The sequence below is a fragment of the Bacillus sp. GC_Bacil_1 genome, from assembly GCF_026540675.1.
In the GTDB taxonomy this organism is placed as follows: domain Bacteria; phylum Bacillota; class Bacilli; order Bacillales; family Bacillaceae_G; genus Bacillus_A; species Bacillus_A cereus.
The window spans coordinates 345,713-403,383 of record NZ_JALNUG010000002.1; the positions used below are offsets into that span (position 1 = coordinate 345,713).

Consider the following 57,671-nt stretch of genomic DNA (forward strand, 5'->3'; position numbering starts at 1 on the left):
TCTGCATTATGCCCTAATGAAATGGTGACAGAAAAAGATTTAGAAGATGTACTAAACATTTTCAATAGTTTTGGTCAAACAGAGATCGTAAGTGAAAAATTAATGGATGTTGTAACATCTGTAAGTGGTTCTTCACCAGCTTATGTATATATGATTATAGAAGCGATGGCAGATGCTGCTGTACTAGATGGTATGCCAAGAAATCAAGCATATAAATTCGCTGCTCAAGCTGTGTTAGGCTCTGCAAAAATGGTACTAGAAACAGGAATACATCCAGGTGAATTGAAAGATATGGTTTGTTCTCCTGGTGGAACGACAATAGAAGCTGTAGCAACATTAGAGGAAAAAGGATTACGAACAGCGATTATTTCAGCTATGCAACGTTGTACGCAAAAGTCTGTTGAACTATCTGGTCAAACTAAAAAATAAAACTATAAAAGAGATTACGTTAGCTATGAATTCACATAATTTTAATTAAAAATTCACTACATGATAAACGGCCAAACTCATATAAAATTGAGCTTGGCCGTTCCGCTTTTTAATTATATTAAAATAATTTCATTCGAATTTTCTTTAAAGGTTCTGTTTTATCCCTTACCTATTCCCTACTATGATTGTCTAATTTTATTAGAAACTAATAATTTTTCAATGCATTTCGGTAACATATCTATTAGTGTTTCAAATGCGTAGTTTACATCTAGACGTTCTGTCCATTGATGTGCATCTTTTCCTACCGGCCCCATATTTAATACTGGAACATCAAACTCTTCTAATTCCTGAAGTGGAATTGAATAACCTTTATCCCATAATGGCATATTGTCTACAAGAGAACTCATTGAATCCAGTGGATACTGCAAGCCTACATAGCTTAAATCTGAAATCCCCCCAAAATAATTTTGGTTTTCAAATGTAATCTTATGATTGTAGTGTGCATACTTTTCCATTTCTACAACTACCTCTTTTATTAAAGGATTGTTGCGCGAACTCACAGCTGGATAGTACGGCGGAGCGAAGAAAAGTACAATCATCGGTGCCTTTTCTTTACATAAAATCGCTAATTTATCTACTAAATCAATCGTTACCGCACGATCATCTTTATCTTCTCTATTTTTTATAATATTAGATTGAATATGATTTATTTTTTCTTGTCCATGTTGCTCAATTGCATATGTGATAAGCTCTTCATAAGTTAATACATTTACTTTAAGATTAGGTGGTATAAATGGATTATATTTAGAAAAACGATATGCATGTTTTTCATACGACTCTTCTATTTTCTCTGCTACTTTCGTTACTTTTTGACGTAACAATGAAACTACATCTGTCATTGATTTTTCTAATAAAAACAAATTAAATAATGTAACTGCACGATGCGGAATTTGTACAGAATAATCCTCCTTTAAGTCCCTTTGAAGTAAGTTAGTTGGCGGAGGACTCGCTTCCCCTTCTACAATATCACAAAGGTCTGTGTTTAACTCTAATTCTGCTGTTATTAATGAAGCCATATAACTCCCATTTAAGCCTGCAAAAGGTTCACCTACATGTGTCTCTTTTCCATAGCAAAGAAAACCAGGTAACACTTTACCAATAGAGCCAGTGTAAATATACTTATTTTGGTCACCAGGATGTCTTGAAAACATAGGCTCTGAGTTTAAGACCGTTTTATAATCTAAGTTATGCTCTCTAGCTAAATCTAACAGTCTTGGAACAGCGGCCCTCATCCCTACAGAATTCACTTCTTCATCTGGTACAGCCAATAAAAGAACATTCCCATCGAATCTTCCTTCACATGCTTGTTCAATCATTGCCATTTGTAATGCTAGACCGCATTTCATATCCATTGTTCCTCTACCAAACAGCCATTCCCCATGTTCTATATCTTCACGTACATGGTCTGGAAGTTCATCTTTATGAGAATAAAACATAGATGTTAACTTTTTAGGATTAAATGCATCTTCTTTCCACACTCCGTAATCTTGTACATCTACAACATCAAAGTGACTTACTAGAATTACAGTATTTTTTATACTATCGCTTTTCTTTACTAGTGCTGTAACAAAATATCGTCCGTCCCCTGTCGGATTTTTTTGTAAATGATGCGGGTTTTCTTTGAAGTACTGTAAATCAGATAACTGTTCCACAACAAAGTCTGGCAATATTACTTCAGCTTCTGAACCGGTAATACTAGGAATTTCAACAAGACCGCTTAATAATTGAATCAATTGTTCTTTTGATTGCCACTTTGACATATAAATCCCCCTATTTTTCCACATTATGAAAACTAATTCCAGTATATGAATAAAAAAAATGACGACAGCTATCAAAATTATAGTTCTGATGTACTGCCGATTTTTATTGATATTTCATGAGCCGCTTGTTTTACCTTGCTAATAAGAAAAGATAGTCGATCATCATTAATACGATGACTAATTAACCCAACACTTAATGCTCCTACTACTTTATGATTAAATCCGATAATAGGTGCAGCTACTGAAGCTGTCCCTTCTGTTTTTTCACCATAACTGACAGCATATCCTTCATTTTTTATTTGCTTTATTTGATTAAGAAGAATTTGCTTTTGTTCTGGTAATGAAGAAAGTAAATTTTCTACAATATGTTCCATTTCATTCGTTTTCATATTGGCAAGCATCGTTTTATTTGCGGCACCAATTGAAAGTGGAATTTGTTCCCCTAGATTATCGATAACTCGAATTTTTAAAGGACTATCAATTCTTTCAATGATAATAGAATGTGTTCCGTTTGGAATATTTAAATAGACACTTTCCTCCACTTCAGCAGCTAAACGTTTCATCACTTCTCTTGCAACAGATCTGTAGTCTACCTTCTCCAATTGACGTAACCCTATTTCCATCCACATTGGTCCAATTTTGTACTGTTTTGTCTCTGAAATTTGTGTAACTAACCCATGCTCCATTAAAGAGTTAAGTAATCTATGTACTGTACTAACCGGGAGATGTGTTCCATCAGCTATATCAGAAATAGCCCAATACTCTTTTTCATTTGTAGAATTCAATAATTTAATAATACTTATCGCTCGATCAATGGACTGTACCATAACTCGCCTCAACTTTACTCGTAATATGTTAGTATGCTTAATTAACTATCAATTTAGCAAACATTCGAAATGAAATCAATCTATTTATTTAATTTTCTAACAATAAAAACATATCACTAACAAAGAATTGAAAACGCAAACAAAAAAATATTGACTTTTCTTTTTAATTATCTGAAAATTATAACAAGATTTCGCATCACGGAATACATTCCATAATACGGAAAAACATCAAACTTTATTCTATCAACTATGAAAGTGAGGAAAACAATGGCGCAAGTAAGCAATACAAACAATGAATTAAAACGGACGATGAAAAGTAGACACTTATTCATGATTGCACTCGGTGGTGTGATTGGAACGGGGTTATTTAACGGATCTGGCTTTATTATAAGTCAAGCTGGACCTGGCGGATCCGTACTTGCTTTTATGGCCGGTGGATTATTAATGTATTTCGTTATGCTATGTCTTGGTGAACTTGCTGTAGCCATGCCTGTTTCAGGTTCTTTCCAAGAATATGCCACTAAGTTCATCAATCCTGCAACTGGCTTTACAATCGGATGGTTGTATTGGTTAAGCTGGGCGAATACGACCGGTCTTGAATTTACAACTGCCGGCATTACAATGCAGCGCTGGTTTCCTGATATTCCTGTTTGGGTTTGGTGTTTAATATTTGGCGTTACAATCTTCACTATTAACGCATTATCTGCTCGTAGTTATGCAGAAACAGAATTTTGGTTTTCAAGTATAAAAGTATCTGCCATTATTGCTTTCATTATTCTTGGCGGCGCCGCTATGTTCGGTTTTATTGATTTAAAAGGTGACGAACCCGCTCCGCTATTATCAAATTTCGTAAATCATGGTGGTTTATTCCCAAATGGACTTGCCGCTATTCTTTTAACAATGGTTACAGTCAACTATTCCTTCCAAGGTACAGAACTTGTTGGAATCGCAGCAGGTGAAAGTGAAGATCCAGCAAAAACTTTACCTCGTTCTATTAGAAATATTATATGGCGCACGATGTTTTTCTTCGTCTTAGCAATCTTTGTTCTTGTTGCTTTAATTCCTTGGGAAGAAGCTGGATTAACAAAGAGCCCATTCGTTGCTGTTTTTGATAATATCGGTATTCCATATGCAGCTGATATTATGAACTTTGTTATTCTTACTGCTGTTCTTTCTGTTGCAAACTCAGGACTATACGCTGCTACTCGAATGCTTTGGTCTTTATCAAAAAACGAAATGGCTCCAGCCTTTTTAAAGAAATTATCATCACGTGGGATTCCTCTCAACGCTTTAATCATGACGATAGCTATTTCTGCTTTTTCTCTTTTGACAAGCGTAGTAGCTGCTGAAACTGTTTACTTGTGGCTCATTTCAATTTCCGGAGTCATTACCATTATTGTTTGGATGTCAATTTGTGTTTCTCAATTCTTTTTCCGCAAACATTATTTAGCAGACGGCGGAAAATTAGAAGACTTAAAATTTAAAACGCCACTTTATCCACTCGTACCAATTCTTGGTTTTGGATTGTATGGCATTATATTAATCAGTCTTATTTTTATCCCAGAACAACGACTTGGAATCTATTGCACTGTCCCATTTATCATCTTTTGCTACACTTACTATCACTTTAAAGTTAAGAAAAGAAATTCTACTAACACTCATAGTGAAACTAAAATTAGCGAGACTTCGTAATATTTGACGATACATAAAAGACCACACATGGCGTTTCACTTCATGTGTGGTCTTTTATCGTTCCTTCTCTCATTTCCCCCTACTATTGAAAGAATTATTTATAACACTTTAAGTTCTGGATTGCTCAGGTGAACTTTGGGTTGAAAAATGAGCATTTCTATACCTTTCCCGAAATTTCAAGTTCTGCTAATGATGTTGTAGAAAGTGTTAATGTAGTAAATACTATAATACTAACAATTACTATTTTTACTATTCATAAGTTGATGATTCTGCTTACTATTACTGTTTTGTTTTGATATATTTAATATATATTTAAAGATAGACAGGAGTTAGATACGATGATAAAAGGTTTTGGAGGAATATTTTGGAGAACTAAGAATCTTGAAGTTATAAAAAAATGGTACAGTGAAGTGTTGAAACTTGATATAGAAGATTGGAATGGAACTGTGATTAAACCCCAGTTAGGAAATGAGACCATCTTTTCTTTCTTTACAGAGAATGACAATTATTTTCCAAAAGAACAACAAGTGATGTTAAATTTCGAAGTACATAATCTAAACGAGACTATAAAGCATCTTGAGAATATTGGTGTACCTCTTGAGAAGAAAGAAGAAATCAGTGAATTTGGAAAGTTTATTTGGATTAAGGATCCTGAAGGTCGATTGATCGAACTTTGGGAGAAATAGTGGATTATACTTATTTACTATTAAGTTAATAGCTGCGTTAATATATCAAGGTAAATAAAAAAGTCGATTCCTTTAACTCCACAGGAAATCGATTTTTTTGTGGAGTCAAATTTCTTAGCTTTGTAAATCCTCATTTTTCAAATTCTACCCTATGGCCACCAACTTAAAAACATAAAAAAACTCTATTCTTACGAAAAGAATAGCGTTTTTCATTATTTAAATATGATTTCATCTGAATTTAATAGATATATCCCCTCTCCTACAAAAGTAGTAGAGTGTTCATTTAAACACTTACTACCTCAGTGGGATTTATCACATTCCAATTTCAATATAATAGTAACTAGGTATATCGGATATAGATGTACATTACTAGGCTTATACATATTTCAACTTTAAAATTACATTCACTATTTAATTGGTAGTTACCAATAAAGAAAGGAATGATCATAATAATACAGAACATATACGAAACTCATTTACATGTAAGAAATTTAGAAAACGCAATAAATTTCTATCAAAACAAGCTAGGATTAACGTTAGCAAGAAAACTCTCCAAAAGAAGAGTGGCTTTCTTTTGGGTCGGAGAAAATAAACAACAAATGCTTGGACTATGGGAAGTACATAACATTGAAGACTTTGAGCCGAGACATTTTGCTTTTGGTGTAAATTTAGAGTTTTTAATGACTTCTAAAGCGTGGTTAGAGGAACGTCGAATAGCAGTGATAGGAAGTCAAGGAAAAGGAAATCAAGAGCCAATTGTCCAAAGGTGGATGCCTGCTGCAAGTGTATACTTTCTAGATTGTGATGGAAATAAATTAGAATTCATTTCTATGTTACATAAGAATCCAGATGAATTAGAATATGCGTCCTATTTAAGTGTATGGAATGAGGAACACCAAGAAAAATGAATGGAATTTCCGTTCAAGTCTTTTCTTATTTTTGGATATAATGTTGTACGATTCCCCATTTACTATAAATTTGTTAACATAATGCATTTACTGTCATCTTATATTTGTACTTACGTACGAGCTATTCCTAATCTGCTTCAATTACAATTTGAATTATGTAAATTTTCTTCTTATCTGGCATCTACTCTTTAAACACAAACTCCCCTTAAATCGAAAATGATTAAGGGGAGTATTATATACGATGCAATTATAGTTCAGATTTCACTCGAACAGAAACATTATTTTTAATTATATTTTTGACATCTTTAAAGCTAACAAAATTGTTACTTTTCTCATCCCAAAGACGGAAACGTAGTGATTGTAAGCTTGTAGCAAGCGTAATCGTTGGTACATTTTTTAACGGAAGCGTATTATTGTGTGCCTCTTCTAGTTTATAGTTAGGTACTCTTGGGCTTAAATGGTGAACATGATGGAATCCAATATTACCAGTTAAGAATTGCAAAATTTTAGGAAGCTTATAAAAAGAACTTCCTTCCACTGCCGCTTTCACATATTCCCAATCTTTATCCTCTTCAAAATAAGAATCCTCAAATGTGTGCTGTACGTAAAACAACCAAATACCTATTGAACCTGCTATTAAAAATATAGAACCATGTACTAAAAGAAACGATTGCCATCCAATTGCCCAGCAAAGCATTCCTATAATAGCAACGATTAAAATATTTGTTAAATAAGTGTTCATACGTTCTTTTTTTCTAGCACCTTTTCGGTTAAATCTATTTTTAAGCAGGAAAACATAAATCGGGCCTAACCCAAACATAACGAATGGATTGCGATATAAACGATATGCTAAACGGAGTCTAAATGGTGCTGCTACATATTCATCTACTGTAAGCGTCCAAATATCCCCTGTACCCCTCTTATCCAAATTACCACTTGTAGCGTGGTGAATAGAATGTTCATGCCCCCACTGATCAAATGGGAATAATGTTAAAACACCCATACACGTTCCAACTATTCTATTTGCACGTCGACTTTTAAAGAACGAATAATGGGTGCAATCATGAAAAATAATGAAAATCCTTGTCATAAATCCAGCGGCTAACAGTGCTGGAACTAATGTTAACCAATAAGAAACTGACAAACTTTTATAAGCAAGGTACCATAAAATAATAAATGGCACGATTGTGTTGATCAGTTGCCAAACACTTTTTTTAATCGTTGATTTTTCAAAAGGAGCAACTTGTTTTTTTAAATTTTTAGTATTTTCTAAGGTCATTGTTCTAATTCCTTTCCTTTTTGTTGCTAATTCATATTATAGCACACTATTAGTATCAGGTGTTAAAAGTAGCTATAATAAATATTTTATACTATGAAAATCTCTTTTTTCTTACTCATTACTTACAAATTTCTTACGTCCAAAATAGCTTCTATAATTGGACAGACGGAGCATTTTATGTATCAAAGAAACTTCGAATTTTTCCAATAAGTACATAAAAAAACAGAGAGTTTTTTCACAAGAAGAAAAGAGCTGTCATAAGTCAGTTTCACCGACTTGTGGCAGCTCCTCTTCGTTTTACCTTATTTTATCGATGAAGCCAAACCGCACCTGCAGACTTGTCTTCAGCTTGGCCTACTACTTCAAACTTCAGTCCTAGTTTCGGCAACTTACGTCCTGCATCAGGAATGATGCTGTTGATATATTGCTTAGAATCATCAAATTTTGCCACTCCTGGTAATCCTTTATAATCAAAGATACCGCGAGTTGGTGAATTTACTTTCCATGCTGGTGTTTGATCAAATGAGAATGCCGCATCGGCAATTTGATAACGCGTACTGCTCTTCACAGTAGGTTGTCCGTTTAATGTCCCTACAATTGACTCTGGATGGGAATCTACTACTCCTAAGAACCCTTCACCTGGATGAACGCCTACCCAGTTATCTGTAAAGCTTTGATCCGCATACCATACAACCATTCCTGTATTAAATACTGGGCCACGTGCATGTTGTAACGCAGTGTCAGAACCAGCGTAATTTCTCCACTCTACATAGTAATTATGTTTTTTCTGTTCAAATCCGTTAGACACAGTAAAGCCTTTTAACGTCATTGCTGGCTGACCTTCTGCATCATCAGAGAAAACAACTTTTCCATCTACAGTTAATGCTGCATTATCTAACGCAAATCCTTTATAAGCTACTGCAATATCTGTTAAGTACTCAAATTGCAGTTTTACTTTTTTTCCTTTGAATTGGCTTAAATCGTATGATTTATCAACCCACTTACCATCAGTTGTATCCGCGCCGCCTTTTACATCTTTTTCGCCCATTCTATCAATGCGTGTCTTCGTTCCATCTTCTGCAATCGCATATACGTCAAGGAAATCATACTTCGCTTCAAGTTCGTAAAATGCCTTATAATCGAACTTAGCATCCTTTGCATTTGTTAAGTCAAATACTGGTGTCTCAAGTGTTGTATGAATGTCATTTCCTTTTGTACTATAATAGAACTTCTTACCAAACGCCGATTCGATATTTTTTATATCTTTGTCCGGCAAGTTAACACGAACGATTCCAGGTCGTTTAGATTTTGTAGTACTTTGATCTACATATGTCGCAACACCGATGCCTTTGCTAAGTTTGTCATAATCTACTTCAAGGATATTCGCCCAATTCCCCTTCATATTCTTTTGGAAAAACTCTTTATTTTGTGGTGAGAAACTCGTTGGCTCTGTTCCTGCAATTTTTCCAGCCCAGCTACCACCACTCATAATAGACCATGACTCAACAGGTTCACCTTGTCCTGAGTACTTTGTATCATATTCATCTGGTAAGCCTAAATCATGGCCATACTCATGTGCAAACACACCAACCGCTCCGTCTTCAGGCTCGATTGTATAATCGTATGCAGCCATCTTTCCGCCCCAGTTCGAAACAGAAGATTTCGTGCCATCAATTGCATATGGTTTTGAACCTAGTTTTGAACGATGTGACCAAATCGCATCATCTTTCAATTTACCGCCGCCAGCTTCTTGACCAACGCCAGCATGTACAACCATTAAATGATCAATAATTCCATCTGGCTCATTTTTATTTCCATCACCATCTTGATCGTATTGATCAAATTGGTCATAGTCTGCTAAATTGATTCCTTTTGCTACCGCTGCTTTTAATGCTTCTTTCACAAAATCTTTTGGTCCTAAAGGCCCCTTGTTATCATGCCCAGTACCCGCATCAGCACCATAATCTGATGCTTTTCCTGGAACAGTAAGCCATTCTGTTACAGTCCCATCAACTGTATAGCTACCACCAGATTGTTCTTCATAATATTGCTTAAATGTGTTAATCTTCGATCCATCAAATAAAGTGAATGGTTCATCACCAAATAACATTTTTTGATAATGTTCACGATTAAAGTCCTTAGAATACATGTATCCTGGCTCTTGATCAATATTGTTATGCTTAAAATCGCTAAATTCTACAAGTAAAACAAGTACTTTATCTTTTCGAACAGCTCCATTGTATTCTTCTTGCTTCGCTGATGTAGTAGGTACTTTTCCATTTAATTTCCCTGGATTTAATGCTGCACCTTGTCCAGCTACTGGACCTATTTCAGGCTGCTGTGCCTGTTCATTTTCCTTCATTTTTGCATCTTTTACTTTTTTCATAAAATCAGAAGCTTCTTGTGTAAGACTATCTCCTGTTAAGATTTCTTTCCCAGGGTTTTCCCCTTTCTTTTTCTCAACATATTTTTCGACAGCTTTTGACGTCTCAGCTTGTGATGCAGATTGATCAATTACCCCCCGTTGTTTTAGCGCTTCTGCCAAACGCTCCTCCGGTATTAAGTGCTCATCTATTGGTAGAGATGATGTTGGTGTCTCAGCATACGCTGCGTGACCTCCAAAAGCAAACGTACTACTTAGTACCGCTGCTGTTGTTAATACCGCTAATGGTTTTAATTTCTTTTTCTTTTTCAATGTATTTCCTCCCCAGTGTCTGCAAATTATCGTTTTTTGCCGATAACAACATAATATTCGTTATAATACGAATATTCAATCTTTTTCAACAAATAAAATGTTGAGAAATATTTTTTATGCAGAGTGAAATACAAAAGATAGAAAAACAAACAGGCTCTCCTATAAATAACAGTGAACTTTTATATGTTCTTAGTTACAATCAAAATCCAGTAAATCTGAGATTTATATTTTTTTAATAAAAATAAGAATTAAATATTTTCTATACTATTTAATCTATGGATTACCACATTACTCACTATTCTCATTATTACAAGCTAATAGTGGTTCGTACATCATTATAGCGTGATTCTCCGTTACATATTGATCTTCTATTAACTGTTTCTGTTGATTATATACTTTACGTTGAATCACATTATGTCGTATATAACCGCCCCAGTATGCAGGTTGAATTGAGTGTTCTTTCTCATACACTTCATATTGATAAAGTTGCGGATAGACTGTTCTCCATTCACCAACTAAATATTCATCTGTCATATAAAGGTGAAGTTGATACGGTTGGTCCGTTTCATTTTTAATTTGTAAATCCAAATAGTTATAGGAACAAGTCGCTCCACTCCCAAACGGTTGAGTTCGCCTAGAATCAGGAAAGACATCAAAGCTATGACGATATCGTTCTGTTACTGTCAGTGGTGTATGTAAAGTCATCCAATATATTAAATTCGAAAGCTGACAAAGACCTCCTCCAATACCTGTTTGAAAAGATCCGTAGTGTAATACCATACCTTCTACATACCCTTTTTTCCTCGTAGGCTTACCTATTAAACGCCAGTAAGAAAATGTTTCTCCTGGTCTAATGACGATACCATTTAGTTTTTTAACAGCAATTTTCAAATTAACAACCTTATTCTGTTGATACCACATATCTACATCTTTGAGCTTACGAAGTAATATCGTTCGGTGCTGAATTGCTGTACAAGGTAGCTTTTCTTGTTGGAGCCTTTTTGCATATGTTTTTCCGTCTACTAACCACTGAATGTATCTCTTTGTAGAGTAATACCACGTCCCTAGCATAATGCGATACTTAGACCGCTGTTTAGGACGTAAGTGCACTATATTCATTTTATTCCCTCTCTCTTTCTTCAACTAAATTCTAATATACCTCTAATTCAATGAACTACAGTTTTCTTAGCTGCATAATAATTTTCGTAAATAAAGTGAAACTTTAATCAGCCCTCACCAATCGGGCTTTTACAGGCAGCCCGATCCCCACCTAACTTCTTTGCTTTCGCTGAATTTTGAGGTGGGGGTCTTACTGCCCAGCAAATAGCGGGATAAAAAAGACGCAAAAAAATAATAAATTTACTCTAGTGGAGATTTTATTTTGATGCTTGCTTTATAATTATATGAAACTGCGCTACAATACGATAAATTGAAATAAACATATTATAAATATAACGAATAATATTAAATAAGAAATAATGAAAATTAAAGAAACTCTAAAGTATTAATATATTTTTCATAAATATTAATTGATAATACATTAGACTTTACTATATGTATAAATTCTCTATTCTACAAAACGAAATTTTTTAATGTAAGAAAAAAATATAATTCCCCTTTAACATTTATACAAGTCTCATCTGGAAAACTTTCCAAAACAATCCGAACCCTTATATTTAGAATAAACGCAAAAAATTGCCACCAGTTAGCTTAACTGGTTAGCAATTTTTTAACGAGAATGCTTTACAAATAGTTGAATTGCTTCTTCTGGTACATAGCACTTTCCATTACTCTCTACAATAATACTTCCTAATTCATACCCTTTACCATTGATACGAATTATATTTTTGTTACCAAATAGTTGTGCTTCTACTTTATTATGTTTTACCACGAGTAACGAGTTTGCTCCTTCGGTTTTGTCAGCTGTTACAGTTGCACCGACTTTCTTAAAGGCTTGTTCACTCTCTAAAAATATTTTATTCGTTACTTCTTCTAAGTTAAAGCCCATCGCTTTCGCCATCGTCTTCGCAATGTCTGTATTTTGGATTAAGCCTTCTGGTTTTTGAGGTCCATAAGAATGTAAAAATACATCCTCACCTGTATGTCCTCCTGTCGTAAAGCCGATATTTGCACGATTAGCCAATAATATAGTAAGAATTCGTCCTACATCCATTTTCTTTTTTGCCGCTTTTAATTTTTCTTTTTCATCATGAGTTAGATTATCCAAACCGTATAGTTTAGCTACATCTTCTACATTTGATAAATCAGATTTCAGTTTATTTATAGTTCCTTCAAGTGTCATTTTCGCCTTTTTCAATGAATCAATGTATGCAGAAACCGGTGTAGTATTGTATCCTTTTGTCGTATTTCTATTCCCTATAGAGATACCGCTGTTACCATGATCAGTTAAAGCTATGAGCATCGTATCCCCATCTTTCTTCGCAAATTGTAATGCCTTTGCTACCGCTTCATCAAATGCCAATACATCACTAATCATCCCAATTGGATCATTAGCATGCGCTGCCCAATCAGGCTTACTACCTTCTACGAATAAAAAGAAACCATCTTTGTCTTTTGATAATGTTTGAATTGCTTTTTCTGTCATTTGAGAAAGTGTTGGTTGTTCTGGATTTGTTGCTATACGATCTATATCAAACGCAAGAGCATGATTTGAGAAAGAGCCCCAAATTTTATTAGATTTGGAGTTCAATAACGCATCTTTCGTTTCAACAAAATCGTATCCTTTGTCTTGAATCACCTTTACTAAATTTTCACCATCTTTTCGGATTCCATTACTTTTCATAGGTAGCAGCGCCGCTTTTCCCCCGCCTAATACGACATCTATATTTTGATATACTTGCTGCTTCGCAATTACGTCAAATTGCTTGCGATTGACATGGTGAGCCGAGAATCCCGCCGGAGTAGCATGCTGAATTTCAGATGTAGCAACAATTCCAGTTGCACGGCCAGTACGTTTTGCACCTTCCAATACGTTTGCGACCGGCCGTAACTTGTCCTCTTCTTTTATTGGCTTTAAGTTAGGTGAATTTACAATAGAAGGTAGTACGCCTACATATCCTGAATTCGATTTATTTCCAGTTGCTAATGCTGTTGCTGCTGGCGCTGAGTCTGTAATAGCTGATTCCGCCGAAAACGTACGAACACCTCCTGTTACAATTTGATCTAACGTAAGCGGTGCCCCTTTATACCAGCGAGCCAATGTTGTCGCCGTTGAACTCGTTCCGTCCATAACCATCATAATTATATTTTTAGGCTGGTGTTCTACTTTTTTCACCTTAGCCTTGGCCGCATGATAATTCATCATACTTTCCGTACTTAATACGCTTACTATTATAGCTCCCACTAATAGTAATTTTTTCATCTTCACACCATAATTAACCATGATTGTTCCTCCATAAACTTTGCATTCATTTCAATACACCTTATTTCCTTTTTCATTCCACAACCTACATATGTTTTATTAGTTCCCAATTCTTATAAAGCTAACAATAGTTACTTTCTCTTTCTTTCCTTAATTAAATACCGGTATGTGTCATCTATCTTATAAAAAAGATTTAGCATCCTTTTCATTAATTACTTGTGTAACAATAAATCCTCGATTAAAAGGAATAAAAATTTATTGTTAAACAATAAATTTCATGTTAAATTAATAAGATAATAAATAAATGAGGTGCTTTTTATGAAACAAGGATCCACACTCTTTTTAAAGACCGTTGTGATTCTGATCGGAATCCCCGTTCTTGCTATGTGCATTTTTTTAGTCCCTAAAATAGGAAATTTCGCCGCAGAATTATATCCAGATATTTCATATATTAAATATCTTGTATTTATCAATTTATACGCAACAGCAATACCTTATTACTTCGCACTGTACCAAACATTTAAGCTTTTAAACTATATTGATAAAAACAACGCATTCTCAGAGTTATCTGTTCAAGCTTTAAAAAATATTAAGTACAGCGCATTGGCAATTAGTGTATTATATGTATTAGGTATGCCACTTTTCTATCTCGTGGCAGAGAGAGATGATGCCCCTGGCATTATTATTATCGGAATGATTATGATTTTTGCTTCAATGGTAATCGCGGTCTTTGCTGCCGTTCTCCAAAGACTATTAAAAGATGCTATAGATATAAAATCAGAAAATGATTTAACGGTCTGAGGTGAATAATATGGCAATTATTATTAATATTGATGTAATGTTAGCAAAAAGAAAAATGAGTGTAACAGAACTTTCGGAGAAGGTTGGAATTACAATGGCTAACCTTTCTATCTTGAAAAATGGAAAAGCAAAAGCAGTCCGTTTTTCAACTTTAGAAGCAATATGTAAAGCATTAGAATGCCAACCGGGGGATATTTTAGAATATCAACCTAAAGATACCGAATAAAAAGAGTCCTTCATACGAGTAATGGGTTCAGTTTAGGAAGAGAAAAATGCTAATAAACATTAGAAATAACAAACTAAAACGCTCAGAAAATATTCTGAGCGTTTTTTATTTCCTTCTTCAACTAAAGCACCAGTTAGTGTAAAAAGCTATTTCACCATTTGTATGGCTAACTTATCTTTTAACATTGACCTATATGAGTCAATTTCATATTTTGTATTATTGATTGTTTCTTTTTTCATTTTTAACATATCGAATATTTCTAATTCTAAATTCCTTCTAGCTTCAAGAACTTTTATCGCTCCTTCTACACCTGAATGGTGATGTTCTTTCCCATAGCCTTGGTTAGTGTAATAGTCGATAATTCCTGTGGACCATTCTGGAGTTCTTTCTTTTAATGCCTTCCTAAATGAAAATTCAAGATTATCTTGTTCTACATACAATAACATTGGGTTTAAATTCTCTATGATTTTTGCAACTTTCATTACATAATTTATTATTTTTTCTTTTTGTTCACCATATTTAATCATCCCAATAGTTAATGGATTTTGTATGAAACAACATTCAAAGATATAAACCTTATTGTCTTCTAGAGCGATTTCAGTAAAGTCATTCCATTTGTCAGCAATTAATTCAACATTTTTATCGAATGGTAATTCGTATATATCATTTTTTAAAATAATGTTAAATAATTCGTCCGAAAACTGGTCACCAAACTCATTTTTCATTTTTCATCTTTCTGTATGGTAATAAATAATTGCTTCCTTTTTTTAGAACTTTCTTAAGGAGCACTTCTTTAAAATCTCCACTGTTAGATAATAATCTATTGAACTCAAATTTATTAAAACAAGATACACCATCATAGTCGGCTGGGTGGTTCAAATTTCCCTCTAAAAATAGTTCAACTTCAATTTTATTTTGGCTTAGAATTTCATTTATTAGCTTTGCAGTGGTTGATTTTCCAAATCCAGGTAACCCTTCTACTATTATTAGTTTTGTATTCATAGTTATAAACCCCTATCTTCAAAGTATTTAACCAAGATTAAAAAAATCACTTAATCCACTACAATCACCCCTTCAAAATATGATATTTACCATTTCCTTTGAAAAAACCTTCTTAAAGTAATCTGAACGCTATTTAACTATATAAAAGCGCTTAAACACTGAAATAACAATAAAAAAAGGGATGCTAAATCATAAGTGATTTACATCCCTAATTTGTATGTTATTTTATATTTTCACTCCCGTAACTATACCCGTTATCATACGAAAAGGACTCTTTTTATTTCACATTACGGCGCAAAACTAATTTGACCAGTAAACAATAGGATAATCGCTATGATCCAAAATATAAAAAATGATGAGGACAGTATTAATGAAAGGATAGCAATCCCCTTCTTCTCTGTTTTTTTCGTCATTGTGATTATTGAAAGCATGATACCTACACCTGTCAGGGCAATTGTAATATAATCTCCAACTATATTACCTGCATTCGCTATCCTTGTTGGCGTTATAAAAACGAATAGAAAACACAAAATGCCGATGAGTAAAGATATATAGCTTATTATACTGTACTTCTTTTTAGGAACTATTTCTGTTTTCATACTAATCCCACCCCTTCTATATAGCTATGAGTTTATATTAGCATGAATAACCATAATTTGGTTATGATAAAAAGCAGATAAAACGGACACTATCACTTTATCTGTCAGTTTATTTCTATCTAACAACTAACCTGACTATTTCTTTACTAAAGATATACAATCATTCTTTAATCCACGGCAATTGGTATATAATAGCTCTAAAAAATAAAGACTGTACCTTTAAAATGAAAGATACAGTCTTTATTAATAACTTTTTTTATAAAGAAAACTCTCTATCACTCACTACCTTAAAAAACTCCGAGTAATGTGATAAAGAATAATCCGCTACATCACAATTACCTTGAAACATACATGTTGAAATACCTAATTCTTTTGCAGGTAATAAATCTAATTCTCTATCTCCAATAGCTAAATCAATATTGTATTTTTTATGCAGATGATTATAAGCTAAAGAGTTTGGCTTTCGAGGAAAGCCATCGTCAATTGTAACCATATCTACGAAGTATTTTTCCCAGCCGTAATATTTTAAAATGCCCATAACCCCTTCCCTATGTTTATGGGTCATAATCACATTTTTATTTGCAAATTTCAAAACCTCTTCGACACCTGCAAAAGGTTTCATATCTTTTGACGTGAATTTTCCCTTCAAAACTTTAATCTTTTCTTCCTGCTCGCATGAAATATTATAATACTGAATTGCATGAGAGTATGATATTTTTAAGTTTTTGTATATTTCTTGTTTTTCTACTGAATCACCTAATATTTCAGAAAGCATCATTGTATATGCAGGATACGTATCAAATAACGTCCCATCAAAATCCCATAAAATATTCATTCTATTCACCTTCTATGTTCAAATCATTTAATGACTAAATCCGCCCTATCCCTCGGCGATTCCATTTCTAAGTAATAATCCTCTGCTTTCCAATACCTATTTTCAAACTTTGAAAGGTTTTTCTGTGTCTCCTCACTCTCACGTAGAAACCTTGTCTCTCTTGGACAGTCCAAATAGACCATATAATGAAAGAAATCTCTCCATTCTTTTCGCTGCAGAAAAACTCCTTCAATAACAATTACGCCTACAATAGGAATCTGTACTTTTTTCATTTCACATGAGTCTGTTTCCTCTTGATAAAAAGGCAAAGTTAATTTTGTCTCATGTTGTAACTTCTGAAAAAACTTCTGCCTCAAGTATGTAATATCCCACTGTAAACAATAATACTCATACCATTCTTCATGGTTTGTATAATAGCGTCGATTACGCTCCACTATATGATCATCAATATGGAAAATATGAAACGGAATGCCTTCTTGTTTCATATTTTCTTTTAAATTTGCTACGAATGTTGTTTTTCCTGAACGACTTAAACCATCTATACCTAAAATGAATCTATTTTCCCTATGATTCTTCATAATCGTTATAAGTTCGTTTGTACTCATTACTTCTTCCGCTCTTCTTTTAATAAAGAATATAAAATGGTATCATGAGCAACTCCATTTTGAATCATATGTTTTCGAAGTAATCCTTCTTCTTGAAATCCTGCTTTTATTAACAACTTTTGAGAAGCTTTATTTTCTACATATACAACCGCTGCGATTCTTATCAGTTGCAGCATTTCAAATCCGTAAGCTAAAATCGCTTGTAATGCTTCCGATGCATATCCTTGTCCCCAATACGTATCATCTAATTCATAACCAATTTCAGCTCGTTTATGATTATTATTAATTAAATGAAATCCGCACGTTCCGATTAATTGGCCCGTCCCTTTTTTCTCGATTCCCCAGCGAAATACACTGCCCTCTTCATAACGATTTTTAAACGTTTGAATCGTTGTTTTCGCTTGCTCAATATTTTCAAAAGAATCCATTCCGAAATAACGTATAACTGATTCTTTCGAAAAATATTGGAACAGCGTTTCTGCATCTAATAGTGTAAGTTCTCTTAGTCGTAAACGTTCTGTTTCTAGTTTCGGAAATCCCATCTCTCTTTCTCCCTCTATTCTAATGAACTGCAAATTTCAATATAATTTCCATCTGGATCAGCAATGTAGGCAATTGTTTGTCCCCACGGTTTTACAATCGGTTCAACTAAAATCTTGATTCCTTGTTCTCTAAATTGCTCAATCGTTTCTTGTACATTCTCAACAACGAATCCTAATTCGAAATGAGAAGACTTTAATTCACCTTCTGTAAGCGGTAGTCCTGTTAATTCTTTCACATCTTGCCGCGTATTCATCGCTAAAATGGTAGTTCCAGTATTAAATTCAATATATGTACCGTGCTCTGCTTTTATAGGTAACTGTAAAATATCTTTATAGAATTTTAAACATTCCTCAAACTTTTCTACATATAAAATGATGTACTTCATTTTCAAATCCATTTTACATCCCCCTTTATATCTACCCCTAAAATTTCGACAAAAGTCTCACAAAAACCTTGTTCCTTGTAGTAATGAGCAAAAAAAATGAGGCCGATTTCTCGGCCCCCCAGCTTATTGGCATAAAACAGGAGATTTGGTTTGGACATAACCAGTTCGTACTTTTATTATATTTTATTTTTTCTGAATTTTAAATACATTAAACACCTATTTATATTGAGAAAGTTTTTTGCTTGCATAAAATTAAATATTTTAAGAAATGATACAAATGGAGGTGTATACATATGGAACCAATGCTATGTCCAAGCTGTAAAACGAACCGTACTCGCTTTAATATTCTTGAACAACAAGTAAAACCAGTCAAATTAAATCCACAAACTGGTCAAGTAGAAGAAGAATACACAAATGAAACGATGAATGCTTTTCATATGGCCTATCAAGGACCTACATACCGTGTCCAGTGTGCTGTATGCGGACTTGTTGAAAACCCAGAACAATTTATTAAACCTGCGCAAAATCAGTCTTTCTAATAAAAACATTATTATCCCTTGTAGAAATAGATTTTTCTATAAGGGATTTTTCCATTTAATAAGTTAATTAAAGATGTATTTCTTCCTTATTATATATTAAAACCCATACCCTTTTGGTAATATTTACATAAGGGAGGTAAAACAAATGATTTTAAATAAAAAGATAATGCTTCCATCAACATTTATACTAGTAACTTGCCACATAGTCATCTTTTACTTTTGGATCTTCGATTTTGAAAAAATAACGACTCCTTACGGTCTAACAATATGGATTGTTTCTACTATTTGTGGTCTTTTACTTTATTACCATTTTAAAAATCAAAAATCTAATAAAGTGATATTTATTGCTAATTCTTTATTATTAATTATTTCTTCTTCATTTATGATTTTTTTAGGTATTGTTACTAGTATCATCTTTGTAACTGTTAGTTCTATGAATTAAATATATATTTTTATTATATAAAAAATAGTTAACAAAATAGAATTACATAAAAATTAAAGAAGAAGATAATGATGTCATTGTCATCATTATCTTCTTCTAGAGTCTAATCTTTATTATAATATTTCACTTTTCAATTTCTTGATTTTCCAAAAAATTCTCATGAAGAAATAAGCATACATACAACCTACAAGCCCTGTCATAACTTTCGCCCAAATTGGCACTCTTGATTCTGTTGAACTTAAAAATACGCTATACATTGAGGGTAATATAGTTATTGAAATTAATGCGAAAAATTGTAATAATTCCTTCATTTTTTGCACCTTCGTGTCCTTCTCTGAATATATGTCAGGTAACTCAATTCCCTTCTCTACTTCCTTACAAAAATAATTCCATCTTGTAAAACTTGTGACACGTTTCCAACCAGACATTTCATATATTTCAAAGTACTCCTGTTGTTTTTCTTTTGAATCCCAATAAACCAATCTAAAATCCGCTTTATATATTACATCTTTCGGTTCTGTTTTCTTAAACGTATACAACAAATTATACCTTTAACGCCCAACCTTTCTGATGCATTTTCCGTAAAAAAGCTTCTTCTTTTTCTAAACTCCATGCCATGAAAAATTTAAATACCTTCTTTGTCTCCATCTCTCATTCACTCCCCTAATATACTATTCCCATTCCTTACAGATCTCTGTAACCTGTTATACTCGAGCTCTAACACTTCTCTCCCAAACGTTGTTAACTCATAGCACTTCTTTCTATCTGTAGAGGCAACTTCAACAATTAATTTTTCTTTAAGTAATTTCGTCGTATTCCCGTATAACGTACCAGGACCGAGTTTTACTTCTCCATTTGTCATCTCTTCTACCATTTGCATAATTCCATAACCATGCATTGGCTTTACAAGTGACAATAATATGTAGTATGTCGCCTCAGTTAACGGAATATATTTTTGCGCCTTCGCATTCATTATAACTACCTCCGATACATCTCCTTATGATATATCGACTCACGATACATCGTATACCGATATTGCATAATCATATTCCAAAATATGCAAGCTTAATTTAATAATTAAATATCTATTTCTTTGAATTAAAAAATGATACAAATTTTCTGAATAATTTGTTAAAATATAGAAATATTAGCTCTTTTATACTGAAAGGAATGGTACATATGATAAATAAATTGAAAGAAAACATAGGATCTGTGTTTGTTGGTAAAGAAAATGTTATTGATCTACTGCTTGTTTCACTGCTTGCTGATGGACATGTACTACTCGAAGACGTGCCTGGTACTGGGAAAACGTTACTGGCGAAAACCATTTCAAAAAGTATTGGCGGTAGTTTTTCTCGTGTTCAATTTACCCCTGATGTACTTCCAAGTGATGTAACAGGTATTGAATACTTTAACCCAAAAACAAGTGAATTTGAGTTAAGAATTGGACCCGTTATGACAAACATTTTGCTAGCAGATGAAATTAACCGTGCAATGCCGAGAACACAATCTAGTTTGTTAGAAGCGATGGAAGAGCGACAAGTGACGCTTGAAAAACAGTCTACTCCTCTCCCAAAACCGTTCTTTGTTATTGCAACGCAAAACCCAATTGAATCACAAGGGACTTTCCCTCTTCCAGATGCACAGCTTGATCGCTTTTTAATGACGATTTCAATCGGTTATCCAACTCCTGAAGATGAGTTACAAATGATGCGACGTTTTCGTAACGATATACCGCTAGAACGTGTCACACCTGTTATCTCTTTAGAAGATATATTAGAATCACAGAAACGAATAAAAGAAATTTTCATATCAGAACCGTTAGAACATTACATAATTAAACTTGCACAAGCTACTCGAAATCACGATTACATCGCTAACGGTGTAAGCCCACGTGCCACACTTTCTTTAGTGCGCGCAGTTCAAGCATTAGCCTTCTTACGCAGGAGAGAATATTGCACCCCTGAAGATATACAATTTTTAACTCCTTCTGTTTGGAATCACCGTATTGTCTTATCAATGGAAGGTGCCCTGCGCACGACTAAAAATGATATAATGCAAAGTATTTTAAAAGAAGTTGACGTACCTGTGGAGATTGAGCAAGCATGAATGGACAGCGTGTTGTAACTGTACCTTTATTTTTTCAACTCCATATTATTCAACTAACTGTGCCAGGCGCTATACTATTTACGTTTTTTATGCCGCAACGAATTATAATGTTTCTCTTTTTCTCCTATTATTTATTTGCGATTTTCATTTATAAATATGTCGCTTACATAGAGAAAAAATTTGAAGTTATAAACGAGAGACAAACAACTCGGCTTTTCCCTGATGAATCTGGAAAGTTTTTTATTCATTTGAAAAACGGTGCACATATCCCTCTCGTTAATAGTGTTTGTTATTTTCATTTAGATGCGTCTCTTATACAGCATAAAGATCAAGGAATTGAACGAATATCAAAAACGTTATTCTCTTTTCCATTTTCACAACCTGCACATTCGGCGCAAAAATGGGATTTAACATTAACCGCAACGAAACGTGGTGTGTTTCAAATTGAACAGTTCGAATGTGTTTTAAAAGATCCTTTTCATTTATTAAATGTACACTTACCTGTTTTCGATAAGTTAAAAACTGAAATTATTGTGTATCCTTCTCCTAAAGAAGTAGCAGGTTTGCAAGAACTTCAGCAACTTCTAACTGGTTCTTATCGAACTAATTTTTCTTTTTACAATGATGAAACATCTATTATCGGTGTAAAGCGATATGAGCGTGAGTCTTTCCGCTCTATTCATTGGAAGGCATCTGCTAAAATGCAAGAATTACAAGCGAAGCAATTTGAACCTGTAAAAAATTATAGTTGGACGATTTGTCTTTCTTTAGCTGCCGATCGTGGATTTGGTTGGAAAGATAATGTTGAAGATTTAATTTCATTCACAACATACATTTGCCAATATGCAACGAAGCATCACATACCGTTTGAATTATTTATTAGTGTATTAGCAGAAGGTGGTGCATTACATTTATCGTTACATGAAGGGCAAACACAATATGCAAAAGCTTTAGAAGAATTAGCACGTATTTCAGATGATAGTACGTTACTTCCGAAACAAGGATTCCTTCATTATGTAACGAGAAAGAGAGAACGTTCGTCTACAATGATATACATTGGTTTACAGAAAAATGAACTCCCTCTTCTCTCGCAGCCAACGTTCCTCATTAATAGCGAAGGGATGGTGGAATTGGTTGAAAACTTGGCTCTATCACGTTAATGACTTTATTTTGCTTCTCCTCCTTTCATTATTAACAGAAAGGGATGACCTTGTTGCTATTGCCATATTTTTAGCGACAGGCTATGTAGGCGTATTTCTTATTCATAAATTTATGAATAAAAAAACAACAGGATTTGTCATACTGTTCATTACTCAAATAATTGGTTGTTCTTTCCTTCTCCCATTCTCTCTATTCGGCACAATTATGTTACCGCTTTTCTTCTTTATCGTACATGTAGTCGGACCAGGATATCCAGTTCAAAAATCGTTAGGCGGTATTGTTTGGTTTAGTATTTCAGCCATATTTTATGCGCCCTTTCCACCTTTGTGGAAGCTGTTACTATTAGTTATACACATTATGATTACATTTTGGTTAACTGGGGCAAATCGGAATCAACAGTTATTACGTTTCATTTCTATCATTACGATTGGTGTAATGAGTATAGTACTTGTTTTAGTTTTTCCTTTTATTCGTCTTATTTTTAGCTTTATCACAGAAGTAGTCGCGTTAGGAGTCGGTTATGTTATAAATCCATTTCTCGTAGCAGCTGAATTGAAAGATACTGAAGGGGTTTGGGCAAGTAAAGGGCATCTCTTAAAACCTAAAATTGAAGACAATGGGGAAAAACTTCCTGATTTTGACCCCACACTCATAAATAGCATTACCATAATAGCATGTACAGCTATCGCTATTTACGTCGTTTGGAAAATAGTAAAAAAACGAAAACAATTCAGTTTACCAAATATGCCCGCCTTCGAATCTACTATTATTACTAATAAAGAAGGAACGAACCAAAATCGTTTTAAACGAAATAAACCGCCGCATAACGAAATTCGGAAGGAAATTTTCAAGCTAGAGAGTAAGTTAACCCCTCCTTTAAATAGAAAACGGGGAGAAACTGTTGAGGCTTGGCTAGAAAGAATAAATGATGAAGAAGATGTAAATATTCAAAGTGATATTATTATAGATGCTTATAATACGGTGCGTTATTCAAATGGTAAAAGCATTGTACTTCTGCATGAATTTAAGGAAGAGATTCATAAGCTTTATGCCTATCAGAAAAGTTTGAAGAAACGAAAGAAATAACGTAACAAAAAGACTCCTATATTCATAGGAGTCTTTTTATACTTCTACGTTGCTTTTTAAATGGAAGCATTCTTCCCTGCTTCAATTTCTAATGACTCTTCATGCCACCAAAGTGTTTCTTCAGGGTCTTCTTTAGCGATTAGGTGTGCTTCTTTTTTCGTTTCTACTGTAGGATATGAACCTTTTAGCGCACGCCCTGAAGTCGTAACAAATAATACACTAAATACAACTAATCCAATAATACTTACACCCGTCAAATAAAATGCTGGCGCAAGCGGGTTACCAGTTGCATGAACTAAGTATGAACATACAAGCGGTGTTGTTCCACCGAATATCGATACAGAAATATTAAATGAGATCGAAAGTGCTCGATAACGTACATCAGTGAAAAAGAGTGATGGTAATAATGAAGGTAATGTTCCTTCATATACACTTAAGAAGAAACCTAGTACGAAAATACCTGCAAATATAGCTGCAATATGTCCGTTACCTATTAGTAAAAATGCTGGAATTGCAAATACAGTTAAACCAAGTAAACCAATTTGCACGACGCGTTTATTACCAATTTTATCACTTAATTTACCAAAATATAATGCTAGTGGAATCATAAGTGCCATCGTAATAGAAATAATTAATAAGCCCGTTGTTTCTTTGACTTTAAGTACTTGAGTTAGATAAGAAGGAATATACGAAAGAATCATATAATTCGTAATATTAAAGAAGGCGACAATTACTGTGCTTAATAAGAAGTCTTTTTTGTGATATTTAATAATATCCATAAATGAAAATTGTTCATTGTCTTCAGATTCCTCTTGTGCTTTTTCCATCTCTTCAAAGATTGGAGATTCATCTAGATGACGGCGTAAGTATAAACCGACCAAACCAATTGGTGCAGCTACTAAGAACGGAATACGCCATCCCCAGCTGAGCATTTGCTCATCTGTTAACAATAACGTCAAAATGGTAACAATTACCGATGCAGCAATGTAACCTGAGAGTGTTCCAATTTCAAGACCACTACCGAGTATACCACGCTTTTTATCTGGAGAAGATTCTGCGATATAAACCATTGCTCCTGAATATTCGCCGCCTGTAGAGAAGCCTTGAATCATTCGGGCAACTAAAAGTAGTATTGGTGCCCATACACCAATTTGTTCATAGGTTGGTAGTAATGCGATGAATAATGTAGAAAGTGCCATTAAAATAATAGTAGTACTTAACACGATTTTTCGGCCGTACTTATCTCCTATTCTACCAAAGAATACACCTCCGATTGGTCGAACGAGAAAGGCTGCTGCAAATGTACCGAATGTAAGTACAAGTTGCAATCCACTATTATCAACACCTGAGAAGAATAATTGACTTAAGATAACCGCTAAATACGCGTATAATCCGAAGTCAAACCACTCCATTGCGTTTCCTATACCAGTAGCAATTACTGCTTTCCTGGCTTGTTTAGGATTGACAATATTAACGTCTTGAGGTTCAAAATTTAAATCATTATTTTGTTGCATATAATAAAACAGCTCCTTATTTAATTTAACTTCTTTAAGCACACCTTCTCTTATTGAATAAAATTAATTCGAAGCACTTAAGGAAAATTAACGTCTCCTTATCTGTTATTATTGTTTCACATAATTAATTATTTGTCCAATGAGATGCTCTCTATGTTAAGTAATTTACTATTTTAAAAAGCTGAAGAAGCCGCTAAAATAGCGGCTTCTTCAGCTTTTTATATTTTTTTATATTTTTTTATATTTTTTTAAATACTTGCTGTAGCAGCTATGTTATGAACACAGGAAATAAACTCATAAGTGAATGCGTCAATTTCCTCTTTCGTAATAATATACGGCGGAAGTAATCGAATAATATTCCCTTGTGTTACATCGACTAACATCCCTTTATTCATTAACTCAATCTGTAATTTCTTTACATTTTCATTCGTGTCATTCACACTTATCCCAAACATCATCCCCGCATGACGTACTTCCTGAATATAATAAGCATTTTCTTTCTGAATATCTTGCAGTTTGTCATTCAAATATAGTGACGTTTCATAAGCTTCTTGCATTAACCCATCATCAAGTAATGTATTTAATACAGTTAAACCTAAAGCTGTTCCCATTGATGAATGAGCAAATGTTGTCCCGTGATCTCCTGGTGAAAATACATCACATAACCTTTCACCTACAATAATTCCTCCTAGCGGTATCCCGCCTCCTGCTCCTTTACCAATTTGAATAATATCTGGTGTAATATTAAAATTTTGATAAGCAAATAATTTTCCCGTTCGCCCCATACCACTTTGAACTTCATCAACGACAAGAAGTACATTATATTTTTCACATAAATTTTGAACACCATGTAAATATTCACTTGATAAAGGATAAATCCCCCCGCTACCTAAAACAGGCTCTAGCATAATCGCAATTGGATTTTCTTTAATAATGGTTTCTTCTAATTGGTCTATATTCTCGCGCTCTACTTCATATACAGGAATAGATGTTTTAGGGAAATTTTGATATACCTTTTCTTGTCTCGTAAAATGCAGTGCCCCTAACGTCCTCCCGTGAAAACTATCTTTTAACACAACTACTCCATCACGCTCTTCATTCGCAATAAATCTATATTTATCAATTAATTTTAATGTTGTTTCTGTCGCTTCCGTACCAGAGTTTGTAAAAAAGACTTTTCCGCTTTTTAAAGTACAATCTACTAATTTCTTTGCATACTCAATTGCAACTGGGTTTAAAAAATGAAACGGTAAATGCAACGATTTCGCAACTTGCTCCATTGTCATTTGTACAATTTTAGGATGATTGTATCCTAATACATTTACTCCTACGCCAGAAAATAAATCTAAATACTCTTTACCATCTACATCATACAGTTTACACCCTTCTCCTCTTTCCATTGCAACCTCTGTACGACAATATGTAGACATCATATATTCTTTATCTAATTGAAACCAATCCGACATGTTAAATTCCTCCTAGTTATTTTTCCTTTTTTAACGTTCATTCTCTATATAATCGTTTATAAATTAAGTTTTAAGATTGAAATTTTAATAGTGGTTTTCTTCCACATTTTTAGTAAAACGCGTGCTTTCTCTTCCCGATATTCATTTTTCCATAATTTCTTCTATTTCAACAGGTCCACTACATATGTGTTTTTTTCATCTAGCGGTATGTTACTGCTTTGAACTGTGCGTGTCATACATAATTAAGGCTATAGAATCATATTTAGTAACATTGGACAAAAAAGATTTGGAGGCTATATCGATGGATGAAAACTATGATAAACAGGGGCAATCTATACTAGGGAAAGACTTTAATGAAAATGACGAACGTAATGAACAAGCTAAACTTCACTCTCAAACAGTTGGTTCACGTGGACCCGTACTAGAGCAAGATAGTGTACTGCATGAGTCATTACAAGAATTTATTCATGAAAAAATTTTAGAAAGACCTGTTCATGTAAAAGGATTTGGTGCGTTCGGTTATTTTCAAACGATATATTCGATGTCTGAACATACTAAATTAAGTTTTTTACAAAATTCTAATGAGAAAGTTCCTGTTATGGTGCGATTTTCGTTAGCTGTTAGTACGAAAGGAACACCGGATACTGCTAGAAATGTACGCGGTTTTTCTACAAAATTTTATACAAAAGAAGGCATTTTTGACCTTTTATGTAATCACATTCCTGTTTTTTCTGTTCGTGACCCAATGCGTTTCCCTGAAACGATTCAAGCATTATTGCCTTCACCTAAAAATAACTTAATAGATCCTAATAGATTTTTGAGTTTTGTCGCTAAAGCACCTGAATCTATTCATTTTGTTGTCCGTTTATACTCTAATAATGGTACGGCCAAAAGTCTTCGCCACATTCCAGGACATAGTGTTAATACATATGTATGGAGAAATGCGGAAGGTAATCGAAAGTATGTAAAGTATCATTGGTACCCATTTGAAGGTGTACAGTACATTACTAGTAAAGAAGCAATTAAACTAGCTGCTGAAAACCCTGATTATAGCGGGAAAGATTTATATGATGCTATTGAAAATGGTAAACCAGTGGAGTATGGTTTATACGTCCAGCTCATGGATCCGAAAGATGAAGCTTACCTATCTTATGATCCTTTAGATGACACAAAAGTATGGGATGAACAGACGTATCCTCTCATACCAGTCGGGAAAATGGTATTAAATAAAAATCCTGAAAATTTTATGGAACAAGTAGAGAAAGTCGCATTCTCCCCTTCTAATTTACTGGATGGTGCAGAACTATCAGATGATAAAATGTTGCAAGGGCGCGCTAACATTTACAGTGATTCACAAAGAAGAAGAATTGGTCCCGAATTTCGCAAATTAACGATTAACCAACAGCAAGATTGGACACCCGCTAATCAAATTACAAGCGGTGACGGAAGGTACGTTGAAGGTAAACTTGAAAGAACTTCTATAACAAAACAGAATGACTTTACGCAGGCTGGTGAATTTTATACGAAGTTAAAACCGATAGAAAAAGAACATCTCGCTGAGAACTTAGCTAGTGATTTGAAAGTTATATCCGATGATATTAGGGAGATCGTTTTGGGGTATTTCAATCAAGTATCAACTGATTTGAAAACAAGCATTGAGACAAAAATGAAAGAGCATTAAGAAGATTAAAGTATTCTTTACGAATGAGAATTCAAATCTATATTAATTATTTTCTTGTCAAAATCCAATGAGATTATTTAATTTAAAAATATAAAGCCAATATATCCCTGTTCTATAATTAGAACAGGGATATATTGATATAGTTTAATTTTTAACATTACATACTTTATTTTGCTAAAAAATGCAATAAGTTTCCTTTCAAAATAAATTATAGTAAACTATTTTACTTGTACCGTATAATTCCCTGTTTCACCACCATACTTATATACACTTAAGTAATATTTCCCTGGCTTTGCATTATAATTTCCAAGCAATTTGTTTCCATCACGTTTTGTTGCATAAGCTACATAATTATTTAGATCTGATTCAGAATATAATACCCAGTTCAGTCCAAGATTTTGTTCGTTCGTAACAGAAATTTGTAAATCTTTTTGATCCTTTACATCAATAACAAATTTATCCCCCTGATCTTGATCGCTCAAGGTTCCTCTTAACAAAATATTCAAAGATAGTGGGTTTGCTGTTTCAAATGAATTATTTGGTTCTTTTTCTACAGCCGTACCTTCTTCCGTATTCACTCCGCTAAACACAACATCATATTCATATTGCCCAGCATTATTTACACGGTAATTTACAAAATAAGCAGTCAATGTTTTATATCCAGTCCACTCTTTTCCTGAAAGACGTTTCAACATATCATTTGTTGCTTCATTCATCACTTTCCAGTCCTCAACTTCTCCTTTAGCCGCACTTCCTGTATATGTTCCCTGTAGTGTAAATGTATTAAAGAATTGTGATTTATTCTTTGTTACTTTCACATCTTTTAATTTCGCTTCATTCGTAATATCTGAAGTAATGTCCGAAAGCGATTTTGGATCATGCTGAGTTAAATACTCATCTGATACTTGTGGAATTGTATACTTATCGCGATTATCAATAAGCATTTGCATATAAGATTGATATTCTTCATTTAACTTATTATCTTTGCTTAATGTAGCACGGTATGCATCGTAACTTGAAACATCATTTGCGCGAATCAAATCATGCACTTTATCGAACATTTCAGGGCGCTTATTATACATATATGATTGCAGCGCAAACGAATAATTATAAAAATCCCACGTTCCATATTTCGCATTTAATGTTTGTGATGCTGTATAACGTTTTGCAGGATCATTAGATAACCCACCAATTATACTTTTTCGCGGTACTACACTATCTAATCGCGTTGCACCTGCAAAGAACTCTGCGTTTCCTTCTTCAAACCATGTTAAACGTTCATTTTGATACATTTCTCCTTGTCCCCATAATCCCTGAACTTCGTACCTTCCCTGTAAGTAGTGCGTAAATTCATGGCGGAATAATTCTTCCAAACTATAAATACTTTGCTCTGGTGTACGTTCATATGTAAAGAAAGTCCCTGTCCCTTCAATATAAATCCCACCATTATTCGTTTCATATCCGTACAGTTGACGATTAAATTGATACTCATCTGGGCTATTATAAATAACCATCGTTAACACATCATCAGCATGTCCACTTTCAAGTGGTTTATCGCTACCAACTGTACGATAAAATTGAGAACGCACTTCTTTTGCCGCCCAGTATAGACGTTTAATTTTCTCTTCGCTAACTTTATCCCCAGCTTTAAAGACAATTGCTCCATCATCAAACGTATACGTTTTCGGTAAATATTTCTTTTTACCCTCTTCTCGAATTTGATCTAAATTTACAGTTTTTCCGTTCGCATCTATTCCTCCATAATTTGTAGTAATTTGTTCTGCCGCAACAAAGTATTGCTCTCCTAAATATGGATAAATTCGCATTGCATCTGTAACAACTTGTTGTCCTTTTGTCGGCGTGCTATGAAGCTTGCCCAATCGTCCAGCATAGTAAATTCCATTATTAATTAACCATCCGTTTTTATTTGTTACTGTACCAAGTAGTGCAAAACGATTTACTTCATTAATAAAGTTATCAATATTTCGAAACCACATCGTATCTTTTGGCTCTTTTCCAGTCGTGTACATATCCGTCTGAATATCAAAGTCAATTCCCTTCATCAACTCATATATAGCGTCTCCTTTTGTTCGGTCTTCAATGAAAGTTGCAAGATTATCATTATATTGTTTAAAAATTTCACCTGCATATAAAACCGTTTCAACATCTGCTGATGCATTTCCAATTAATTTTCCATATGATGCAATTACTTTATTTTGTTCTGATGTACCAAGTTTGAAATTTGGATTTTTTGCAATTGTTTTTAAAGCTGGTAAACATTTATCATGGTAGCTACGCTCATTTAGTTTGCTTAATTCATCATGGTAAAAACCTAAATAAAATGCTGCACGTAGAGCTTCTACTAATGTTTCAATCCCTTTTGAATCATCTTTCGTATAAGCTTGTCCTTGTTCTGCTAGTTTATTAATAATTGCTTGCATTCGACTATCATCTTGATAGAATTTAAGACTATCACTATTAAACTGAAATAAATCTGGAATTTGATACCATTTAATTGTCACAAGAAGATCAGTTAATTGTTTATTATTTAATTGATTTAACTCAGCCATTGAATACTTTTTTTCTTCAGCTAACGGTTTAATATTATCGTTTGGTGCTAGTGGACGCTGCGATAAATCCGCTAATTTTAACCGTTTTGTAAAAGATGCATTTTCTTGTACTTTTGAAGGGTGCGCCAATTCATCAACAGATTTCTGTATTCCTACCGGCTCCATTTGTAATACGTTCTTCACATTTTTCTCTTTTGTCTCTGCTTGAATTTGCAAACCATTACATGTTATTGTCACTAGTCCAACACCAAGAATCCACTTAGAAATTTTCGAATATTTAACCATACCATTGCCCCCTAATAATTTAAAAGAAAATTCAGAATTTTTAAACCGAAAACCTACTTATTTGTATGTATTTACAGTTCCGCTATAAATACAACTATGATTAATAATGCAATAGTAGCTTGTTTTATACTATTACGAGTACAGATTCCTTACATACAATCTCCCTTCCTTACATTTAATACAAGCAAAAACTGTGCCAATCATATTTCTTATGCATGGCCAATATTCTTTTATAAATACTGTAGAATAAAATATACATAGGTGGTTCGGCAATGTATAAATCATTTGACACAAAATCTAATTTTTATGAAGAACAAATTCATTGAATGTTATAAGTTCATTAGCCAGTACATAATTTCCAACTAAAAACATCCCCAATTTTTAAATCTCTCAAAAAAAGGTAAACAAACATATTCCATAAAGCTAATATGTTCGTTTACCTTTTTCTATTTCAAATCAACAGCAAAATATCATTGAATAAAAACAGCATGAATACGTATTTTGTTATTCATTTCTCTTTTTCATATAATCTTTTTCACATTGCAAAGGCTTGAATTTCACTTTTTTCCCTTTCTTCTTTTTCGTTTTTATAACGAGCCATTCCCCTTTTTCAACGTCTAGTTTTAGGCGTTTCATTACATTGATATTATCTTTTTCTTTATAAAGTAAAAATGCTTCTTGCGCCCTCACAAATAAGCTGGGCTGTTCGCTAAATCCACCACTATCATAAATTTTAGTTAGCGAATTATAATAAGAATCATTTTCCTTTCCACCATACATCAAATGGGCAGCCTCCAGATCTCTTTTACTTACTTCCCAAGAACTATGTTCATCAATATTTAAATTAAATGTGGATTTAATGTCCTGTATTATATTCTTCACATACTTTTCATCTCGAACTTTTCTTTCTTCGAGACAATCCGAAGATAACCTTGGTGCATCTGATTGGGAATGTACAACGTGTTGTATCGATACACACAGAATAAATATGCTTAAAATGTAAAATATTTTTTTCATATTTACATATCACCTCAAATGATTTAGATACTATATCATTTGAGGCTTACAATATTCTTATACTAATAATGTAAAAGGCCCTATAATTTAGACTATTATAGGGCCTTTCCTTTTAATATTGCTTTATTAAATTTACCGGTGAGTCCAGTACCTTACTATTTTTCACATCATATAGTCCTATAGGTGTTATCCGTATAAAAGGCAAGTGCGTCGCAGAAAAGAACAAAATGGTAAATGCCGGATCGTCATACGCGTAACCACGCTCTTGTAGTAATTTCACCATCTGTTTCTCTTCCTGTATTAATTCATTCATTTTCAAATTAGACATAATCCCAAGCAATGGTAATGCGATTTCGTGTAACACTTCATTGTTTTCTGCTACGACCATTCCACCACCGAGCTCTTTTACTCTACGAAAAGCTGTAAGCATATCTTCTTTACTTTTTCCAATGAGAATCATATCACCTGTGCCGGAATAAGAACTAGCAAGACCACCTAATTCTTTCGCAAAACCTTTTACAACTGTATTTACTCGCCAAGTACCATCACGAGCAATCATCATGAGGAAGCATTCATCATGATCTGTGGATAATTCATCACAGTCTATATTGATTTCACTAGTATATGGTTTTGTAATAACGTTATTTAATAAGTGTATCCCCGTTTTATTAGAGAAAATCATATCCTCTTTTTCTATTGACCAATCTAATGATAATGGAGTTACTTTATATTTACTCCAGTCTATATGTAATGCTTCATGCGTATTTACACCGTCACGCTTCACCCATTTCCCCTTTGCAAGGACACTAATTGGTACTGGGTTTTCTTTACTTTCTAAAATATTGATATTAGCAATTCTACCTGTCGCAATTGAACCATGTAGATGCTCCATATTATAATAACGGGCGATATTATAGCTTGCCATATGATAAGCATCTATAACTGGCACTCCTTGTTTTATCGCGGTAGATATCATTACGTTTGTCATTCCATTTTCATAAAATGAAGGATGTGAGCCGTCTGTAGTAAGAATGAATCTATCAAACTGTTTTACTCCTAGTTCCAACAATTCTTTCAATAACACTTCTAAATCTGGGCGGATTGAAGAATTTCTTAAGGAAACCGTGTAACCTTGCATAAGACGAGCGAAAGCTTCCTGCCCTGTCATCGCCTCATGATCACAATCTGTACCTAACAGTTTTAACTTTGCTAAAGTCGTTTCAGATGCACCTGGAAAATGTCCTTCTACTTTTTTATGTAATCGTTTCGTTTCCTGCACCCAATGTAACATTTCATCATCGCCATGTAATAACTTTGGCCACGCTGTTAGCTCACCGCCTTGAAGAACTGCTTTATGCTTTAGCCACTCTATTATTTCTTCACGATTAAATAAAGATTCCCCGTTTTGCAATTCAGTCTGTCCATCAAAACGACACCACCAATACATACTTGCTGAAATCTTTTCAAATTCATCTAATAAACGAAATGCTTCTTCACGTTGTAATGTGAAAAATAAAGTTAAATTATCATTAATAAAAGTCGCCGTCCCAAACTGCATCGCATAATTTGCTAACGTTTCAGGATTATATAATTGATATGGATGTGCATGTGGTTCTATGTAGCCAGGAACTACATACTTTTCATCACAATCAATGACTTCGCATTCTTGTAGTTGCGCTGGTAGTTTTTCTCCTACATAAATAATGCGATCATCATAGATCCAAATATTTGCTTGTACCCACTCGCGCATATAGGAATTTAAATACGTTGCATTCTTCAATAAAATGTGCGGACTTCTTTTACCATCTATTACTTCAACATGTTCTCTTAATTGCTTGTTACTCCATCTAAACTGATTTTCTCCCAATGAATTTCACTCCACATCAATTTACTTTTATTTATTAAAATAAAAACAATTAACTAACTAAAGTATTCTCCATTCATAACTCCCCTGTATAACCCCTCTACCCTTCATTATATGGAACAATTGCAAAAATAACAATTTTCAAAATTCAAAACATACTTCTTTGATTCTCAATAAAAAAGGATGTCGTGTAACTGACATCCTTTTTTATTGTTGAATTACTCTTGATGTTCTACTATGAATGTTAATACTGTCCTTTAAAGCAGGATTCCATTCACATTCTTTCCATCTATTTCTGAAATTCAACTTGCATCATTTTATCAAACTGTGTAAGAATATCAACCGGACCTAAAGAATTAACATTGACAGCAAATGTATGCTTGCCTCCCATTACTCCGCCTGCAAAAGTCATAAACCCAGGAATTGATCCTCCGTGACCCCATACTGAGACACCATTTGGAAGTTTAGTCTCATAGATTCCAAGACCATATCCATCACCAACCCCTTTTCCTTCTACAGGAACTGTAGTAAGCATTTCTTTTAGCTCGCGTTCCTTCAATAACTTACCACCGAGTAAAGATGAAAAGAACTTATTTAAATCGTCTGCATCTGAAATCATATCTCCCGCTGAATTAGCTAAACTCGGATTATAATACGTCATGTCTTTCAATTCACTTGTTTCGTCAATTTTCATATACCCTCGAGCATGATTCTTACCTGGAATAACGGGCGAATTCCCTGGTAAAAACGTATTTGATAGATCCAAAGGTTCAATAATGCGCTTTTCGATTTCTTCTGCGTAACTATTACCCGTTATTTTTTCAATAAGCATTCCTAGTATTACGTATCCTGTGTTTGAATACGACCAACCTTTACCTGGCGAAAAATCTGGGGGTAGAGCAAGTCCTATCTTTACTATTTCTTCTGCTGTATACGTTTTTTTCGAATTCATAATATCAGCGTCTTTTGACTTTAAATAATTAGCTATACCACTCGTATGATTCAAAAGTTGACGTATCGTAATTTGATTGCCATCATAACCATTTCCTTGAATGAGGCCGGGCAGCCACTTTTCAATCGAATCGTCAAGCTGCACACGATTTTCTCCTACTAATTGAAGAACAGTCGTAGCAGTAAAAGTCTTCGTCACACTTCCAATCCGAAAACGATAATCCGATTTCATTGGTTTCTTACTATTTAAATCCGCCAAACCAGCATTATAACTACTAATTTTACCGTTATTATACGTCTTAGCTAATACCCCTGGCGCTCCAATTTGGATTGTTTCCTGCATGACTTGTTTCCAACCATTCCGATTCTTTTGGTCATGTGCTTCTGATGAATTAGAAATATTTTGAATAGACTCTGCTTTCACAGTAAAACCGGGTGTGAATAAAGTAGTACCCGCTAATAAAACTGCCAAACTCGCTAACTTAATGGAATAACATTTTTTCATAAGGCTTTCTCTCCTCTATTCATATCGTATTGATTCAAGCTATACTTTCATCCTAAATGATAAAACTCTCTTTTTTCTTATCCATTCCTTACGAAATACTTACTTTCAAAATTAGACGCCCAGATGAGAAAAAGTAATGTATGAAAATAAAAAAAGAACGTGTTTTCAATTTTTGAAAACTCGTTCTTTTACATATTTAAAACCCTATATCAACTTTTTAGTTCATTTACTTTTACCATCCTGCACTAGCGTTCATGCCATTCCCGATAATAGTAAGTATTAATGGCCACAGCACTGGTGCTAACGTAAGAAATAGATTAAGCAGTATAAGTATTCTATATCTCCCAGGAATATTATAATTTTTACGATTAACAAATAATACAAAAACTAATAATATTATGGTCGTTACAAATAAAAGTAACACTAACAACCAATACCAAACCATTAAACTGAGACTCCATGGCTGTAATAGCTCGTGTACAATACCAAAGGTGATTCCCAATACTGCAAAACTAAAGGTAGTAACTGTTGCTTTGATAAACAATTTACTCCATTTTTTATCGTATGTATACTTACAATATAAATCTATTAACGTGTATAAAGATAAAAAGGCCATGAATACACCTACCCAAGACAATAACCAGTCTCCACCTCCTCTAACTAACATAAACAGAAACCAACACATCCCTGCTGCAGAAAAAATAAAGGAAAGGAGTATGTTTTTCAATACAGGTTTCATTCTATTTTCACACCCTTATAAAAATTTAAAAATAAATTATAATTTTTTATTTACATGCTACCCGTAATCAATTCATCTCTTTTTCATTCTATACTGATGAAGCGAAGATAAACTCATAAAAAATGTAACGAGCAATACTCTACTAAGGCAACTTTTTTCCATTGGTAGAGATATAAAAAAGTAAGTATACATTACCATGTAATTAAATATAAGTAAATGAAATTAATTTACAGTTAATTTCATTTACTTATATTAATGTCACGCTTTCCCGTCTCGCTCTATCCATCGTACAGTCTTCTCTACATCTAACTCCGTATACGTCTTTTCTCCATAACGGACAGACTCATATATCGGAATAATATCTCGCGTTCTACAAATTCTACTTAACCATTGTTGCATCGTTTCATATGACCTTCTCTGTTCGTGAAATGGTAAAGTTCTTTCCCATTCCACTAACGTTTGCCTTATCTTATCTTTAGGTAACGGCTGTTCAAACTGATGCTTCACTTTCTTGTTCTTTTCGGTTCTATCCGTATTTTCTTTTGTTATCGATTGTTTATCCTGTTCTATTTCTGAATTCATTACCTTTTTCCTCATTAATTTATAAAAAGCATATAGAATGACCACTGCAATAATTACATAAAAAACGACACTAATCCATGAATTTGAAAGAACAGAAAACACATCAGTCCATGAATTTTTTCGTACAAAAAGTGGAATTTTCCTATCTATTTTTGTTCTTGTATCTACAACTCCTGTTTCTTCATCTATAATTCTTTCAGGTTCATCAAACTGTTCGTCTAAACTAGTAAAATCATAATTTCTTTCCGATATTGTCTCCGTCTTACTAGAAAAAAGCCCTTTTACTATGTCTTGTACATGCACAACACCTTGTGATAACGTTATCGCACTAACCGTAAAGAAAAGTATCATGAAAACTCTAATACTCCAAATCTTCACCTTCATATGTCGCTCTTTATTAGCCATAACATAAACCCCTTCTTATTCTTTAATTACGACCCATTTATTCGTTCTACTGTATTTCTTTGGGGAAGTACCAAGAATTAAAGGAACTGCATCCAATTCTTTTCGCCGAAAGCCTGCTGTGTAAAAATAAGTAGACGATACAGGAGTATCTTGGTCCGATATTGAGGCAAGTACTTTTAATACATTTTGCAAATGTTTTCGGTTATGACCGTTCTTTATATGTAGCAAACCGTTATCTTTTACGCTATTGATCCATACTTCAAATGAACAGTTTTGCATAAGCAGTTGTTTACATATGCCTGCCGTTAATTCAATGAGTTCCTCTGTATCATTTCGCAAAGAAATACCGCTTTTATTTTGCAAGTTGAGATATATCGCATATTTATCTGATTGTGTTCGCTCGTACTTTTTCGCGGTTATCGTCCCTGTTTTCGCTGTTGCACTCCAGTGGATAGAACGAAAATCTTCATTTTCATACGACTTCACTCCCATTACTTTCGTTTCATCATATAAGGGGGATGACATCGCTTTTCGAAACCCTCGTGACCATTCTTGCAATTCAGGAACTTGGATTTTCGGAACAGCTGGTAAAACTAAATAAGACGGCGTTTCAACTTGTTTATACGTTATATGGTTCGTTATGAATCCAAAGGGATCCGTAATGACAATTTCAACTTCTTCCCATTTCGCAATTCCTCTTTTTACAGCTACAGCTTGCAAATCAAATGAAACTGATTCTCTTCCTTTTATATTAAAATTTATATAATAATTTGAACCTGTACTATGATTTTTGTTTATTTCATCATGATTCCAAGTTAACTTATTTTCACATTTAAATCGAAATACGATATTGAAAATAGGGAATAACGACTTGTTTGAAATTTTCATTTTGCACACATTCGCTTCACCTATAAAAACGTTTGAATTCCCTTGACTGTATTCCCATTCAACACGAGATACTTTACGTATGTATACATGCATCGCACCTATTAAAATTACATACAAAAATACGAGAGATAAAAACAATAGATTACTTGAAAATACACATAAAATAACGGCTACACCTGACATAACTCCCATTACTAAAGGCTCCGCTAAAGGTGTATACACAAGTTGTTGATTCATTGTACATTCTCCACTGGCACATTAATCGTATGAAGAATTTCTTTCATGATTTGTTCTCTCGTTGTTTTCATCTCCCCCTCAATCGTTAACGTTAAACGATGAGCGCAAACAGATGCTGCGAGCGTCTTAATATCATCTGGCGTACAATAATCTCTTTCATTTAATATTGCCCTTGCTTGAATCGCTCTCATAAATGCCAACGTCCCCCGCGGGCTTACTCCAATTTCAATTAACTCATGTTTACGCGTTGCCTCAATAATCTCAAGTAGATAATCTTGCACATCATTCCCTACTAACACTTCTCTTGCTCGTTTTTGCACTGTAATAATTTCTTCAGTTGAAATAATTGAATGTAACGTTTCTAACGGATCATTCATTTGAAAACGATTCATCATCTCCTTTTCTGCTTCTCTCGTAGGATAGCCTTGACGTATAGTTAGTAAAAAACGGTCTAGTTGTGCATCAGGTAAAGGAAATGTACCTGCCGATTCAAGAGGATTTTGCGTTGCAATAACTAAAAAAGGTTCTGGTAATGAATGTGTCTGTTTCGCAATCGTAACAGTACGTTCTTCCATCACTTCCAATAACGAAGATTGCGTTCTTGGTACAGCTCGATTAATTTCATCCACTACTACTATATTTGCAAAAATAGGACCTAACCTCGTTTTAAATTCCGATTCCTTCACATCAAAATATTCGAGACCAATAACATCTCCAGGCAAAGTATCCGCTGTGAATTGAATTCTTTGAAATTTAGCATCTATACTTTTAGCCAAACTTTTCGCTAATGTTGTTTTCCCCGTCCCAGGTACATCCTCCAATAAAATATGCCCTCTTGCTATAAGTGCTATAGCTGCAAGTTCAATCGCTTCATCTTTTCCTATAATAACCTTCGAAATATTGTCCGTAATTTTCTTTAATGTACTCATGTATATATCTCCTAACTTTATTTATTCTGAAAATTAAGAATTATTCATTTCCAAATTATAACACATCACAGTAGAAGTAAATATATTCCTATCAAAATAAAAAAAGATACCCATAGCAAACGCTAAGGATATCCTTTTCACCATATTATTTTACTAACGCTCCATTATAAGCTTTTATATCAAGAGGAGCAGTTAAAAACGATTTTACTTTGCTAACGAAAGATGTGAAGTGTTCACTCTTATTATGACTTGCAACTGCTGCTTCATCTTTCCATACTTCTACCATCGTATACACATTTTCTTTTTCCGTATCTTTATAAAGATCATAAGATACATTTCCACTTTCTTCTCTTGAACTATGAATTAGCGGACGAATTTCTTCTAAAAATGATTGTTGTTTTGCTGGATCTACTTGAAATATTGCGTGAATTATAATCATGATGTTTCCCCTCTCATATCTCACTTATTTCTGTATTTATAAAATTACTTCCATTCAGCAACTTTTTCAACTGGAAGGCGTACTGATTGGTAACCACTGTCAGCAGCTTTTCCGATTGAAATTAACATAACTGGTACGTGACGTTCTTTATCTAATCCGAATGCTTCTGCGATTTGGTCTTTTTCAAATCCACCAATTGGACAAGTATCATAACCGTGAGCACGAGCCGCTAACATAAATTGCATTGCTACAAGACCACCGTCAATTAGTACTGTATCTTTCATAACTTCTGGTGTAACCATTGAGAAGTAAGCTGAAAGTTTTTTCATTTGATCTTCTTTTACTTCTGCTGGCATTAAACCGCGCTCTACAGCTGTACCGTAAATTTCTTCCGCGTTATCAAAGTTGTTTAAATCACCAAATACAGCAATCATTGCTGAAGATGTTTCTACTTGAGATTGATTGAATTTCGCAAGTGGTGCAAGTGTCGCTTTCGCTTCGTCACTTTCAATCACTAAAAATCTCCATGGTTGCATGTTTACAGAAGATGGTGCAAGTGTTGCTTCTGTAAGAATTTCTGTCATTTCTTCTTTACTAATTTTCACTGAAGAATCGTATTTACGAATTGAACGGCGTCCTGTTAAAATTTCGTTAAAATTATTTGTTTTTACTGAGTTAGTCATAGTTGAATTCTCCCTTTTTATAGTTCTTTTATATTTTCTTGAATGTGATTTAACATAGTTAAAAGATTATCGCGCTGTTCTTCACTTAACCCTTTAAATGCTGAAGCTGCAAAACGTTCTTTTTCCTCTTGAAACGCCTGAATTTTATTTCGTCCCTCTTCAGTAAGAGAAACTAACGTAATTCTATTATCATCTGGATTTTTACGTCTTGTAATCATTTCATTTGCCTCAAGCTGCTTTAAATGCCTCGTTATCGCAGCATTATCAATATTCACTTCTTGTTGAAGTGCTTTTTGACTAATTTCACCTACTTCATATAACTGAAGTATAAGCTCTAATCGGGACTGGCTCATACCCGTACAACCTTCAAACTTCGAACTTACTTCTTTATTTAGAAAGTGTAATTTATATAAAATAATCGCTTCTTTTGAGCATGAACTTGTCAAACTATCCCTCCTTTATACACAAAATAAAAACGTTTGATGTATCAATAGTTGATATGTCAATTAATATAATCTATATCTATTTAGAATGCAAGCATTTTGTTTTCATTTATATTTTTCCAAATTAAGGCGCTTTGTCGCGTTACAAATAATGTTAATTGCACTATAATAGTACTAATTTAAATGACTGGAGAGTGATTGTAATGCGGCAATACACAAATAGAAATGAGGAATTAAAAATGGAAAATGAAATGAGGATATTCACATATGACAACAATAAATATAGGGATTGTCGCGCACGTAGACGCTGGCAAGACGAGTTTGACTGAGCGTATTCTTTATGAAACAAATGTGATTAAAGAAATTGGCCGAGTAGATAGTGGTAATACGCAAACTGACTCAATGGAATTAGAAAGACAACGCGGAATTACGATTAAAGCATCTGTCGTCTCTTTCTGTATCAATGACATAAAAGTAAATGTCATTGATACACCTGGACACGCTGATTTTATCGCTGAAGTGGAGCGATCATTTCGTGTTCTAGACGGTGCAATTTTAGTTATTTCTGCTGCTGAAGGTGTGCAAGCGCAAACAAAAATTTTAATGCGAACATTACAGAAACTAAACATACCGACTATTTTATTCGTTAATAAAATTGATCGTAGCGGTGCAAATACTGAAAAAGTTATGAAACAAATAAAAGAGGTTCTTTCAAATGAAGCATTCCCTTTCTACTCTGTAGAAAACGAAGGAACGAAAGAAGCCCGAATCATTGAATACAAATCATATGAAAATTGTATGGAACTGTTAGCACCATATAATGAATCATTACTTGAGTCATATGTAAATAATGAAATCGTACCGGGCGCACTATTAAGAGAGGAACTCATTAAACAGATAGCGCAAACAAATGTGTTCCCTATCTTTTTCGGTTCAGCCATGACAGGTACAGGTGTAACTGAACTGCTCGAAAATATTTCAGACTTAATTCCCGCTAATAAGTCGGCAGAAAATGAAGTATTATCCGGTGTTGTTTTTAAAATTGAACGTGAACCTTCTGGGGAAAAGATTGCATATGTAAGAGTTTTTTCTGGTCGTTTACACGTTAGAAAATATGTTCATATACTGCGTGATGATGCTCTAGCTCATAAAGAAAAGATTAAGAAAATATGTATGTTTCATAACGGAAATGCAGTTCAAGCTTCAATCGTTCCTAGCGGAGAATTTTGCAAAGTGTGGGGACTTAGTGATATTAAAATTGGTGATATTATCGGTGAACGGACTGATTATATAAAAGATATTCACTTTGCCGAACCACAAATGGAAGCTGCTATTGAAGCATTACCAAAAGAACGTATTCATGATCTATACGCTGCACTTATGGAGCTATGTGAAGAAGATCCGCTTATTAAAGTGTGGAAAGATGATATTCATAATGAACTATATATTCGCCTTTTCGGTGAAGTTCAAAAAGAAGTAATTGAAACAACTCTTTATGAGAAATATAATTTGCAAGTTACTTTCTCAAATACGCGTGTCGTATGTATTGAAAAACCCATTGGCATAGGGAAAAGTGTTGAAGTAATGGGCGAAAAAGCGAATCCATTTTACGCAACAATTGGTTTTAAAATCGAACGTGATGAACTTAATTCTGGCGTAACATATAAGTTAGGTGTTGAACTGGGATCACTTCCATTAGCATTTCATAAAGCAATTGAAGATACTGTATTTCAAACGTTAAAACAAGGTTTATACGGATGGGAAGTTACGGACATTATCGTCACGTTAACACATACAGGTTATGCTAGTCCTGTTACAACAGCGAGTGACTTTAGGAACTTAACACCACTCGTTTTAATGGATGCTTTAATTCAAGCTGAAACATATGTATATGAACCAGTAAACGAGTTTGAATTGAATGTACCGGAGTACGCAATTAGTACCGCGATGTATAAATTAGCTGCTATTCCAGCAACTTTTAGCGAGCCTAAATTATACAATGATTCTTACCAGTTAACAGGCTCATTACCTGTTGCGAAAACAGAGAATTTTAAGCGAATACTCCATTCATTCACTGAAGGAGAAGGAATATTTACAATGAAGCCATCTGGTTACAAAGAACTGAAGGCTCCCTTCCCTACTCGAAAACGTGTTGATTATAATCCGCTGAATCGTAAGGATTATTTACTTCATGTTTTGAGGGCTTATTAAGTAAAAAAGAGGTGCAAATCGCACCTCTTTTTGCATGTATTGATAGGTTAGTTTGTCCTAATAACTTCTTTAAGTTTTTCTATTATATTTGCTATCGCCTCAATTGAATTCTCTGTTTCATATTCCCCAACATTTACAGAATGATTTGCATTTTTAACAACATCGATCGTTAGGTTCGTTTTATTCAACTGATCAATTTGATCTGCATTATATTGGTGATCTTTATCTCCAATTACTAATATCCCTTCATGATAACTATGTAAAATCGCCTCAAAAATAGAATCAAAAGTTAGTAAAGGTGTAAGTAGTATCATTTTTGACTGTAAAAACTCTTCTCTCTTCATTAAATCATTTGCAATCGGAATTGTTCCAAGTGACTTCCCTAAAAACATAGTATCGTTATATTGCTTACCCTTTAATACTTCCTTCATTATAGGATTAATATCATCCATCATTACTTTCGTTATTTCTTCCATTGATTTATTCATTACTTGTTCGTCATAAGAATAATGAATATGTACTACATCTATTTTATGTTCAAGCATTAACATCGTCGCATAATAAAATAACGGTTTATCGTAATTATATCCTGAACCTGAGAACATAAAGCATATCTTATTTGAACCTTTTTCAATATGTGTATATGGAATTACTTTTCCTTCTATATGAATCTCTTTTTTTGTCCCCTTCACCCTTATCCCCTCCTAATACATTTACTTTTGTAAAACGATATGTGCTGTATGAACTGATACATCCTTTACTTTCTCTTTTATAAACGCTGGCTGTAAGTTATATGTATCTAACTCTTCTACCGGCACCCACTTAAAGAAATATGTTCTACCTTCTTCTTCCAAAATATATTCCTCTGCCCCATTTGCAGGTAACTCATGAAGCTCTACTTCATAATAAAAACTAATTTCATGAAATTTCCTCTCAGAAAGTGTAAAGAAATTTTCTACTGACCATATTAATCTATTTATCTCGATAGGAACTGCTAACTCTTCAGCAAGCTCTCGTTTTAACGCATCTTCACTATTTTCTAGCATTTTCACTCTTCCGCCTGGTACGTACCAAAAATCTTCACCGTCACCTTGTAGAATAAGAATTTTATTATCATGTTTACAAATTGCTCCGACTCGGTAATTAAAACATGTTTCCTCTACTTTAAATGTAAGATCCATCCCTCATTCCCCCTATACTTTATTTAAAAATCACTATAAAACTATTATGTATGTGATGTACAAATAAGATTACTCAATTTTTCTATTCCATTCAATAATTTTTTAACTTTCCAAAAACAATACGCATCATTTGTCATCACAAGTATAAATACATATGTCACGATCATTGCACACACTAGAGCAGCATTATGGGGGACGAATGGAAACATTGTCAATGCACAAAACTGAAAAATCAAATAATTTATAAGAAATCATTATAAAAGATAAAGTAAAACTTCAATAAATGGAGTTTTTATCTTTACCCTGTTGTTTTTAAATATTGTTAAGACATTATAAAAAAACGCAAGGTCAACTTATGTGCTAATTAATTCTTTTTCTAGAAAAAGCGTCTTTTATTGCACTTGTTAATACATTTAGGAATAATAAAATAGCCATAACTAGCGTTAATACGTTAAATTGCTTTGTTTTATAAGGAGCGAACCATTCCGTAAAGAACTCTGAATTAACGAGACGCTCCCCAACTCCTCCTTCCTTGAAATTCGGTATCCACGAAGTCATATCAAGGATGATAAAAATTAGTTGCATAACGAAAAATGCTCCAAGAGTTTTCAGCCAATTTCGTATTCGAATAGGACGCCCTTTTTTTGATGTCATTTAAATGATCCTCCTTTTAGAACTTGCTATTAAAGAGCCTTGTTCTGATAGATACGAATAGATAATATCCATGAAACCCCATAGCACCCCACTGCTATGACAGCAAATATAAGAAATAATTTCAAATTTGAAATCTCTTTTAAAAAGGTCAGTACGCCATTAGCATATTTATTTAATAAATATGGGGTATTTCGCATTAAATATATAACTCCAATAGATAAAAATATAAAAACTGGTACAAGTGTTTTCACTTTAAATGCAACAAAAAATGGGATGTAAAATGCAGTAATCAGCATGACTGCCAAGAAGCCTAGGATGTAACTTTCTAAGGAAAGTTGAAATTCCATGCTGTCTAAAATGAAATATTTTCCAACTAAACAAAATGGGATGATTACTATTGTAAAAAATAAGGTTCCAACATATTTTGAACTTATAATTTCCTTCCTAGTATACGGTAATGAGTTTACTAAAATATTAGCATTATCTTTATCATCAGATTGATATGTGTTAATTACAAAAACGGCACTACAAATGATTATGACATATGCTACATCCATGCCGGCCCACAAATAGGTAACTAGAAATAAGAGATAAGCAGGTAAAAAGGTTTTTTGTAAAATCAAATCCTTTTTAATTAAATTAAGCATCTTGACTCCCCCTTTTTCATGAAATACATAATATCCTCTAAACTTGGTTTTTCAATCACCACTTCTTTATTAAATAAAGTTTCGATAGAATTTACATTTTCAATCAATCCCTCGAAACCTGTATTTGCCTTACATACAGATATAAATTCACGCTCAGTATCAAAATCTAACATATCTAGTGGTCCTTTGACCAAAATATAATCTTCTGCAATGGCATAAATATCTTTTGTAAAAATATGCTTCCCATTTTGAATAAATGTAATATAATCGGCAATGCGGTCTAAATCCGTTGTAATATGAGATGAGAAAAAGATAGTTTTCTCACCATCCTGCATAATATTTTGTAAAACATCCAATAATTCTCTTCTAAATACCGGATCGAGTCCGGAAGTAGGCTCATCCATAATAATTAGTTCAGCATGATGTGAAAGGGCAATTGCAAGAGAGGCTTTCATTTTCATTCCTTTGGAGAATGTTTTCATTTTTTTATTTAATGGTAATTCGAACAGATCTTTATACTATGTAAATTGGTTAAAATCCCATTTTTTATAAGCAGGCGCAATAATTTTAGTAATTTCCTTTAATGTGAGTTCATCATAAAACACGTTATCGTCATAAACGAAACCAATTCTTTCTTTAATTCCCTTCGCATCAGTCGAATAGTTCATGCCAAATAAAGAGACATTTCCACTATCCGGGTTCATTAGATTCATAATCATTTTAATCGTTGTAGATTTACCTGATCCATTTCCGCCAATAAAACCCGTAACAAATCCTTTTTTTACTTCCATCGAAAAATTTTTAATTTGAAATCCTTGAAAAGATTTACTGACATTTTGAAGTTCTATTACGTTTTCCAAGAGTTTTCCTCCTCGTATAAAATTGTAAGCATTTCTTTTAGATCATTTAAAGAAACATCCATTTGTTTAGCATTTTGAATCGCTTCACACAACTTTTCTTCAACTGTCTTTAATTTTTTTTCTTTCATAGTTTCAATGTTTTGTTCTGCTACAAAGGACCCCCTTCCGACAATTGAATAAATAAAACCGTCTTTTTCCAGTTCTTCATATGCTCTTTTCGTTGTAATAATACTTACTCTTAAATCTTTTGCTAACTGACGCATTGAAGGAAGAGCATCTCCTTGCTTTAAATCACCTAGTAAAATAAGTTTTTTTATTTGGACACCAATTTGTTCATAAATAGGTTCCTTTGAAGTGTTCGTAATAACGATTTGCATGCAAATACCTCTTTTTAAAAATATTGTATATATACTTTATATACAATATATACTATCGTACATTGTAAATCAACAGAAAATTCCCAAAATATAGTCACGAACACAATCTAATAATAAATGTAATTCATACAACTTATTTATACGGGTCTTCCTCGTATTTGCTCGATTTTGAGGTGGAGGTCTTACTGCTAACTAATGCGGTATAAAGACTACGTTGTGTTTTACGGAGAAATTGGCATAGCTGGTAGTGTGAAAGCAAAAGAGTTTGAAACAGAAGAACAATCTGAGGAAGTTGCTATCAAGTTAGACTGGAATGAAGATGAAGAAGAAGGTTTGAAAAAGATGTTTCCTAAGCTATGGGACATGTATGGGGAAGAACCGATTGAGTGGTAGATTTATTCATTGCCAAAAACGCCTTGTTTCTTTCGTAACAAAGCGTTTTTTCTTGATACTATATTTAAATTGTTATCTTCCCACTTTCCCACCACTCCATAAAAGTTTTTAAAGAAGGAGCAAACCACGTTCTACTATCATTTTCATGGTTCCATACATATATATCATCTCTTTGCACTATCCCATTCAAAATGGAATAACCAAACAAATTACCATTTCCACCATCAGCGAAAAACAATAAACAGTCAAAAGGCATATATAAATCTTTAAAATCAACTATATATCTCATATTCATATTTTCTCTTTTTATTTTCGAGGCAGACCAAACAAAGTCCCCGTATTGACCTGCTATACCGTTTGTTTCTTGTAATAGCTGTGATAAGTCATTCGGTAATTCCACAAGTAAACACTTTTGTATTTCAATAAGCTCTTCCTTCATAGCGGGATTTTTTAAGCTTAAGTTTGATGAAATACTATGAATGGTTTCTTTCCACATAACCTTTTCTCCTCCTTATGTGCAATCAACTATATTCAAAGAGCTCCTCTAAATTTATTGATACCATTTTTCTAACAATTCCTTCTCCCTTTCGCCTGAAATCCCTGCTTTTAATTCCCATTCCTCCATACTCTTCATCCACTCATACACATCCGTCACAGTATCTTCTAATCTGCTAAAAGTAAGTCCCGCTTTAACAGCATTCTCGACACTAATAGAAAACCCACCTTTCCATGGCTTCGTTTCGCCTTCTAATGAAAAAGTTTCCGGAAGCCATAAAGGCATCTCCGTCCAAGGCTGCACTTTATGTTCCTTCATAAATGATTCATCTACCCAAACGAATGCAGCATCACTATTCGTAACCTTTTTACACGTATTTAATAGCTCTTCTATCGTCAATTCATCTTTCGGACCTGTTATATTGAATGTACCTGCTTTATTGTTTTCTGCCATGTTTAGTCCCCAGTTTGCGACGTCTTTTATATCAACTATCTGCACTGGACGGCCTTTTCTTCCTGGAACTAACACTTTTCCTCCCTTTGCTACACGTCCAATCCAGTATGGAAGCCGATCTGTATAATCAAACATCCCTGAAAGAAGTCCTGCTCTTACGTGTAAAACACGCCCTGGCCAATACTTCTCTGCTTCTTTTTCACACAATACTTTCAGCGCACCGTAATACTCATAAGGAGAAACTTCACCATTCTCCACAGCCTTTATTTGATCACCCGTAGGTTCGGATTGTAATATATAATCTTCTTTTATATGAGGCGGAATCCAATCTTTATAAACGGACAGACTTGAAATGAATATATAATGCTTTATATTATCGTGTAAGGCTTCTCCAACATTTCTAATGTGATGTGGAGAAAATCCACACGTATCTACGACAACGTCCCATTTTCGATTTTCTAAACTTGAAACATTATTATTTCTGTCACCAATTAACTGCTCTACTTCAGGAAAAATTTCTTTATTCGTTCCGCGATTAAATAATGTAACTTCATGCCCTCTTTTTAATGCCTCTTCTACAAAAGCTCTTCCTAAAAATCGTGTACCACCTAAAATTAGAATCTTCATAGTTCTCCCCCATTCGTGATTGAAAATCCTTACTTGTGTTAAACGATTTTTTGCTGTGAAAAGTTACGGGGTTAGTCTAACTTTTTCTACAAGTTCAACATATGTAATTTCCATTTCATATATAATTAAAATATCGGATATTTGATTAATCACTTATACATGTAAGTAGGTGAACAATATGAATAGAAACATAGTTTATCATTCAACATTATGTATGTATTGCCTCACATCGCTTGTATATATCATCTTACTGAACATAGAAAATGGTCGTAATTATTTAGGGTTTACGATGGTCATTCCGCTTTTAGCTGCTATTTTATATCAGAAATTATATACGAAACAAAAAATAGTTCATACATTTGGAATTTCACGTCCAAAAATAAAAACATTAATTTTCTCCATTTTATCCCCAATACTTCTAGGACTATGTCTCCATTTTTATTTTTATATTTATAATATAAATTTCTTATTTTATCATTGGAATAAATTGGGAGTTCTCTTGCTCATTGGTCTTACAATTGCTGCTTTTTCTGCATTTTTAGAAGAAATCATATGGCGTGGAAATTTTCATTACCATTTACGAAAAAATTTTTCATTAAAACAAACAGCAATCATTACTGCATCACTTTGGTCTTTATGGCATTTACCAGTATCAATCTTTTATAAAAATTATGAGTTTCAGCTTATAGGAATATTAAGCTATCTCTCATTATTATTTATATTATCTATAATTTTGACATATACGAGAGAGTATAGCCGCTCTGTGATAACACCTGCAATTTTACATGGTATGTTTAATGTATTTTATTTAACAGATGGAGTAGAAACAAAATGGGATATTAGCCTAATGGAATTAATTAAATTTATCTTGCTCGTAATTGTGTTTGGCATTATGTATCTAATACATCGAAAAGTTAAAAGTACCTAAACAAATTATAAAGTACTTCAACACCTATTCAATAATCGTATAGGTGTTGAAGTTTTCTAATCTTAGGTGCTCAACTTAGTTAATACATCACTTTTTTCTATCATGAAGAAAAAAACAAGTTTAACTAAACCTTTTATTCTTGTTTTTATAAAAATAACCATATTAATCTTTTAAATAAGGAAGTATGCACTCTTTAATTAACTTCCATCTATCCTCTGCATTCGGTATGACTTCAGAAGCAATCGCCACCACCAGTTCCTTCTCTGGTACGCAGCCAATTACATTCCCACCATCGCCCATTGCACAGTATGAAAAGATTCCATCCTCTTCTCGTAACCACCATAAGTAACCATATTGATTTTGGTTCATTTCTGTCGATTCTTTTATCCATGATTTTGATAGTATTTGCTTTCCATTATGAATACCTTCATTCAAATATAACTGTCCAAACTTAGCCATATCTCTAGCTGTTAACGTAAGTCCCCAGCCGCCTGTTGAAATACCATTTGGATCGTGAACCCATCCTTTCACACTTTTTCCGAATAGGTCATCGAATCCAAATGCCTTCATATTATAGTTTGGAATTTCTCTCATACCGAGTGGTTGAAATAAGTATTCATTCGCAAATTCACGTGCATTTTTTTCTGCTACGCTCATTATGATTGCTGATAATAAATGAGCTCCTGCAGATGAATATTTAAAAATTCCAACTTCTCCGCCTGCTCCTATCCTATTTAACGTATACTGTACCCAATCTCGTTGCGTACATAGCTCTTCTAACGGTTCCTGCCAGTCTACGAAAGGATGTGGAGCTGTCATTGTCAACAGATGTCGTACTGTTATTTCAGGTGAATGAACGTTATATTCCGGGAAAAATTCTATTACTTTTTGATCAACACTTTTTATATACCCTTTATCTACACATAGTCCAATCAACGCAGAAATTATCGTTTTTGTGACTGACGCTATATGAAATGCATCATCTGGACCGTGATCATTATAATAATTTTCAAAAACAACATTACCTCTCTGCACTACTAACATACCATTAATATTTTTGTATTCTTCTTTTATAATCAGATCTAACTTTTCAGCAGTTTTCATTAATCATTCCCCTTTAACCCATGATTAAAAAGGTTCGATAGGTACATATATATCAACTATATGTTTATTTTCCGGGTGCTGCCTTGGGTCATTTTTATACATTTCGAAAGGATACGAATCTCTCGGCTTATATCCGCTATTGGGAAGCCACTCACCGTATAAGAAATCCCATGCTCCTTTATATTCATCTTGGAATATTTCAAAATGACCTACCGCATATCTTCCAGAAGGTATTATCATTATTCCAATGTCGCTCGTTTCTACTGCGGACTCATTCGGAATTGTTATACATAAACTAGTTCTTAAATGATTGTCCTCAGTAAATTCATGATGATCGTGGTAAATGGTTAATACTTTCGTATCCTCAAATACATGATAGTTTTCCTCCACTGCGTAATGAAATAATTTCTCTATCATTTTTGGAAAAGCTATCGTTAACTCTTCATATGTACCGATATGCCTTATGTATGCGACGTGTATATCGTCCGCTGATACAATTTCAACATTTCCTCGAACCTTCTTACACTCATTGTATTGAGAAGTTCCGCTTACGTCTTTGCAATTCTTGCTATTGTCGTTTCGATATTGAGATGGACTTATTCCGTAATAATTTTTAAATGTTCGGGAGAAAACTGCTGAATCTGTGAATCCGAAGTGATACGCAATATGTGTAATCGTCATATCTGTGCGATATGTAAGTAAATGTGTTGCCCTTTCTAATTTCAATCGGTTTACATACCGTGATAATGGCTCGTCTACTATCCCCTTAAAAATCCGATGAAAATGAAACTTTGAAAATCCTGCTACTTCCGCTAGCTCTTCAATTGAAAGTGGATCATCTATGTGTGATTCTATATAATCTTGCACTTTATAAATGCGTCGTAAGTACTCATTTCTACTTTGTTTACTCTCCATACTTTTATCTCCTCACAACAAAAAGGCTAACGTTAAACTAGCCTACTTTTACACATTTTTCAAAAACAAAACTCTACTACCGCCGTTCCCATCATAATTTGTATGTACCGATACACCCTCTATCTCATCATCCCCGGCATCAATTCGAAAACCGATTTCTTGATGAAACTGTATCGATTTTTTGTTAATTGGTGACGTAATTGCTTTTACAACTTTACGATTATTTGCACGCGCGGCATCAAAGAAATAAGAATACAATGTCGATGCGATTCCTCTTCTTCTATACTTCGGATTTACACCGATAAAATGAACGTATGCTTCATCTTTATATGTTTGTGAAAAAAATCCACATAAGAAACCTAACGTTTCGCCATCTTCTTCAATGATAAAACTCGTTTCTTGAAAGTGGACGAAAAACAATTTTGGCAGCATAGCAGCCATATCTCTCCCGCCCCACCAATCATTTAAAACAGAATGAATCTTTACATAATCTTCCCCTTGGATGTTTCTTACTCGCATATATTTCTCCCTCTCACTCACTTCATTTTTTCATATATTTTAATTACGGTTTCTACTAATAGAATGAATACCCAAATCCCGCAAAATACAAGAACAGACTGGAATAAAGAACCTAGCATAACAATACTTATTAAACCTAATTCTGGGCCTGAAATGGACATTTCGTCAAATCCCATATTATGTATAAATGGACCGGTTGAAAAAGCCATTAAAATTGATCCTATTAAATAAAACACACTCATTATTTTTAATATTTTTATAGAAAGATACGAAGTTTCTTTTTCTTCCACTTGTGATAATTCGATTTCTCCGCTCGCAATTCCTTTTTGTAAACAGTCTTCACATAGAAATTCTTCCTTAATTTTTTTACCCCCGTGCAATGTACCTGTAATTTCTTTACAGCGCGAACACTTTCGATTTATCATTTTGTTATCACTCCAATCTCGTAAGATTATACTTATACAATTCTATTTTTACCTTATTATTCCTTTTGTGTATTTTATAGAGAGGTGACGTGTTTTATGATATCTAAACTTATTTTTGGTTATAAAAAGCCTACTGAGCAATATGTATTACGGCCTAGTTGTTATGCAATTATTTTTAACTCAACTTCTTCAAACATTGCTATTATCCAAAAAGGAGACCGTTATTTTTTACCTGGTGGCGGTATGGAAGGTACCGAAACAAAAGATGAATGCTTACATCGTGAACTACTAGAGGAATTAGGATGGGTAATTGAAATTAATCAATATATCGGTAATGCAATGCGATATTTTTATGCGGAAAAAGAAGATACTTATTATTTAAACGATGGGTTCTTTTATATTGCGAACATGGTGCAGACACAAACTGAAAACTGTGAGGAAGATCATGTTTTGCGGTGGATGTCTCCTTTACTTGCTGTAGAGCTTCTCATTCATGATCATCAAAAATGGGCTGTTGAACAAGCGCTTTTATTACAAAAACCAAAAGGATCTCCTTCTATATGAAAGAGATCCTTTTTATTGTTAACTTACTTTTTTCAAATTGAGAGCTGGCTTTTGAATTCCACCCTTTTTTACAACATATAAGCCGATAAAGATTATAAGTCCGCCAACGAGTTGCATCATGTTGATTTGCTCTCCGATAGTTACTGCCGCGAAGATAACTGCGAACAATGGTACAAGATACATATAAACCATTACTTTCGTTGAGCCTATTTTACTAATACCGACATACCACATTGCAAGTCCGAAGATTGTCGCGAAGACGATTGAATATGCTAGAGACCCCCAGCTTGGCATGTCTACTGGCCACGTTAATGTATTTACGTTGAATAAACAATATACAACGAGAGGTACAATTCCAATTAAAGTTGACCAAGATGTGACTCTCATTGCGGAATATTTTGTTATAAGAGGTTGCGCTAATATTGGATACCATCCCCACGCAATCGCTGCGACTAATCCAATTATGTTTCCGAGCCACGCATATTCGTAAGTAGCTCCTCCTGTATGTCCTGTTAATAAAACGAATGCTGCACCAATAAATGCTACTATTGAACCAATTTGTACTTTCATCGAAAAACGTTCTTGTTTGTGTAATACTGCTAATATCCCTGTAAATATAGGTGACATCGCAATTAATAATGAGGCGTTCGTTGCTGAAGTATATTTCACAGACAGCATAAACATCGTTTGATACATCGCCGTACCAACGATACCGACTGCTACTAATCGTAACCAATCTTTTCTTTCAATACGTAATGAGCGTTCCATCATAAATGTAATAAGTAATAATACCGGTGATGCTACTAAAAATCGTAAACTATTAAATTGAATGGATGACATATATGCCACGCCATACTTTCCTATTGTATAATTTGCTCCCCATACTAATGCAACTGATACTAGGAGCCATTCCATTTGCCATCGTTTCATCCGAATCTCCCCTTCCCTATTTAGCATAGTAAAATTGGCTGGATAAAACACCGTCCAATTGGCTGTTTTTTTACCCAGCCAATTTGCTATACTTGATGTAGTAAAAAGATACGGAGGCGTTTTTTTATGGAATGGAAGCTAGATAGTGACAGTAAAATCCCTATTTATCAGCAAGTGGTTGACTTTATTGAAAAACGTATTACATATGGAGAACTTCCTCCAGGAAGCTTCCTCCCTTCAGAACGGAAATTAGCTACGCAGTTAAATGTAAACAGAAGTACAGTAACGACTGCTTATAATGAACTTCGTGCTATGGGAATTGTAGAAAGTACGACTGGTAAAGGTACACGTGTAAGTACACATATGTGGGGTGTTTCTCCAACATTAACGCCGAACTGGAGAAATTTCGTAGAAGGTGGTACTTTTTTACCAAACTTACCGTTACTTCGTCATATTCGGGCAGAAGTACAACAAAATGAAAATATTATAGATTTCGCTAATGGAGAACTCGGTTGTAATCTTTATCCTCACGATCAACTACAAACGATTTTACGTGAACAACCGTTAACACATTCATTAAGTTACGATCATCCGCAAGGCTATCTCCCGCTAAGACAAGCGGTCGTAAAATATATGAAAGAATATTTAAAAGTTGAGGCGACCGAACAATCCATTATGATTACATCCGGCGCTCAACAAGCACTGCACCTTATCGTGCAATGTTTATTAAATCCCGGTGACGCCGTCGCTTTTGAAAGTCCATCGCACTGTTATTCCCTGCCGCTATTCCAATCAGCAGGTATTCGTATTTTCCCGTTACCTGTCGATGAACACGGCATTAATCCAGACGATGTACAAGAGCTATACAGAAAGCACCGCATTAAAATGATTTTTTTAAATCCAAATTTCCAAAACCCTACGGGAACGATGCTTCATCCAAATCGCCGAAAAAAACTATTATCACTTTGCGCAGACTTACGCATTGCGATTGTTGAAGATGATCCGTCTAGTCTACTTACGCTAGAAAAGAAACAACCTTGCCCTACTTTAAAATCGATTGATGAAAACGGAACAGTCATTTATGTACATTCCTTATCAAAAATGATCGCACCAGGTTTACGAGTCGGCTGGCTTGTCGCCCCGCAGTCTGTCGTAGAGCGATTGTCCGATGCCCGGCACCAAATGGAATTAGGAATGAGCATTTTCCCGCAGTGGCTTATACAACAATTTTTCGAAACTGTACCATTTCAGTCTCATATCGTTCCGTTACGAAAACAATTAGCAGAAAAAAGAGACGTTATCGTCCGTGCCCTAAACGAGCAACTTCACGATAAAATCTCTTTTTCAAACCCGACCGGCGGTATATACATTTGGGGGAAATTAAAAGAACCTATAAACGAAAAACAACTCATTATGCAAAGTTTAAAACAAGAAATTGCTTTTATGCCAGGTAGTATTTTCGGTGCGAAAGATGGTTATATACGTTTATCTTATGGAAAAGTGGATATTAATCAAATTGCGGAAGGTATTTCTCGTTTACGCGAGGCTATTTTGGTATGTGAAAATAACTTTAAATAAAGCTTTCTCGTTTGACAAAACCTAAATCTACCATTATTATCAACTCGAACCTATTTATAGGAGTGATAAAATGAAGATTTACGTTGATGCAGATGCTTGTCCTGTAAAAGATGTGATTATTTTTGAGGCTACGAATGTGGAAATTCCTGTTACCCTCGTTACTAGTTTTTCACATTATTCTAATGCAGAGCAGCCAAAAGGTGTCGAAACAATTTATGTTGATTCTGGAGCAGATGCTGCAGATTACCGAATTATGCAGTTAGCAAAAAAAGAAGATTTAATCGTAACACAAGATTACGGTCTTGCTTCGCTCGCTTTAGCAAAAGGCTGTATCGTTCTTCATCATAAAGGTTACAAGTATACGAATGATAACATTGAACAATTGTTACAAACACGATATTTAAGTGCAATGGTTCGAAAAAGTGGTAAACGTACAAAGGGACCGAAACCATTTACAGCAGAAGATAAAGAGAAATTTAGAGTGCTCTTTAAAAGTATGATTGCACTTCAGAAATAAACCTTCTATTTGTAGAGAAAGAAAAGAAGAGAATATCCAAATGAACATTCTCTTCTTGAGGTTTACCCTTTTAAAATGAAGGTAAATTATCTAAGTTATTTTCCTTTATACCATCCGGTTCACTACGTATAATATCTCTACCATACTTATGAAATACGTCCACATGAGCTAACTTCCCTGATTTTGCTTCATTAAGAGCAGTCATATAATCTAACTCTCTCCCGCTGCTTGTTTTAAAAGCAATTAAATCACCTTCATCATTTTTACGAACGGCAACAATTTGTTCTGCTCCTGAATTGACTTCATGGCCTATTTCAAATTGAGCTCGTTCATCTCCTTGATGTAAGTAATCATTATAAACTTTTTCAAAGTCTTTTTTATCCATAAAACTCACCTCCAACACATTTTATTAGTATGGTTGGGATGTAGTGGTTTTATGTACTTTTCTCTTAGAAAAACGTATTTTTAATACCTACGCAACCCTTTCAAAGTCTCCAATACATCATCTGTAAAGGCTGTACTTCCTTCTGTCTCTAAAACTCTGAAATAAAAACTTCTTAGGAAAGTTCTAATATTTTGTACTAAAATAGCATGCTGCGGATGTCGGATATCTTCAACAGTTGCTATACTATGTAGCCAATTGCTCCACTCTTCTCCAGTTAATAGATTTTGATCGCGTAATGACATAATTGGCTTTACTAATCTCTCATCCTCAAAGTGTATGTACACGTAGTCATTTAAACGAACCTTCTGACGAACAGCAGCTAATATTGCATATGAAAACTCACGATTTTGTATTGTACGTGCTAACGCATCGAGCGCATCCGCTGCGTGTGCTGTAGAATGTGCCCATCCTTTCCCTTCTACGTAACCCCTTACATCTTCTTCTAAATATACATATTCCAGCACTTGTTCTGCTACACTGTACAATTGTTCTTCCGATAACAACGGTTCTCTTTCATGAACAGATAAAATAAGTGGCGGAATTAATACGGAGAACGCACGTTTAAATACAGAGTCTGTTCCCTTTTCACTAATTTTAT

57 protein-coding genes and 3 pseudogenes (2 of these 60 running past the window's edge) are annotated in these 57,671 nt (G+C 34.0%); 18 read left to right on the forward strand and 42 right to left on the reverse strand.

The window, feature by feature from the left end; translation table 11 throughout:
* Positions 1–429: the 3' portion of a pyrroline-5-carboxylate reductase gene (gene proC / locus OXT04_RS04870; RefSeq protein WP_000360722.1), read on the forward strand. The gene continues 390 nt to the left of window position 1, outside the view; only the last 429 of its 819 coding nucleotides appear in the window; the start codon falls outside the window, past its left edge; it ends in the stop codon at positions 427–429.
* Between the two features lie 179 nt (positions 430–608).
* On the opposite strand, the gene OXT04_RS04875 is transcribed toward proC, so the two are convergent.
* Together OXT04_RS04875 and OXT04_RS04880 are read right to left on the reverse strand one after the other, a co-directional pair.
* Positions 609–2,273 (reverse strand): M20 family metallopeptidase, encoded by a 1,665-nt coding sequence (locus OXT04_RS04875; RefSeq protein ID WP_267413546.1) that lies wholly within the window; start codon positions 2,271–2,273, stop codon positions 609–611.
* A gap of 53 nt (positions 2,274–2,326) precedes the next feature.
* Positions 2,327–3,076 (reverse strand): IclR family transcriptional regulator, encoded by a 750-nt coding sequence (locus OXT04_RS04880; protein WP_000250751.1) that lies wholly within the window; start codon positions 3,074–3,076, stop codon positions 2,327–2,329.
* 267 nt (positions 3,077–3,343) lie between these two features.
* Here OXT04_RS04880 and OXT04_RS04885 point away from each other — a divergent pair, with 267 nt between their 5' ends.
* The 3 genes from OXT04_RS04885 to OXT04_RS04895 all read left to right on the forward strand — a co-directional run bounded on the left by OXT04_RS04885 (position 3,344) and on the right by OXT04_RS04895 (position 6,362).
* On the forward strand, positions 3,344–4,768 hold the full coding sequence (locus tag OXT04_RS04885; protein ID WP_000079995.1) for an amino acid permease: 1,425 nt from the start codon (positions 3,344–3,346) through the stop codon (positions 4,766–4,768).
* 338 nt (positions 4,769–5,106) lie between these two features.
* Positions 5,107–5,454, forward strand: coding sequence for a VOC family protein (locus OXT04_RS04890; protein WP_000589590.1), 348 nt, complete (start codon positions 5,107–5,109; stop codon positions 5,452–5,454).
* A 449-nt stretch (positions 5,455–5,903) separates the two neighbouring features.
* Complete coding sequence (locus tag OXT04_RS04895) at positions 5,904–6,362, forward strand: VOC family protein (RefSeq protein ID WP_025117857.1); 459 nt, start codon at positions 5,904–5,906, stop codon at positions 6,360–6,362.
* A 247-nt stretch (positions 6,363–6,609) separates the two neighbouring features.
* Here the strand turns inward: OXT04_RS04895 and desA are convergent, their stop codons facing one another.
* From desA to OXT04_RS04915, 4 genes are all read right to left on the reverse strand, one after another.
* Positions 6,610–7,641 carry a Delta(5) desaturase DesA gene (gene desA, locus OXT04_RS04900; RefSeq protein WP_000171496.1) on the reverse strand — a complete coding sequence of 344 codons (1,032 nt, stop codon included), beginning with the start codon at positions 7,639–7,641 and terminating at the stop codon, positions 6,610–6,612.
* A gap of 307 nt (positions 7,642–7,948) precedes the next feature.
* Positions 7,949–10,336 (reverse strand): immune inhibitor A domain-containing protein, encoded by a 2,388-nt coding sequence (locus OXT04_RS04905; RefSeq protein ID WP_267413551.1) that lies wholly within the window; start codon positions 10,334–10,336, stop codon positions 7,949–7,951.
* A gap of 288 nt (positions 10,337–10,624) precedes the next feature.
* On the reverse strand, positions 10,625–11,455 hold the full coding sequence (locus tag OXT04_RS04910) for a VanW family protein (RefSeq protein WP_016081140.1): 831 nt from the start codon (positions 11,453–11,455) through the stop codon (positions 10,625–10,627).
* A gap of 610 nt (positions 11,456–12,065) precedes the next feature.
* Positions 12,066–13,739 (reverse strand): alkaline phosphatase, encoded by a 1,674-nt coding sequence (locus OXT04_RS04915; protein ID WP_000248720.1) that lies wholly within the window; start codon positions 13,737–13,739, stop codon positions 12,066–12,068.
* A gap of 297 nt (positions 13,740–14,036) precedes the next feature.
* Here OXT04_RS04915 and OXT04_RS04920 point away from each other — a divergent pair, with 297 nt between their 5' ends.
* Together OXT04_RS04920 and OXT04_RS04925 are read left to right on the forward strand one after the other, a co-directional pair.
* Positions 14,037–14,519: a DUF2975 domain-containing protein gene (locus tag OXT04_RS04920; protein ID WP_000809125.1), complete on the forward strand. Its 483-nt coding sequence runs from the start codon at positions 14,037–14,039 to the stop codon at positions 14,517–14,519.
* Between the two features lie 10 nt (positions 14,520–14,529).
* Entirely contained in the window at positions 14,530–14,745 is a 216-nt protein-coding gene (locus OXT04_RS04925) for a helix-turn-helix domain-containing protein (protein WP_000974623.1), read from the forward strand.
* A 146-nt stretch (positions 14,746–14,891) separates the two neighbouring features.
* On the opposite strand, the pseudogene OXT04_RS04930 reads toward OXT04_RS04925, so the two are convergent.
* The 6 genes and pseudogenes from OXT04_RS04930 to OXT04_RS04955 all read right to left on the reverse strand — a co-directional run bounded on the left by OXT04_RS04930 (position 14,892) and on the right by OXT04_RS04955 (position 18,726).
* A pseudogene (locus OXT04_RS04930) lies at positions 14,892–15,747 on the reverse strand (hypothetical protein).
* Between the two features lie 287 nt (positions 15,748–16,034).
* The gene (locus OXT04_RS04935) at positions 16,035–16,346 is read right to left on the reverse strand and encodes a hypothetical protein (protein WP_000845548.1); all 312 of its coding nucleotides are present in this window, start codon (positions 16,344–16,346) and stop codon (positions 16,035–16,037) included.
* A 256-nt stretch (positions 16,347–16,602) separates the two neighbouring features.
* Positions 16,603–17,181: an HAD-IA family hydrolase gene (locus OXT04_RS04940; RefSeq protein ID WP_016512647.1), complete on the reverse strand. Its 579-nt coding sequence runs from the start codon at positions 17,179–17,181 to the stop codon at positions 16,603–16,605.
* 23 nt (positions 17,182–17,204) lie between these two features.
* Positions 17,205–17,786, reverse strand: a complete 582-nt coding sequence (locus tag OXT04_RS04945; protein ID WP_000106123.1) for a kinase — start codon at positions 17,784–17,786, stop codon at positions 17,205–17,207.
* On the reverse strand, positions 17,786–18,328 hold the full coding sequence (locus tag OXT04_RS04950; protein ID WP_098284495.1) for a GNAT family N-acetyltransferase: 543 nt from the start codon (positions 18,326–18,328) through the stop codon (positions 17,786–17,788). The genes OXT04_RS04945 and OXT04_RS04950 overlap by 1 nt, the downstream gene beginning before the upstream one ends.
* Positions 18,329–18,342: 14 nt before the next feature.
* Positions 18,343–18,726: a VOC family protein gene (locus OXT04_RS04955; RefSeq protein WP_000364497.1), complete on the reverse strand. Its 384-nt coding sequence runs from the start codon at positions 18,724–18,726 to the stop codon at positions 18,343–18,345.
* A gap of 281 nt (positions 18,727–19,007) precedes the next feature.
* Between OXT04_RS04955 and OXT04_RS04960 the strand changes: the two genes are divergently transcribed.
* Together OXT04_RS04960 and OXT04_RS04965 are read left to right on the forward strand one after the other, a co-directional pair.
* Positions 19,008–19,253, forward strand: a complete 246-nt coding sequence (locus OXT04_RS04960) for a hypothetical protein (protein ID WP_000433609.1) — start codon at positions 19,008–19,010, stop codon at positions 19,251–19,253.
* Between the two features lie 145 nt (positions 19,254–19,398).
* Positions 19,399–19,695 (forward strand): hypothetical protein, encoded by a 297-nt coding sequence (locus OXT04_RS04965; RefSeq protein ID WP_097914123.1) that lies wholly within the window; start codon positions 19,399–19,401, stop codon positions 19,693–19,695.
* Between the two features lie 113 nt (positions 19,696–19,808).
* Here the strand turns inward: OXT04_RS04965 and OXT04_RS04970 are convergent.
* A pseudogene (locus OXT04_RS04970) lies at positions 19,809–20,343 on the reverse strand (DUF2812 domain-containing protein).
* 7 nt (positions 20,344–20,350) lie between these two features.
* A complete protein-coding gene (locus tag OXT04_RS04975) occupies positions 20,351–20,668 on the reverse strand; it encodes a PadR family transcriptional regulator (RefSeq protein WP_000991893.1) in 318 nt (105 codons plus the stop codon).
* Positions 20,669–20,874: 206 nt separating this feature from the next.
* Here OXT04_RS04975 and OXT04_RS04980 point away from each other — a divergent pair, with 206 nt between their 5' ends.
* From OXT04_RS04980 to OXT04_RS04990, 3 genes are read left to right on the forward strand one after another with little or no spacing between them, the layout of a single operon-like run.
* Positions 20,875–21,804 (forward strand): AAA family ATPase, encoded by a 930-nt coding sequence (locus tag OXT04_RS04980; protein ID WP_098256230.1) that lies wholly within the window; start codon positions 20,875–20,877, stop codon positions 21,802–21,804.
* Positions 21,801–22,964 carry a DUF58 domain-containing protein gene (locus tag OXT04_RS04985; RefSeq protein ID WP_098366162.1) on the forward strand — a complete coding sequence of 388 codons (1,164 nt, stop codon included), beginning with the start codon at positions 21,801–21,803 and terminating at the stop codon, positions 22,962–22,964. The genes OXT04_RS04980 and OXT04_RS04985 overlap by 4 nt, the downstream gene beginning before the upstream one ends.
* Positions 22,939–24,051, forward strand: a complete 1,113-nt coding sequence (locus tag OXT04_RS04990; RefSeq protein ID WP_000860511.1) for a DUF4018 domain-containing protein — start codon at positions 22,939–22,941, stop codon at positions 24,049–24,051. The genes OXT04_RS04985 and OXT04_RS04990 overlap by 26 nt, the downstream gene beginning before the upstream one ends.
* A gap of 56 nt (positions 24,052–24,107) precedes the next feature.
* Here OXT04_RS04990 and OXT04_RS04995 read toward each other — a convergent pair whose 3' ends face one another.
* Entirely contained in the window at positions 24,108–25,565 is a 1,458-nt protein-coding gene (locus OXT04_RS04995; protein WP_001186932.1) for an MFS transporter, read from the reverse strand.
* A gap of 248 nt (positions 25,566–25,813) precedes the next feature.
* The gene (locus OXT04_RS05000) at positions 25,814–27,031 is read right to left on the reverse strand and encodes an aspartate aminotransferase family protein (RefSeq protein WP_001286460.1); all 1,218 of its coding nucleotides are present in this window, start codon (positions 27,029–27,031) and stop codon (positions 25,814–25,816) included.
* A 301-nt stretch (positions 27,032–27,332) separates the two neighbouring features.
* Between OXT04_RS05000 and OXT04_RS05005 the strand changes: the two genes are divergently transcribed.
* The gene (locus OXT04_RS05005) at positions 27,333–28,712 is read left to right on the forward strand and encodes a catalase (RefSeq protein WP_267413575.1); all 1,380 of its coding nucleotides are present in this window, start codon (positions 27,333–27,335) and stop codon (positions 28,710–28,712) included.
* 218 nt (positions 28,713–28,930) lie between these two features.
* Here OXT04_RS05005 and colA read toward each other — a convergent pair whose 3' ends face one another.
* The 11 genes from colA to OXT04_RS05060 all read right to left on the reverse strand — a co-directional run bounded on the left by colA (position 28,931) and on the right by OXT04_RS05060 (position 41,252).
* Positions 28,931–31,567 (reverse strand): collagenase ColA, encoded by a 2,637-nt coding sequence (colA, locus tag OXT04_RS05010; RefSeq protein WP_071714180.1) that lies wholly within the window; start codon positions 31,565–31,567, stop codon positions 28,931–28,933.
* A gap of 504 nt (positions 31,568–32,071) precedes the next feature.
* Positions 32,072–32,584, reverse strand: a complete 513-nt coding sequence (locus OXT04_RS05015) for a hypothetical protein (protein ID WP_267413579.1) — start codon at positions 32,582–32,584, stop codon at positions 32,072–32,074.
* 112 nt (positions 32,585–32,696) lie between these two features.
* A complete protein-coding gene (locus OXT04_RS05020; protein ID WP_267413581.1) occupies positions 32,697–34,451 on the reverse strand; it encodes an adenine deaminase C-terminal domain-containing protein in 1,755 nt (584 codons plus the stop codon).
* 286 nt (positions 34,452–34,737) lie between these two features.
* Positions 34,738–35,904, reverse strand: a complete 1,167-nt coding sequence (locus OXT04_RS05025) for a serine hydrolase domain-containing protein (RefSeq protein ID WP_000710680.1) — start codon at positions 35,902–35,904, stop codon at positions 34,738–34,740.
* A gap of 232 nt (positions 35,905–36,136) precedes the next feature.
* Positions 36,137–36,643, reverse strand: coding sequence for a DUF3902 family protein (locus OXT04_RS05030; RefSeq protein WP_000805743.1), 507 nt, complete (start codon positions 36,641–36,643; stop codon positions 36,137–36,139).
* 258 nt (positions 36,644–36,901) lie between these two features.
* A complete protein-coding gene (locus tag OXT04_RS05035; RefSeq protein WP_001284442.1) occupies positions 36,902–37,630 on the reverse strand; it encodes a hypothetical protein in 729 nt (242 codons plus the stop codon).
* Positions 37,631–37,645: 15 nt separating this feature from the next.
* Positions 37,646–38,755, reverse strand: a complete 1,110-nt coding sequence (locus OXT04_RS05040) for a DUF58 domain-containing protein (protein WP_001075956.1) — start codon at positions 38,753–38,755, stop codon at positions 37,646–37,648.
* Complete coding sequence (locus OXT04_RS05045; RefSeq protein WP_000105647.1) at positions 38,752–39,684, reverse strand: AAA family ATPase; 933 nt, start codon at positions 39,682–39,684, stop codon at positions 38,752–38,754. The genes OXT04_RS05040 and OXT04_RS05045 overlap by 4 nt, the downstream gene beginning before the upstream one ends.
* A gap of 145 nt (positions 39,685–39,829) precedes the next feature.
* A complete protein-coding gene (locus tag OXT04_RS05050; RefSeq protein WP_000583827.1) occupies positions 39,830–40,123 on the reverse strand; it encodes a putative quinol monooxygenase in 294 nt (97 codons plus the stop codon).
* Between the two features lie 44 nt (positions 40,124–40,167).
* Positions 40,168–40,806 (reverse strand): nitroreductase family protein, encoded by a 639-nt coding sequence (locus tag OXT04_RS05055; RefSeq protein ID WP_061660012.1) that lies wholly within the window; start codon positions 40,804–40,806, stop codon positions 40,168–40,170.
* A gap of 17 nt (positions 40,807–40,823) precedes the next feature.
* The gene (locus OXT04_RS05060) at positions 40,824–41,252 is read right to left on the reverse strand and encodes a MarR family winged helix-turn-helix transcriptional regulator (RefSeq protein ID WP_000204169.1); all 429 of its coding nucleotides are present in this window, start codon (positions 41,250–41,252) and stop codon (positions 40,824–40,826) included.
* Positions 41,253–41,516: 264 nt separating this feature from the next.
* On the opposite strand from OXT04_RS05060, the gene OXT04_RS05065 reads away from it, so the two are divergent.
* Entirely contained in the window at positions 41,517–43,460 is a 1,944-nt protein-coding gene (locus tag OXT04_RS05065; RefSeq protein WP_267413597.1) for an elongation factor G, read from the forward strand.
* Between the two features lie 47 nt (positions 43,461–43,507).
* On the opposite strand, the gene OXT04_RS05070 is transcribed toward OXT04_RS05065, so the two are convergent.
* The 6 genes and pseudogenes from OXT04_RS05070 to OXT04_RS05095 all read right to left on the reverse strand — a co-directional run bounded on the left by OXT04_RS05070 (position 43,508) and on the right by OXT04_RS05095 (position 47,179).
* Complete coding sequence (locus tag OXT04_RS05070) at positions 43,508–44,152, reverse strand: alpha/beta hydrolase (RefSeq protein ID WP_098237220.1); 645 nt, start codon at positions 44,150–44,152, stop codon at positions 43,508–43,510.
* Between the two features lie 21 nt (positions 44,153–44,173).
* Positions 44,174–44,641 carry an NUDIX hydrolase gene (locus OXT04_RS05075; RefSeq protein WP_000366233.1) on the reverse strand — a complete coding sequence of 156 codons (468 nt, stop codon included), beginning with the start codon at positions 44,639–44,641 and terminating at the stop codon, positions 44,174–44,176.
* Between the two features lie 360 nt (positions 44,642–45,001).
* Positions 45,002–45,295 (reverse strand): YfzA family protein, encoded by a 294-nt coding sequence (locus OXT04_RS05080; protein ID WP_000202090.1) that lies wholly within the window; start codon positions 45,293–45,295, stop codon positions 45,002–45,004.
* Between the two features lie 29 nt (positions 45,296–45,324).
* Positions 45,325–45,942, reverse strand: a complete 618-nt coding sequence (locus OXT04_RS05085) for an ABC-2 transporter permease (RefSeq protein WP_000933343.1) — start codon at positions 45,940–45,942, stop codon at positions 45,325–45,327.
* A pseudogene (locus OXT04_RS05090) lies at positions 45,930–46,802 on the reverse strand (ABC transporter ATP-binding protein). Before OXT04_RS05090 ends, OXT04_RS05085 begins: the two are co-directional and overlap by 13 nt.
* Entirely contained in the window at positions 46,790–47,179 is a 390-nt protein-coding gene (locus tag OXT04_RS05095) for a GntR family transcriptional regulator (protein WP_001167593.1), read from the reverse strand. Before OXT04_RS05095 ends, OXT04_RS05090 begins: the two are co-directional and overlap by 13 nt.
* A 195-nt stretch (positions 47,180–47,374) precedes the next feature.
* Between OXT04_RS05095 and OXT04_RS05100 the strand changes: the two genes are divergently transcribed.
* Positions 47,375–47,572, forward strand: coding sequence for a hypothetical protein (locus OXT04_RS05100; RefSeq protein WP_001269542.1), 198 nt, complete (start codon positions 47,375–47,377; stop codon positions 47,570–47,572).
* Between the two features lie 64 nt (positions 47,573–47,636).
* Here the strand turns inward: OXT04_RS05100 and OXT04_RS05105 are convergent, their stop codons facing one another.
* Together OXT04_RS05105 and OXT04_RS05110 are read right to left on the reverse strand one after the other, a co-directional pair.
* Positions 47,637–48,068: an SMI1/KNR4 family protein gene (locus tag OXT04_RS05105; protein WP_267413611.1), complete on the reverse strand. Its 432-nt coding sequence runs from the start codon at positions 48,066–48,068 to the stop codon at positions 47,637–47,639.
* 54 nt (positions 48,069–48,122) lie between these two features.
* Positions 48,123–49,148 (reverse strand): SDR family oxidoreductase, encoded by a 1,026-nt coding sequence (locus OXT04_RS05110; RefSeq protein ID WP_000697712.1) that lies wholly within the window; start codon positions 49,146–49,148, stop codon positions 48,123–48,125.
* A gap of 289 nt (positions 49,149–49,437) precedes the next feature.
* Here OXT04_RS05110 and OXT04_RS05115 point away from each other — a divergent pair, with 289 nt between their 5' ends.
* A complete protein-coding gene (locus OXT04_RS05115; protein WP_276591239.1) occupies positions 49,438–50,076 on the forward strand; it encodes a CPBP family intramembrane glutamic endopeptidase in 639 nt (212 codons plus the stop codon).
* A 162-nt stretch (positions 50,077–50,238) separates the two neighbouring features.
* Here OXT04_RS05115 and OXT04_RS05120 read toward each other — a convergent pair whose 3' ends face one another.
* Genes OXT04_RS05120 through OXT04_RS05135 form a run of 4 tightly spaced genes read right to left on the reverse strand, consistent with a single transcriptional unit; the run spans position 50,239 to position 53,039 of the window.
* Complete coding sequence (locus tag OXT04_RS05120) at positions 50,239–51,180, reverse strand: serine hydrolase domain-containing protein (protein ID WP_000844644.1); 942 nt, start codon at positions 51,178–51,180, stop codon at positions 50,239–50,241.
* A gap of 24 nt (positions 51,181–51,204) precedes the next feature.
* The gene (locus OXT04_RS05125; RefSeq protein WP_000444273.1) at positions 51,205–52,095 is read right to left on the reverse strand and encodes an AraC family transcriptional regulator; all 891 of its coding nucleotides are present in this window, start codon (positions 52,093–52,095) and stop codon (positions 51,205–51,207) included.
* Positions 52,096–52,143: 48 nt separating this feature from the next.
* Entirely contained in the window at positions 52,144–52,614 is a 471-nt protein-coding gene (locus OXT04_RS05130) for a GNAT family N-acetyltransferase (protein WP_001266053.1), read from the reverse strand.
* A 17-nt stretch (positions 52,615–52,631) separates the two neighbouring features.
* Positions 52,632–53,039: a DUF3980 domain-containing protein gene (locus OXT04_RS05135; RefSeq protein WP_000610486.1), complete on the reverse strand. Its 408-nt coding sequence runs from the start codon at positions 53,037–53,039 to the stop codon at positions 52,632–52,634.
* A gap of 96 nt (positions 53,040–53,135) precedes the next feature.
* Between OXT04_RS05135 and OXT04_RS05140 the strand changes: the two genes are divergently transcribed.
* Complete coding sequence (locus OXT04_RS05140; RefSeq protein WP_000623967.1) at positions 53,136–53,603, forward strand: NUDIX hydrolase; 468 nt, start codon at positions 53,136–53,138, stop codon at positions 53,601–53,603.
* Positions 53,604–53,621: 18 nt separating this feature from the next.
* On the opposite strand, the gene OXT04_RS05145 is transcribed toward OXT04_RS05140, so the two are convergent.
* The gene (locus OXT04_RS05145; RefSeq protein ID WP_000832981.1) at positions 53,622–54,533 is read right to left on the reverse strand and encodes a DMT family transporter; all 912 of its coding nucleotides are present in this window, start codon (positions 54,531–54,533) and stop codon (positions 53,622–53,624) included.
* A gap of 126 nt (positions 54,534–54,659) precedes the next feature.
* Here OXT04_RS05145 and pdxR point away from each other — a divergent pair, with 126 nt between their 5' ends.
* Both pdxR and OXT04_RS05155 read left to right on the forward strand, forming a co-directional pair.
* Positions 54,660–56,111 carry a MocR-like pyridoxine biosynthesis transcription factor PdxR gene (gene pdxR, locus OXT04_RS05150; protein ID WP_000454932.1) on the forward strand — a complete coding sequence of 484 codons (1,452 nt, stop codon included), beginning with the start codon at positions 54,660–54,662 and terminating at the stop codon, positions 56,109–56,111.
* Positions 56,112–56,181: 70 nt separating this feature from the next.
* Positions 56,182–56,628, forward strand: a complete 447-nt coding sequence (locus OXT04_RS05155; protein WP_000708773.1) for a YaiI/YqxD family protein — start codon at positions 56,182–56,184, stop codon at positions 56,626–56,628.
* 70 nt (positions 56,629–56,698) lie between these two features.
* Here OXT04_RS05155 and OXT04_RS05160 read toward each other — a convergent pair whose 3' ends face one another.
* Complete coding sequence (locus OXT04_RS05160; RefSeq protein ID WP_016081097.1) at positions 56,699–57,013, reverse strand: DUF3892 domain-containing protein; 315 nt, start codon at positions 57,011–57,013, stop codon at positions 56,699–56,701.
* A gap of 80 nt (positions 57,014–57,093) precedes the next feature.
* Positions 57,094–57,671, reverse strand: the 3' portion of a protein-coding gene (locus OXT04_RS05165; RefSeq protein ID WP_001006690.1) for a DUF2785 domain-containing protein. It continues 247 nt past the right edge of the window; 578 of the gene's 825 nt are visible here — the last part of the coding sequence; its start codon lies beyond the right edge, outside the window — the gene reads right to left on this strand; it ends in the stop codon at positions 57,094–57,096.

Bases quoted from the DNA above. Each gene is read 5' to 3' on its own strand.
- OXT04_RS04875 (WP_267413546.1), bottom strand. From the start codon at position 2,273: ATGTGGAAAAATAGGGGGATTTATATGTCAAAGTGGCAATCAAAAGAA.
- OXT04_RS04880 (WP_000250751.1), bottom strand. From the start codon at position 3,076: ATGGTACAGTCCATTGATCGAGCGATAAGTATTATTAAATTATTGAAT.
- OXT04_RS04885 (WP_000079995.1), top strand. From the start codon at position 3,344: ATGGCGCAAGTAAGCAATACAAACAATGAATTAAAACGGACGATGAAA.
- OXT04_RS04890 (WP_000589590.1), top strand. From the start codon at position 5,107: ATGATAAAAGGTTTTGGAGGAATATTTTGGAGAACTAAGAATCTTGAA.
- desA (WP_000171496.1), bottom strand. From the start codon at position 7,641: ATGACCTTAGAAAATACTAAAAATTTAAAAAAACAAGTTGCTCCTTTT.
- OXT04_RS04910 (WP_016081140.1), bottom strand. From the start codon at position 11,455: ATGAATATAGTGCACTTACGTCCTAAACAGCGGTCTAAGTATCGCATT.
- OXT04_RS04915 (WP_000248720.1), bottom strand. From the start codon at position 13,739: ATGGTTAATTATGGTGTGAAGATGAAAAAATTACTATTAGTGGGAGCT.
- OXT04_RS04920 (WP_000809125.1), top strand. From the start codon at position 14,037: ATGAAACAAGGATCCACACTCTTTTTAAAGACCGTTGTGATTCTGATC.
- OXT04_RS04925 (WP_000974623.1), top strand. From the start codon at position 14,530: ATGGCAATTATTATTAATATTGATGTAATGTTAGCAAAAAGAAAAATG.
- OXT04_RS04935 (WP_000845548.1), bottom strand. From the start codon at position 16,346: ATGAAAACAGAAATAGTTCCTAAAAAGAAGTACAGTATAATAAGCTAT.
- OXT04_RS04940 (WP_016512647.1), bottom strand. From the start codon at position 17,181: ATGAATATTTTATGGGATTTTGATGGGACGTTATTTGATACGTATCCT.
- OXT04_RS04945 (WP_000106123.1), bottom strand. From the start codon at position 17,786: ATGAGTACAAACGAACTTATAACGATTATGAAGAATCATAGGGAAAAT.
- OXT04_RS04950 (WP_098284495.1), bottom strand. From the start codon at position 18,328: ATGGGATTTCCGAAACTAGAAACAGAACGTTTACGACTAAGAGAACTT.
- OXT04_RS04955 (WP_000364497.1), bottom strand. From the start codon at position 18,726: ATGGATTTGAAAATGAAGTACATCATTTTATATGTAGAAAAGTTTGAG.
- OXT04_RS04960 (WP_000433609.1), top strand. From the start codon at position 19,008: ATGGAACCAATGCTATGTCCAAGCTGTAAAACGAACCGTACTCGCTTT.
- OXT04_RS04965 (WP_097914123.1), top strand. From the start codon at position 19,399: ATGATTTTAAATAAAAAGATAATGCTTCCATCAACATTTATACTAGTA.
- OXT04_RS04975 (WP_000991893.1), bottom strand. From the start codon at position 20,668: ATGAATGCGAAGGCGCAAAAATATATTCCGTTAACTGAGGCGACATAC.
- OXT04_RS04980 (WP_098256230.1), top strand. From the start codon at position 20,875: ATGATAAATAAATTGAAAGAAAACATAGGATCTGTGTTTGTTGGTAAA.
- OXT04_RS04985 (WP_098366162.1), top strand. From the start codon at position 21,801: ATGAATGGACAGCGTGTTGTAACTGTACCTTTATTTTTTCAACTCCAT.
- OXT04_RS04995 (WP_001186932.1), bottom strand. From the start codon at position 25,565: ATGCAACAAAATAATGATTTAAATTTTGAACCTCAAGACGTTAATATT.
- OXT04_RS05000 (WP_001286460.1), bottom strand. From the start codon at position 27,031: ATGTCGGATTGGTTTCAATTAGATAAAGAATATATGATGTCTACATAT.
- OXT04_RS05005 (WP_267413575.1), top strand. From the start codon at position 27,333: ATGGATGAAAACTATGATAAACAGGGGCAATCTATACTAGGGAAAGAC.
- colA (WP_071714180.1), bottom strand. From the start codon at position 31,567: ATGGTTAAATATTCGAAAATTTCTAAGTGGATTCTTGGTGTTGGACTA.
- OXT04_RS05015 (WP_267413579.1), bottom strand. From the start codon at position 32,584: ATGAAAAAAATATTTTACATTTTAAGCATATTTATTCTGTGTGTATCG.
- OXT04_RS05025 (WP_000710680.1), bottom strand. From the start codon at position 35,904: ATGAAAAAATGTTATTCCATTAAGTTAGCGAGTTTGGCAGTTTTATTA.
- OXT04_RS05030 (WP_000805743.1), bottom strand. From the start codon at position 36,643: ATGAAACCTGTATTGAAAAACATACTCCTTTCCTTTATTTTTTCTGCA.
- OXT04_RS05035 (WP_001284442.1), bottom strand. From the start codon at position 37,630: ATGGCTAATAAAGAGCGACATATGAAGGTGAAGATTTGGAGTATTAGA.
- OXT04_RS05040 (WP_001075956.1), bottom strand. From the start codon at position 38,755: ATGAATCAACAACTTGTGTATACACCTTTAGCGGAGCCTTTAGTAATG.
- OXT04_RS05045 (WP_000105647.1), bottom strand. From the start codon at position 39,684: ATGAGTACATTAAAGAAAATTACGGACAATATTTCGAAGGTTATTATA.
- OXT04_RS05050 (WP_000583827.1), bottom strand. From the start codon at position 40,123: ATGATTATAATTCACGCAATATTTCAAGTAGATCCAGCAAAACAACAA.
- OXT04_RS05055 (WP_061660012.1), bottom strand. From the start codon at position 40,806: ATGACTAACTCAGTAAAAACAAATAATTTTAACGAAATTTTAACAGGA.
- OXT04_RS05065 (WP_267413597.1), top strand. From the start codon at position 41,517: ATGACAACAATAAATATAGGGATTGTCGCGCACGTAGACGCTGGCAAG.
- OXT04_RS05075 (WP_000366233.1), bottom strand. From the start codon at position 44,641: ATGGATCTTACATTTAAAGTAGAGGAAACATGTTTTAATTACCGAGTC.
- OXT04_RS05080 (WP_000202090.1), bottom strand. From the start codon at position 45,295: ATGACATCAAAAAAAGGGCGTCCTATTCGAATACGAAATTGGCTGAAA.
- OXT04_RS05085 (WP_000933343.1), bottom strand. From the start codon at position 45,942: ATGCTTAATTTAATTAAAAAGGATTTGATTTTACAAAAAACCTTTTTA.
- OXT04_RS05095 (WP_001167593.1), bottom strand. From the start codon at position 47,179: ATGCAAATCGTTATTACGAACACTTCAAAGGAACCTATTTATGAACAA.
- OXT04_RS05100 (WP_001269542.1), top strand. From the start codon at position 47,375: ATGCGGTATAAAGACTACGTTGTGTTTTACGGAGAAATTGGCATAGCT.
- OXT04_RS05105 (WP_267413611.1), bottom strand. From the start codon at position 48,068: ATGTGGAAAGAAACCATTCATAGTATTTCATCAAACTTAAGCTTAAAA.
- OXT04_RS05110 (WP_000697712.1), bottom strand. From the start codon at position 49,148: ATGAAGATTCTAATTTTAGGTGGTACACGATTTTTAGGAAGAGCTTTT.
- OXT04_RS05115 (WP_276591239.1), top strand. From the start codon at position 49,438: ATGGTCATTCCGCTTTTAGCTGCTATTTTATATCAGAAATTATATACG.
- OXT04_RS05120 (WP_000844644.1), bottom strand. From the start codon at position 51,180: ATGAAAACTGCTGAAAAGTTAGATCTGATTATAAAAGAAGAATACAAA.
- OXT04_RS05125 (WP_000444273.1), bottom strand. From the start codon at position 52,095: ATGGAGAGTAAACAAAGTAGAAATGAGTACTTACGACGCATTTATAAA.
- OXT04_RS05130 (WP_001266053.1), bottom strand. From the start codon at position 52,614: ATGCGAGTAAGAAACATCCAAGGGGAAGATTATGTAAAGATTCATTCT.
- OXT04_RS05135 (WP_000610486.1), bottom strand. From the start codon at position 53,039: ATGATAAATCGAAAGTGTTCGCGCTGTAAAGAAATTACAGGTACATTG.
- OXT04_RS05140 (WP_000623967.1), top strand. From the start codon at position 53,136: ATGATATCTAAACTTATTTTTGGTTATAAAAAGCCTACTGAGCAATAT.
- OXT04_RS05145 (WP_000832981.1), bottom strand. From the start codon at position 54,533: ATGAAACGATGGCAAATGGAATGGCTCCTAGTATCAGTTGCATTAGTA.
- pdxR (WP_000454932.1), top strand. From the start codon at position 54,660: ATGGAATGGAAGCTAGATAGTGACAGTAAAATCCCTATTTATCAGCAA.
- OXT04_RS05155 (WP_000708773.1), top strand. From the start codon at position 56,182: ATGAAGATTTACGTTGATGCAGATGCTTGTCCTGTAAAAGATGTGATT.
- OXT04_RS05160 (WP_016081097.1), bottom strand. From the start codon at position 57,013: ATGGATAAAAAAGACTTTGAAAAAGTTTATAATGATTACTTACATCAA.